Raw genomic sequence first — 56225 nt, 5'->3', positions numbered from 1 at the left:
CCTCGACGACCTGCGCCCCAAGTGGGACGCGCTTACCGAGGGCGACAGCATCGACCAGGTGGTGCTGCGCATGGGCAACCCCAACCGCCGCAGCGAGGCTCGCATGCTGGGCGTGACGCGGACCGACCTGGCCTGGAAGGACATCCGCGGCCCGCTCTACACGGCCCGCTTCTTCGCCGGGCGGCTGTACGCCAAGGAGGTGAACGACAACCCCTGATGCCCGCCCGTTCCATCGACTCCCACCACCCTCAGCAAGGACTCTCCACCATGACCCGACCGATGAAGACCATGGCCGAGCTGCGCAAGCTCACTGACCAGGCCGGCATGCCGGCCACCACCACCAACGCGCCTCCAGGCGCCACGGCCGCACTGGCCACGCCGGCCGTGCAGCAGCACTTGCGGGACCAGGTGGGCACGCTGGACCTGGGCTGGTGGGGCAACCTGCGCGCCCGGTCCCAGCAGAACCGGGCCGACGGCGAGATGCAGAAGACTCTGATCGAGGCCCGCGCCCAGCAGGCCACCGCGCTGATGCTCGAGCGCCTGAGCGGCGAGGTCGAGCTCATCCGCACCTCGTTCCGCATCGACTTTTCCGATCGCTATGCGTCGCTGGCCGAGAACGCCGCGGCCAGCCAGATCACCGTGCTGCGCAAACTGCGCGCTCTGGAGATGGAGGCCCGCAATCTGGTGCATGTCGACCTGAAGCGCGAGCTGGATGACCTGCAGCAGATGTTGGCCGATGGAGTGATCGACGACACGAGTTTCCAACAGGAAGTGTCCTTTCGCTTCCAGCGCTATGAGGACCTCAAGGCCGACTTCGCCCGCACCATGAACGAGTACCAGGCGACGGTGCAGAACACCTACCGCGCCGGCCAGCGCTGACCGCAGCGCGCCGCTCATCCACCTCGAACCAGACCTGATGGAGCCTCGAATGACCAACCGCTACACCCCACTGCTGCCCTCCGCCACGTCCACCACCGACGACGACGTCCTTGCCGAGGCCGATGCCCTGCTTTCCCCCCAGCGCATGGGCAGCCGTGCCCGGCTGCTGCTGGCCCGCTCGGCCCAGATGCAGGCGCTGCACGGCCAGGCGCTGCAGGTCGTGCGCAGTCAGGCCGGCGCGCTGCCGGTCGCCTCGGCTGCCAACGGCGCCAGTGTGCAGGACGCGCTGGCCCAGTCGGCCGCCCAGGCCGTCGTGGGCAGCCACCATCAGCTTGCCGCCGCGACCGCGCACGCCCACCAGCTGGCGGCGGCTGACCCGCTGATGGCCCGGTTGCAGGCCGCCATCGACGGTCGCACGCCGGCGCCGGCCGCGCCGCAGGTGGTGGACGTGCAGGCCACCGAGATCCCGTCCACGACATCGTCCACGCCCAACTCGCCACCTGCGCCCTGACCTGCGACCACCCGATCCACCCGCCCCTGGAGACCCCCATGACCGGCCTGTTTTGGAAGCCCCTGGCCCTGCTTGGCGGCCGCAACCTGCAGCAACTGCAGGGCCGCGCCGCCAGCGAGTGCGGCAAGTCCATCGTCGTGGGTGTGCTGTTCATCGTGTCGATGGTGATCATCGCAGTGGGCCATTGGCTCTTTTGGCAGAACCTGCCGGCCACGGCTGGCCACGCCGTGGCGGTGGCCGGCACGGTGGCCGGCGTGCTGGGCGTGATGTATTTGGTGGCTTTGCGGTGCCTGGACTCGATGGGCGGTGCTGCACGCCTCTGTGTGACCACGCTGCTGGGCAGCATCATGGTCGTCAACGCGCTGCTGGCCGGACACGAACTGGTCATCGTCGCCTTTGCGCCCCAGGTGCAGGCCCAGGGCCGGGTGCTGGCCACCAGCGGCATCGACCATCACGCCACCGCGCTGGAGAAGAGCCTGGGCCTGCCCGGCCTGCGCCAGCAACTGGGCCAGACCGACGCCGCTGCCACCGCCGCCCGCGCCGAGCGCGCCCGCCTGCCCGACGCATTGGTGCAGTTGCAGCAACAGGCCGATGCCTGTGATGGCACCGCCCGAGCGCTTCAAGCCCGCATCCCGTCCGACATTGACGCACCGGGCTACCAGACCGCCCGCCTGGCCTGGCGTCAGCAGCAGGTTCGCTGCAGCACGCTGCGCCAGCAGGCCGCGCAGGAACTGGCACAGCACCAGGCCCGGCTCGACAAGGTCCTGGCCGACCTGACTGCCACCCGCAGCAGCCAGGCCGAGGCCCTGCAGCGCGCCACGGACGAGCACCGCACCACCATGAACGGCGACAAGGTCACGCTCACCACCAGCGCCACCACCGGCTTTGCGCGCCACCACGCCCTGTGGGCGGCAGTGGATGCAGGCAGCGTGCCGGCCTGGGCCATGCTAGGCCTCATGATGCTGGTGTTCCTGGGCGACTGCTTCTGCTTCGTGATCAAGCTGCTGGTGCCTGACGACGCCGCCACCGCCGACGCACGCCAAGAGGCCGATGGCCAACGGCTGCTGGATGCGCTGCATGTGGCGGTCATGCGCCGCCAGCGCCAACTGGTGCGGGAGGCCGTGCGTGCACAGGATGCAGAGCTACGGTCAGACCTGGAACGCCTGGTGGCCGATGCCGTCGGTCCGGAGCTGGTGCATGGCGCCGGCGTGCAGGCCTTCAGCAGGGCATCACGGCGCCAGCGCCAGGCGCATGCGGCGGCTACCGCAGTTGGCGCCCGTGCGCCGGCGGGCGACACAGCGGCCGTGGCGGCGGCGGCTGCAGCCACTGCCGCAGCCCCAGGTGCCGGACCGACGCCGGTTCACCTGCTGGCGCGGTTGGCGCGCATCGCGCGGGTCGTCGGCGTAGGCCGGCACGCACCGATGCAGCCGGCGCCCGGTCGCGCCTGAGTTTGGGCGCGGCCGCGGAATCTGGCATGCTTCGGGCAGCCCGGCAGGACAGACCGGAATTCAGGAGGGAGCGATGACTATCGACGTAGATCCATCGGCGTTGCTATTGCGCCTGGCGCCGTGAAATAGGAACAACAGGCGCTGGCCACAATTCCCGCACTCGACCCGTCCCATCGCACTCCATGTCGCCCGACGAGATCCTCCGCCACTTGGCCACAATCCATCCTGCGGCCCAGCGCCCCGGTCTCGCGCTGCAAGCCCTGCTGCCGCGCAGCGGACCGCTGGCGCCACCGCTGCTGGACTTGGCCTATCGGCTGCCAAGGTTGCCAGGCGTGGCGGATGGCGCTGCGAAACTGCAGGCGGCCTTGTCGGCGCTGAACGACGTGCCGCCGCCGATGACGAACACCGGCACCCTGCTGGCCTGGGCCGAGCCGCCCGCCGTGCAGGTGCGGCGTGTGGTCGATGCCGTGCTGGCCGGTGCCAGCGGCCAGCCGGTGGCGGACCTGGCGGTCCGCGCGGCAGAACGCGCCCGGGAAGATGGCTTGCAGTTCGGCCTGACGCCGCAGCAAGCCGCGCATGCTGCGCGCGCGGCCGCTACCAGCCTGCACTGGCTGGCCGCCGCCCACCCCGGGGCCGTCGGTGATCGCGGCTGGCAGCCGCCCGCAGCGGAAGAACACTGTAGCCTGCCGCTGGCCCTGCTTGACAGCGCCGGCCGCGGCGTGGCGGGCTCGCTGGTGCTGTGGCGCGTGCGCCAGCCTGGCGCGCGCCTGTGCCTGGCGCCGGCACCGGCCAGCACGTTGCTGCTGCGCGCGGCCACTGCGGAGCACATCGACAAGGGTGCCACCTGGGATGCCGCGCTGGCCAATGTGTCCGACCGCTTGCACTTCCTGCTGGATTCGGCAGCCAGCACCGTGCCCGCCGGCCACTCACATTTCAACGACACTGCCATTGCTTGGAGCGTGGCCCTACGGCGTGGCCAGCCCTTGGACGTGCTGCAGGGCGACTCGGCCGGTGCTGCACTGCTGCTTGGGGCGGCCTGGCTGCTGCGTCGCCACTTGCAGCCGAGTTGGCGCAACCTGCTGCTCCGTCTGGTTGCCAGTGACCTGCACGGCACCGCCTGCAGTGCGGCGTTGGGCCACGGCATGGAATTGAAGCCAGTGGGCGGCGCGGTGGAAAAGGCCGAAGCCCTGCACGATCTGGCCCGCCTGGTGACCGGCGAGCACGGCGCGCCGCGGGTGGTGCTGCACGTCAGCCGTGGCCAGGCCCTGCCCGACATGCCCGACGGCATGGTGTCGCTGAAGCAAAGCCACACGATGCTGGCCTTGCTGCAGAAGGTGGTCCAGGCCGCTGACCCGCTGGAGCCGGAGCAGGCGGCCCTGCTAGACATCCTGCGCGACCGCGATCCCGATGCCGAGGCGCCGCTGGCGGTCGATGCGTTCGACAGGGCCACCGACCCGGACAGTGCCGGAACCAGCCCCGCCAGCGCCGATCGCGAGACCACCGCCGCCCAGCTGCTCGACGCGGTACACCTGCAGCCCACCAACCGCTTGCGCACCTGGCTGCTGCATTGCTGGGCCAGCTGGGAGCGCGACCTGGGCGGACGGGTGCAGCAGCGCCATGTGCTGCTGAAGGTCAAGCCCGACTTGAAGGGCGAGGGCCAGGGCCAACCGCAACTGGATGACGACAGCGCAGGCACGTTGCCGGGCCTGCTTCAGCGCTTCGACACCCTCAATGCGTTCCATGCCTACACCTTGCGTGGCCAAACGGGAAGCGGCAAGAGCACGCTTCTGCGCCATTACCTGCAGCGCAGCGCCCACCGTCTGCTCCTGGCGTTAGAAGCGCTGTCGTCGGCGCAAGGAGGTCCGCGCATGGACCACACGTCTGGCGCTCTGCTACCCGCCGATGCTTGCGAGCTACCGGTGTACCTGTCCGTGGGCGACATGCCGCGGGAATTGCTTAGGATGACCATAAGTGCTCAGTCGCGTCAGAAGGTGTGGCAGTGGGTACTGACCGTTTTTCGCGAGCAGGGTGCACCTGAGCCTCTGCTTCATTTGCTAGAGGGGCGGGGAGAATGGGCAGCGCTGGGCCTGCGGCCACGACTGCTGCTGGACGACTTGGACGCGTTGGATGTGTCTGAGCAAGAGTACCGCCCCGCCTTTGCCGCGATGGTGCTGGAGGCCGTGAAAGAGCGCTTGGCTGCTTCGACGCCGTTTGTGGCGGCTTGCCGGACAGACCTCAGAATTGAGGCCAGCGGCGTTCGGTTGCTCCGACTCGATGTGCTGCCTTGGCAGCCTCATGAAGTAGGCAAATACCTGCTGCGCCGTCTCGGTACAAGCGAAGGCACCAAAAAGCTAGCCTATCTAAAGCAAGTCCCGGCTGCGTTGGATCTATGCGGATCGCCAATCCATCTTGTTCTCCAGTGTGAACTTTGGGAGCGCGGGGTGGATGTGCCACTCGAAGACATCACCGGTCTGTATGCATGGTGGCTCTGGATGCGTCTCAATCGTGCGCTGTATCCGCCTGATCATGCCTCCATTGCTACCTGCTGGAGCGAATCTCTCCCGCACGATCAAGGCGATCCTGCCAATCCAAAACACCCGGACCACGCCCAGCATGTGCTGCTGACATCCGGCGACCGGGAGGTCATTCAACGGTTTCCAGGCCAAGACTCCGTGATACGGCAGAACCTTCCGATGCAAGGCAGGTTGCTTCGAGAGTTGATGGCAGAGGCCCTGAGGCAGATTGGCCTGGAACAGAGTGGACGGCCTGTTCTCGATCAATCTGTTCCCACAGCAGCCAGGATCCATGAGACCGGATCGGACAGTCATGGACGACCCCGCCCACTAGTCGCGCCAGATTTGCCCGAACCTCTGCGACAGCGCTTCGCCCAAGCTTGCGTCGAATTGGGGATCGTGCAGAAGGACCATGCGGCAAACAATGGCTGGCAGTTCAAGTTCAGCCACCCCGGCTGGCGTGAGTTCTTTGCCAGCCTTGCGTTGCCGTTGATCGCGGGTTCAGTGGTTGCGAACAAGGCAAAGCGCCTTAGTCCGGCGCGAAATCGATCCCCCGCTGCTAGTCGCGGGAAAAGCCTTTCGCGGCGACCTATACTGCCAGGCCGACATTGGTGTGAATTTCGTATTGGCGGTGTCGAATACCGGCTGTTGCCAAGCCGCACTGGTCCAATCCTGCACCCCTCGTCGCGCGGTGCCATGGGCCAATTCGCCAGCGGCATTTCTCTGGTGGTTGATGCCGACGGAAGGGTTTGCGCACAGGCCCAGGATGGGCTACTCCAGATCGCATTTCTCAATCGATATGCACCGTCGATCGAACGCTGGCGCGTACTAGACATTCCCGGAGATCTGAGGCTCCTTGGAATAGCCATGCGAGGAGAGCGACGCGTTGAGATCGTAGCCACAGGCAAGCAAGGGCTGCGGACCATCCGTGCGGAGTATCCCGGAACAGGTTCTGGCTCGCATTGGGTGTCCGATGAAGACGCATCGGGGCCTTGCAGATCCGCCATTTTTCATCGGGTAGGTTCGGCTGAAGCCAAGGCGGTCGTGATCGATGCCGACGGTAGGCCGACCTCCGGTGACGTGTCCTTTGGGCTTGATTCGATCGAGTTCCTCGACGCAGGAACCACTACGGACGCTGGCTTGATCTATGCAGCGATCGGACGTCATGGTGGGGACAGCTGTCTTGTCACGGTGTCGCCGGCGGTATCGTCCTTGCGGCGAGCAGAACTCAGACTGCGCTGCGGGGCTCCGAAGGGCCTTGTGGTGATCCGAAACGGCTTAGCTGCGGACTGCGTGCTGGTCCAAGTGGACGGTAGACTGTTCAGCATGAAAGAACTCCAGGAGATGCCGGAACATGCGCCGAGCTGATTTGATCTCTGAAGTCTCTGCGCGCTTGGGCCGGCGCCGCCTCGTCTGGGCCGGACTGCGGGGTGAGGACATCGAGTCCATTGCAGACCTGCCGCAACTCGCTTCGGCGTACTCCATCATTGGAGCGTATGACCGGCGATCGACAGTGGAAGGCGTCGCGCTGGAGCACCAACTCGGGCGACGAGTCGATCCCGAAGTCTGGGACATCGATGACTTCAGAGGCGACCCTTCTGTCGTCAGTTTTCGCAGATCCTTGTTGCAAGCCCTAAGCGAGCCCAGCGCCCTGCTTCCCTATAGGCCATCGAACTTCCTTTCGGCTATCTGGTTTGCGCGTCGCGACAGATGTATGCACCTAGGACTCTTCGGTGCACAGCAGTTCGCTTTTGAGCACAAGCCATGGGTAGAGACTGCGGTCGAAGGCTTGGGGGTTCCTACGATTCCGTGGGTTTACATCGCTGACGAGGAACAACTTCGGGCAGGAGAGTTGGTGTCCGAAGGGCCTATCCTTCTCAGGCGGAGTCGAACTTCCGGTGGGCAGGGGTTCTTCCGAGCCAACTCCGTGGAAGAAGCGTCGAAGTTCTGGCCGGAGACAGACGAAGCCTTCGTCAGTGTTGCGCCTTACTACAGTGATGTCCTGCCGATAAACGTGGGCGCGGTAGTCTGGAATGACGGTGTCTCTGTTCATCATCCTTCGGTTCAACTGATCGGCATCGAAGGATGTGTCACCCGCCCGTTTGGTTACTGCGGCAACGACTTCGCGTTGGCAAGAGATTTTGACCTTGACCTCTTATCCAGGATAGAGGACTACACGGTGCGCGTTGGGCAATGGCTGCGCTCCAAGGGATACCTGGGAGCATTTGGCGTCGACTACTTGCTCGACAAGTCCGGTGTACTTCGATTCACTGAGGTGAATCCGCGGTTTCAAGGTTCCACTGTTGCATCTGCACGATTGTCTGTCGAGTGCGGGCATCCGTGCCTTGTGCTTGAGCACCTGGCGGCACAACTCGGTGTACCGCTACCTCGGCAGCGCTCCCTTTCTGAGCGGATGCGGGAGACCGCGCCCCTCTCGCAATTGATCCTGCACTGGACTGGGAAAGAGCCGATCAGGATCGATATCGAAGACTTCCTTGGAGGATTGATCGAGTCGGGCGCCAACGTAGACGTGTGCGCACGACCAGATTTTGAAGTTGATAGTGGGGCCACATTAGCGCGAGTGACCGTGAGGACGAGCGTCACGAACACAGGGTTCTCACTGACTGAGCCTATGGAACATGAAGTCCGCTCATCGTTGGAGTCCCTGACTTCACACCTGGCCAGGGGAGGGCGGAATGATTAAGTTCCGAGCAGTCAAGCGCGCGGGCAACTTCTACCTGGATCGAGGTGAGTTCCTAACAAAGAGAATCGAGCTTGCTCGGAGCGAACTGAAGTCATCTCACAGGCTGTGCAACGTCCTCGCAAAGGTAAATGGTCCACTGAAGAGATCGAAGGGGCCCGGTCCCTTTCTCGGCCCAGAGTTGCCTTGGTTGACACTCATCCTGGGAAGTGGCTGTTCGAGCGAGTCCACAGAGGGGGCGATGTGGGTCAGCGCAGATTCGATTTCCAATTCACTAATTGGCAAACCGAATCTACCAGATGGCAAGAGCCCAGTCGAGATCGTTCGCTCATTCGTACACAGTCTCATAAGGCTGCGGGAGCCAAACGTTGCGGAGTCAAAGAATGAAGAACTGACTCACCGTGGCAACTGGGAGACGGTAGCACTTCTAATGCTTGTTACGGCCCTGCTTACCCGGCTGTTTCACGAGGCTGCTGCTCTGCTCGAACGCCCTCTGCATCCAAGGGCTAGCGACAGGATTTTGCTCCAGCGGGGCTTTCGGGACATCGCCCCGCAGCGATATGGAGAGATTCTGGACGGGTTCGTCAAACCGACAAGGATGTACGTCAGGGAATTGCTCCGTCGCGCAGAGCTTGAGGATCTGTCCCCGGCTGTGTACACCATACTTGAAAAGGTGGAGCGGGATCTAAATGGTGTGGATGGCCATTGCATTGATCAAGTGAACCTGCAGATCCTGACCGAGTTCTCCTGGCTGGAACTTACCACTTGGTCAACGGTTTATCCGGGTTGGAGCGACCTGTTGGCAGATCTTGCTCGCCTCGACGACCCAATGGATGGTGATCGTCCATACGGATTTCCGCCACGCCCCAGACTTCGCCGAGCGCAATTGCTGGAGTCGATCGGGAAGACTTACATGCATGTCACTAACGAGTCGTGGCGGATGCGACATGCCAACGAGTCGACGGAACGGCAGAAATTCTTCGATAGCGCTGCCAACGTGTTGATGGCACAGGCAGAACTCAGAAGGCAGATACTCGGCGATACGGATGCAGATGCACCCCCCTTCGCTTGTGCATTCTCAACGTCGTTTGATGTTGAACTGGAGATGGCACTAGCGAGTCGTGATGACGTTCAAGGCTTCATCATTGCTCTGCCGATCTATTTCCAGTCGCGCTCGGCTTTGGCAGACGACGATGATCCGGATACGGCCTCTTTCAGGTGGATAGGAGCGGTGATCGCGCCAAAGGTAGGTACGAAGACAATCGAACTCCAAGACATACTGCGGCCAACAACTTGGATCAGGTTAAGTGGACTGGACTCGACACTTACTGGATGGGAGTATCAAGACTGGCCGTTCGTCATTCACTTGGCAGGAAGTCCGCTTATCGAACTTCCGGACGTAGAGGTGGCCACCTCTCTTTCGCTTCATCAAACGGATCCAGATCAGGCCTTTCATGACGATTGGTCCAAGATAAAGGCAGAAAGGGTCGTGCCCGCTCTGCTGCTCGACGAGTATGACGCTATGCAGCAACACAGCTCAGAAATGTTTCATGTGGGGCCAGGGAGTTCTGGATCACTGGGTTTGCCTGGCACCTTCACGAGCGGGGGAATAACTGGTGTTGCGGAAGAGCGATACTGGATGGTAATGGGAGTGCAGATGGACGACACGGCCGTCCGCCATCGCGTGGCAAGCAAACTGGGTATAGCCAGTACGCAGGAGGTAAGTACCTCGAATCGGATGCCGCTTACTGCAGGCCTAGTCGTGGTCAAGAACGTCGGGCCCGCTGCTCGTGACCTACTTCAGTGGTTTGGCGTCGACATCGTCAAGTCCGCGTGTTCAGGATTCCGCGAAGACCTAGACCACTATGCGGACCATCTCCGAAAGCGCGAGATGTTGACGGCTAGCAAAGATGGATGCGGTACCAGCAAATGAAGACCACGCTCAGCCTCTGGCGAGGATTTTTTCAGAGTCTTGACAAGTGTCCTTGGCCAGGTCCGCGGCCGCTTAACGATAGCGAAACGGACCGTGGATCGTTCGTTGGCCGCAAGCAGGACTCCAGCGATTTCGTGAACAGGGTGAAGAAGCACCGTCTTGTCATTTTGAGTGGGGAGTCAGGCGCTGGGAAGTCGAGTCTGCTCAATACGAGACTTGTCGAAGACTTGCGTAAATCTGGTTACCGCGTTCTAGTATGCAGGAAATGGTCTGACCCGCATCCTGATAGCCCCGACAAAGAGGCCGACAGCTTCATGCGCCGCATCCTCGGTCCTGAAGCGATTTTGCAAGGCTGCCCACTGGACGCGAAGGGCGAGACGGTGTTCGAGCAACTGGACCAACTCGCGTACAAGAAGGTAGTTCTTGTGCTCGACCAGTTCGAACATCTCATCAGGCACCAGCCTGCAATGTTCCGTAAGGTATCGAGTTGGATCCTCGATGCAAACAAAAGAACAGAGTTGAAGATTGTTCTGTCGCTTCGTCTGGAGTTCGTGACAAGACTGCGTCAGATTGAAAGGGATGCCGCCCCGTATAGCATATCAACGAAGGTCTTGGAGCCGCTTCGAGCTGACGAGGACATTCAGGAGATCATTTCCAGCGACAAGGCGGGCACAAGTCAGTACATCGAGAAAGAGGCGGCCAACCGCATCTTCGAACTCTGGCGTGAGTCCGCAAGGGCTCCCGGTATGCGCTGGAACAGCATTGGCCCTCTCCACCTTCAAGCGACGCAATACGCGCTTTACTTTGCGGCCAAAGGTGATGCAGGAAGCGACGCGACTCCCATCATCCAGATCAGGCACGTACGAGCGATGGAGGAGGCAGCTGCAGAACGCGTCGATGCAAGTGGTGCGGCGTTGACGTTGTTCGATTACGGGTTACGAAAGGCAGTTGAGGCCAAGCTCGAAAACTGCAAGAGAGCCTGCGAATCGAGGGACAGGCGTGAAGCGGCCGGATTTGAGGATCAACCCTCGATGCACATCGAGGGATGCGACACTTCGTTCGTGCAGGGAGCACTGGCGCTCGCCTATCGGATCGTTCCGCAACTCTCCAGCGGTGGATACAAACTGGAGCGCGAAGCGTGGGACCTTGCCAGGATGACACTTGGCGCTGAGTTGACCCAACTGATCGATGGGGCAAAACTTGACGGTAAGTCGCGGTCGATTGACCACGAGGCGGCTGCGCTGGTTCACGAACAATTGCTGCACCGGACCGAGAAGAAGTTTAGCGGAGAGGATCTCCTGACCGTTGGCCGGGCGGAGATCAAGCGATCAGTCGATCACCCAGGCTTCAACCCACAGTTCAGCGAACCGACCCTCGCGGCCAAGGAGGAGGGTATCGACGTGCTTCCATGGGAAGCGGATCCGCAAGACGTCACGGCGGGGCCGATGCTCGGAATGTTCCCGGGCGATGTGCTCATTGAGGAGCTTCGCCGCTTGGTATTCGCTCAGTGCTGGCTCGAAGAAGCCATGCTTATTCAAGCAAGTCCCGCAGGCGGCAGCCGAAGGATGCTGGAGTTGATCCATGATGGATTCGCCGACGCTCTTGAGTCATGGGCGCGCCGTAGACGTTCCGACGCTGGAGCAGCACTTCATTTGCTGACTGCGGCGAAAGGGCGCACATTGGACTGGCTTGGCCGTGATACGGAACCGCTGCCTTTGCGGAACGAGTCAAGAGAACATGAAGTTTTCGTCAATCTGCGTTGGAAGGACTGTCAGGTCACCGCGGATTTCGTAAGGATCGTCTTCGTCAACTGCGATTTTCGTGGAACGGGATTCCGAGGCTGTCGTTTTGAGGGCGTGGTGTTCGTCAACTGCCTGATGGACAACGTGACGTTTGAAGGGTGCACGATTGTCGGCGGTACGAGCACGGTGATACCGAACCCCGACTTGAAGGACGACCGGCTGCCCGCGTTTCGCGTGTGCGCCAAGCGTGCGACCGTGGACGAGTTGACTCACTATAGAGAACTGCAAGTCGAGCAGGGCGGCCGCCCCCCCGAGTTGGATCTCTTCTCTCGCACCTCCGGCCTGAGTGCGATGCCCTGGCGGAACGGGTTCGTTGCCAAACACGACTGGTGCCTGGAAGATCACGGGCTGTCAATGTTCGGTGGGCGCTTGAGTTCCCTGATGGTCAGGGCATGCCACTTTGTAGACGGGGGCACTCTGGCTCTTCGCTTCATCGCCGGTTCGTCGTTGGACGTCGTTGAAGCCAGCGATTGCGCCATCGACATTGTTCAGAGCGCAATTCGTGGCCTCACGGTGACCAAAGCCGTCGATTCGCCGGCTACTCCTAAGGTGTCAGTGAGCCTGAACGACTGCGTCGTTGCCAATTGTTGGTTCGGTGCGAATCTGCAAGGTCGTAGTGAGTTTCAGAACTGTCAGGTATATCAATTGTGCACCCTAAGTGATCCTCGTCTATTCGATATCGATCTCTGCGACAGCCTCAGAGTCGGCGTCACGAATGACTTCATTGGAACGTTGGCACGATTGCCTATGCCCCCAGAGCCAGATGAAGTGCTCAAGAAACTGAAGGCGATGGATTTTCGAACTTACCCAGCGCGGCTTGAGTTCGGTATTGCCGCAGACGTCCGCGTAGATAGTTAAGCAGCGGAGGCGTCGCCCATCGCCTCCAAGACTGCCATTCTGACGTAGACGCCGTTGTCGCTCTGATTGAACATTTTGATTCGATCATCGCACCGAGCTTGCGAATCGATTTCGTCTATTACTGGCATTGGAGACAATACGACAGCATTCTTTGGCAGGCGCTTCATGACGTCGCTAGTGACGCGCAAAGTGTCTCGTACGTCCTCGGGAATGGCTTGATGCGGGATGCCGGTAACGTAGAGCACGTCAACGTCCGAAACCTCGCTCAGTTGGCAGCGGTCGAGGATCGGATCTGGATTGCCTGCAAGGACAGGATCCATGAGGGCGGGCACGGAGATCAGAGACAGCTTCCTCGGTCGTCGACGGAGTAGCAACCTAGTCAGGCTTCGGGCACTTCGCATACGAAGGTCGCCACAGATGGCGATGTGTAGATCCCCGACTCGACCGCGCTCTTGTTCCATCGCGAACACGTCAATGAGGGCCTGCGTTGGGTGTTCGGCAAGCGGGCCTGCATCGCCTCCGCTGATGACGGGGACCGGTGAGCTCGAAGCGACTGGTCCGACTGGTACAGGAAGCCGAGTGACCATGAGATCGACCATGCCTCCCGCAACACGAAGCGTGTCATCGATGCTCTCAGCCATGGACACTTCGCTGGCACGCTGCTCAAACACAGACACGCTTTGCCAGCCGAGTCGAGCGCAAGCAGTAGCGAATCCCACTCGGGTCCGCAGCGAAGTTTGGAGGAACAATAGGCCTACTACCCTTCCGCTGAGCCTGGATGAGCGGGCGGCATCCCGAGCTCCGGTGCGGAACTGACGCGCGCGTAAGAAGATGGATTCGAGTTCAGAGTCGCGAATGTCGTCGACGCTGACAAGGTGGCGTGGCATGACGCGATTCCGTGGGTATTTCAGACGAGGAAAGGCTGACCGTGGCTGTGGTGCCCTGAGCCTTGAGAAGTGCTGGCGAGTGTGAGCGTGTTGTGCGTACATGGTACGCAACTCGGTCCTAAATGTGCGCTTCCTTTGTCAACGATCTCCATGGCCGAAAGGAACACGCTCTGCATCAAATCTGCGCTGGGCGGTGGCATGGCTTTCAACGGCGTCGTTGGATCCGGTCTGAAGGGGCTGAGCACTGGGACGCCCCCTCGCTCAACGATGGCCTGTACACCGTGCAGGGTTTCTTCAGGCGGTTCAAGCCCTACCATCAGCATCGAACGAACCCGTCCCGCGCCCAGTGCAGTGGCGGAGTTTTCGATGAAGTTCAGGTAGTGATTGCGGCCCTGGCGGAACTTCTGAGGCATGAATCGCCGAGCCGCGTAGTCGGAGAATAGTTCCAGATTGATGGATAACTGGTGGACCCCCATAAGTCCCAATTCCTCGACGTTCAGTAGATCATCGACCGGAACCATCATGATGTCGATATCAATTGAAGGAAAGCTTGTCAGGATTGCACGGTAGACTTCCTTTAGCCATCCGATATCTGCGGATCGGGGCGTTCCCCCAGAAATGAGTAGATGGCGTGCAGGTTGTAACGGGTCGGCGATAGCGCGGCCTACTGCATCGACCATCGCTGGAATGGGTTTTTTTCCATACCGAACTCCATACGGAACGTCGCAGAATTTGCACACCATCCCACATCCGTGGATGGGTGAAAGGCGGGCCCGATCGCCATGTGTGACTACATAGTTCGTGAGTGGTAGCCCATCCGCACCCACCTGCGAGTGAAATTTGGGCTGAGGCCAGTACTTTGCCCGGCTCTCCAATCCATTTCCCCTGACAACGAATCCGTCGTTTCCGTGTTCAAGAAGATACGGCGAATTCACTACGAAGTTCGGATTGAAGATAGATACAGGAGCGTTCACCCAAACATTGTCTTCAAGTCGAAGAATGATGCCGCTCGTAGAGGCAAAGTCGTCAGAAGATAGCGCTTGTCCTGCTGCGGCTTGCTTCAACGCTTGCAGTGCATCACGAGTGATTGAAAGCCCGTGTTCGAAAAGTTGGAACTTGAGTCGCTGTGCGCTTGTTAGTTGCATGATTCACTTTGATTTCTATGTATTGAGTAGCATCTCGGGCTGTTTATCATGTAGAGCGCCACTTAGGTCTTTCTCGCAATCAGTGCCAAGTGAATATACATGCGCTGTCGCTTGTCTCTATCCCAGCCTAAGCTGATTTACACCCCGGCCAGTCTTTGTCAGGCGGTCAAGAAGATGGCGAGCCACGATGCCAGATAACGCGTGTTTCATCGGTGGTGTCGTACCGCTCGCGATTGGGCGGAGGCTTTGAGGTGCTGTAGCCGAGGGCCAGGACTCCCACAAGGTCCTTGCGAATTCCTAGTCGCTTGGCTATAGCCTTCTCGGCGACGCAGATATCGCCCATGAATGAAGCTTGCAGGCCCAGAGCGTTCGCCGCTAACCACATGTTCATAAGCGCTGAGCCGATTCCCATCACTTCGAACGTGTAGCCGACGAGACTTCGGCGTAGGTTGTCCTGAGGAACTGATGCCAAAGTCGCCCTGCCTCTGCTGAACGCCCCTAAGTTCTCGATGAATATCCCCAAGGGTACAGCGGCAAGTGTGGCGGCGGACTCGGCAACGGAAGAGGTCCAGTCGGCGCGGGGCCTGCCTGTCTCGGGATCGTTCGGCACATAACTGTCAGCACCATCAGCGGAAACTACCGCCGCTGCCAACTCCCTCAGTACAGTGCGATCCGACAAAACATGAAAGCACCACGGCCGCGCGTTCTTCGACGACGGTGCTGATAGACCGCAGCGCAGAATCTCTTCGACGATGGCGTCCGGGACGGTTTTGTCCAGGTACTCGTCCCGGACGCTTCGTCTGGATAGAATCAGCTTGGTTAGTTCGCTGCTGGCTGATGCTGTCAAATCGGGACCTGAGTTGATTTCGGCCATTGGGCCTCCGAAAGGGGTTTGTGCCACAGGAAAGCAGCTTGGATATGCAGGTAGAGGAATGCTAGTATTCTGTTAGATTCCGTCTTTCGACTGAATGTGCTGACATTGCGCGCCGCCGTACCCCAGCGTTTGCGAACTGATGTGGAACTAAAGGTGCGTGGACTAGCGAATGCCAAGCCAATACGTCACCTCAGATTTTTTCGCAACACCACTGAACCGGCCGCCGCGCCGCTTGATTGACCTCGTAACTTGGAATTCGATTGGGGCGTGAACCGTTCCATCTTGGCAATTTCCCCATCACTCAGACGAGATCGAACGGAACGCTCGCCGTGTGGTTGCCCGATCGCGCGGCAGCAAGATTGGAGGTGGCGGCTTCGAAAACATCGTTCCGCCAAGGCTGACTGAGCTCAACCAGCGACTTGAACTCTGCTACTGCGTCCTCAACAGGGCCGCCTGCCAGCCATTTGGCGAGGGCGAGTCCCCCTCTCACTTTGGCGAAGCTGCGAGTGCCGCGATCGCAGAGATCGAGAGCGCGCTGGTACCAGACGATCGACTCTTCCCAGCGCTCTTCAATCCGATAGAGGTACGCCCTACGCTCTGCCAATATCCGGTCCACCAAAGCAGCCTCTGGCGGGCCGTCGACCGAACAGGCTCCGGCAATCGCCCCCATTGCATCGAGCACGGCGTGTGCGCCCCTGTAGTGTTTACGCGATACCAACATGAAGAATGCCGGCTGTAGCGAGAGGCAGAGGCTCCTAAGGTTGCCGGTCAGTGATGCAGCAGCGACATGCCTAGCCTGCCACTCACTAGCCAAGCCTTGCTCCGAGCGGTAGGCCGAGATCCGTGCATACCTTGCAACTTCGGCATCGCTAGGGCGTAGAGCTTCCTGATCCGCAGGCCATGCATGGCCTGCGCGATCAAGCAGCTCGGCGTCGCCCGCCTTTCCCATCTCGAAGAGACGCTCGGCCTCCGACGCAGACATCGACATCCGAATTTCTCCGTGAGTGCACGCAGCCAGTATTCTGACATCGGGCCACATGATGAACCCACTTGGCGGTTGAACTGCCTCCGAAGCGGTAAGCCGTAAGCCGTAAGCCGCGGGCCAAAGCGCTTCCACTTTCACAGGATGATGGCCTTGTTGAGCACCTGGTTGCACGGCAGCCCTGCGTACGCGGCGAGAGGGTTGATCTCTCGAGCTAGGTCGGATGAAAGTCTTTCAACTTCCTTGTACAGATTCGCCAGAGCATCTGCCTTCTCAGGCTTGTCGAAGATGCGCCGAGATGCATCCGGAACCAGCAGGACGTCACGGTATGCAGGAAGGTCAAGCAGGAACTTCAGGTGCGCGCGCACGCGTTCGACCAGAAGCAGATCAACCCCGAACGGGACCACCAATTCCTGATCTGTCATGTGCCAGGCGATGGCTGCGATGTCATAGCTCGACAGGTCGATGGTCTTGCTGGCGTCGTACCGAAGGTTCTTCATCAGGCGGATGCACTTCCGCAGTCCCCCACGGACGGCGATGCACTTGTCCTCGATGAGCCCGATGTGCATGAACGGGCGGTTCTTCATGCGCTGGGCGGCCTTGCTGTCGAAGACGTAGATGTCGCGATACCGCTTGTCCCCGGTTCTTTTCCAGTCAAGGGTGTCGTGCCAGTGGGACGGGATGACGTCGACCGCGCGCTGGAGCGAGCCGCCGGTCAGGGTGATCGCCTTGCTTGGTGAGGAGTCGACCTTGGCGCCCCAGAAGCGGCGCTCGAGGATGGCAATGCACTCCTTGCGAAGGTCTGCGAGTTCTTCCGCCGGCGCCTTGCCTGGCGCGTCAAGGTAGGTGTACGCCGCCTGTGCGGCCGCTTCCACGGTGACGAACCCATCGTGCAGGACCAGCAGGTCGATGTCGCTGTTCCCACGAACATGGACGTCGAGTGGCACCGAGCCCTGGTAGTCGAAAACCGCCGGAATGCCGGCCGTGCTCAGGCCTTCGGCCAGGCGATCCCGCACGCGGTTCCCCTCGGCGTAGGACTTCTGGGTGTATTCCGGGTCGACGGCCTGCATGGCCCCGATCGCGTACTTGACCGCTTCAGGCTCGGCCAGTTGCTGGAACTTCTCGAGCTTGCTCGTGCCCGTGATCGCCTCGACAAAGTTGTAGACCCCGTCTCGGCTGTACAGGCCCTGGCGGCGGTCTTTCAGCCGCTGGATCTTCTGGCTGTAGTTCATGGTGGACGCTCCCTTGCGTTTCGAATATTGCGACTGTCGTTTGTTTCGACTATGATGTCAAGGCATCCCGGAGACCACCATGACCACCAACGACCTGTCCCGTACGACCTTGCCACTTGCGCAAGAGGTGCAGGCCGCCGCCAAGGGCCAGCGTGCGCTGGCCGCGTACCTCGCGACGCACGGCGAGATTCAACGCATTCAGATCTATGACGAGAAGAACAAGGCGCACCAGGTTGAGCTGCCGACCTCCGCGCTGAGGCTGCTTGTCGACATCCTCACCGAGCTCGCCGACGGCAATGCCGTCAAGGTCGTGCCGATCCATGCCGAGCTGACCACGCAGGAAGCGGCGGACCTGCTGAACGTGTCGCGCCCCCATCTCGTCAAGTTGCTTGAGGAGGGCGTTCTACCGTTCCACAAGACTGGCAAGCATCGGCGTGTGCTCTTCGCTGACCTGATGCGGTATCGGGATGAGCGGGAGACGGCCAGCCAGGCGGCGATGGAGGCTCTGGCGCAGCAGGCCCAGGATCTGCGCATGGGCTACGAATGAGGCACTCGAACTTCACCGCGGTCTACGACGCCTGCGTGCTCTATCCGGCGCCGTTGCGGGACTTCCTGATGTGGCTCGGACTGTCCGGCCGCTTCAGGGCGCGGTGGAGTTCTCAGATCCATGAAGAGTGGAAGCGCAGCCTGCTGCGCGATCGGTCTGATCTGACGGCTGAGCAGTTGAACAGGACTTCGGCGCCGATGGATCAGGCCATCCCGGATGCCCTGGTCACCGGTCACGAGGCCATCGCCGAGAACCTGCGGCTGCCCGATCCTGGAGACCGGCATGTCCTTGCTGCGGCAATCCGGTGCGGCGCCAGCGTCATCGTGACCTTCAACGAGAAGGACTTTCCGGCCGACGCGTTGGAGCCGTTCGGCATCGAGGCGCAACACCCGGACTTGTTTGTCGACAACCTCTTCGACCTCGATCCTGCCGCCGTCATCGCGGCGGCGCAGCGCCAACGCCGCCAGTTGAAGAACCCGCCCATGACCGTCGATGCCTACCTCGACGTGCTCCTGCGGCAGGGACTTGCCCAGACGCCCCAGGCGCTCGGCGGCTATCGGGCCATCCTGTAATGCTCAGCCTGATCATGAACTGCGGCCGGTTGGGATCTCCTCGCACGGGCTGGGGAGCTCGCCAATGGGTCTAGCCTCCCGGCTGTTCAATGGCGCGGCCGATCAAACGCTCTACACGAGGGTGACTCCATCACCCGAGCAGGTCGAGTTTCTTCGGACGCAGTGGAACGAGCTCGCCGACCACCTCAGGCGCGAGCTTTCGCAGCAGCACGGCTACGCCATCAGCACCTGGCTGCAGGGTTCGTACAAGTACGCCACGCTCATCAAGCCCGTTCACAAGGGCGAGCGCTATGACGTCGATCTGGGCGTGTACTTCGAGTGGGACCCCGACGAGCAGGACATCGAGCCAACGCCGCGCCAGTTGAGGGACTGGGTTCAGCGAGAATTGCACGCATACCAGGCAAGGACCAACACGCTGGTCGAGGTGGTCGAGCCACCGAAGGACCGCTGCTCGCGCGCCGTGTACGAGCAGCAGTTCCACATCGACACGCCGACGTACCACCTCGACCGTGGGCGAGACCGGCGTCGGCTGGCACATCTGCAAGACGGCTGGGAAGACCGGGATCCCAAGCCCTTGTACAAGTGGTTCAAGGATGTCGCCGATGGCGAGGACCGGGACCAGATGCGACGCCTCATCCGGTATCTGAAGGCCTGGGCGGCCGTCGGGTTTCGTGATGCGCCGGATGCCAGGCCCTCTTCGGTCATGCTCAGTGTCCTGGTCGCGGACAGCTACTGCGCCTTCATGCGCCAGCTGGGGCGTCTGTGGGAGCGCGAGGATGACGACGATGCACTGCGCACCGTGATTCGGGATGTCCACGAAAGGCTCCTCAACGATTCTGTCGTGCCCAACCCCATCGACAAGACCGAGAACCTGAATCGCATCGCGTCGGACCAGTGGGATGCCTTCCTCAGCCGATGGCAAGCCCTTCGTGATGCGGCGGAGGCAGCCTCAACAGCGGAGGACGAGGTCTCCGCCGCATTGGCGTGGTCGCAGGCCTTCTCGTTCCTGATGCCGCTTCCCGAAGCCGAAGAAGTCGAAGTCGTCAACCCGGCGGGCCGGGCCTTGATGGTCTTGCCCGAGATCCGCGTCGACGTGTTCGCGCGCAAACCGCGTCGACACATGGCCAGCCACATGAACGGCGTACCCGGTGTCGCGCGCGATTGCGACCTGGTCTTCACGATCACGAACCCGCACGTCGTGCCTGACATGGCGACGGTGGAGTGGACCGTCCGCAACGAGGGCCAGGAGTCGGCGCTGATCGGCGACCTTGGGCATCGCTGGTCAGCGGCACGAATGTTCAGCGTCGAGGAGAAAACGGCCTACGTCGGCGTTCATCACATGGATTGCGTGGTTCGCATGAACGGCTCGGTCTATGCCGTCCGCCGTGTGCCGGTGACGGTCCGGGACATCAAGCACTTGGCTGCGCCAAGCTCCAACAATCCGGCCTGGCGGCGCCTCAAGAGCGCGAAGAAGCGCTGGTAGGCTCCACGCCGGAGATCCCCATGACACCACACGAATACGCCATCATTGGCCACAAGCGCTCGGAGATCGGCCGCTGGCTGGGCTTCGCCTCCGTGGTCCTGGCGCCGATCCTCACCAGCATCGTCACCTGGGCCAGTGGCTGGCCGGTGCTGACGGCATCCATCCAGGCCAAGATGGTTGCTTTCACGGTGTCCACAGGACTCGTGTACGCCGTTCTCTACTGGGCTTTCAACCGGTACGTGTGGCGCTGGCTGAACAAGCTGCTGGGCATTCCTGACCTGAGCGGCACCTGGTCAGTCACCGGCAGATCGCTCACGCTCGAAGGCGAGTTGAAGTTCGACTGGGCAGGGACAATCAAGATCACCCAAAAGTGGGATCGCATCGCGATCGAGCTGAAGACCGGTCAATCAGGCTCGTTCAGCGAGACGGCCTCGGTGCTGCTCAAGCACGATGGTGCGGCGAAGCTGTCCTACAGCTACCAGAACCACCCGAAGGCCGGGGAGCCGGAACTGCAGAAGCACCAGGGCTTTTGCGAACTGACCTTCGACGAAGCGCGCGGGACTGCTGAAGGGCACTACTTCAACTCGCTGGGTCGCTACTCGTTCGGCCGCATGACATTAACCCGCGCGGCGGATCCAGCCTGACTCGAGGGCCGACGGGCCTGCTGGTCAAGGTGTTTGCAGTTCGAGGATGTGCATCAGCACGTCAGAGGCATGCTCGAAGTTCGGTTGCTGGCCCTGGATGCCGTAGGCCCACTTCACGCCGTGGAAGAGGTTGTTGCGCAGGCGATAGGCGATCATCAGCAGCGCGAGAACAACGTGTTCGATGTCGTCGTCCTTGCCGCTGAGCACGGCTTCGACGAGAGGGCGGAGGTCATTCTTCCGCCAGAGCAGATGCTCGAACCTCTCGTTGAACACGCCGCCCTGGAAGTAGCGATCCCGAAAATACCCAAGGCTCTTCTCAAAGCGGTCGTACCGCAGAAGGCCTTGCCCGTTCAGTGCCTTGGCAGCTTCGGCCAGTGACCCCGGGTTCGCGTTGCTCTGCAGCATGCGACCCTCCATCGCACTCCACAGCAGGCTGAAGTTGGCGATGGCGGACCGCTCCTCGTCGCTGAGTTGGGCATAGCCGGGCACCAGGGTACGCAGGAAGTCGGTGGGGTCCATTGTCAAATTCTCTCTCGCATTGACCAGGGCAGGGCGCAGCACGTTGGAGAAACGGGGCGGGGCAGGCGCGGCGCCAGCGCCTTCGCCACCGTGTCGAGTTCAACTATTTCAACTTCAACAACTTCAACCGCACAGGTCCCATCCGGCGAGCGGCTTGCCACTTGGACCGTTGAAGAAGTTGAAGTACTTGAAGAAGTTGAAGTTTTTGAACTACTTGAGATGAAGACATCTGGAGGAAAGCCAGCCTCAAGCTGAGGGATGCTGCTCGAACACGGTGAAGTTTCCGCTGCCGGGAAAGACGTCTACCGCATCGACTGTGGCGGAAGGAGGTCCACGTTGAGGTCGGACCAGAATTTCGCTACAGCTGAAAACTAGAGTACGGTCGCCCGTGACCAGGCTGCTGAGCAGCCCAGGAGCACGAGCGATGAAGAAGAGCAAGTTCAGCGAAGAGCAAGTCGCCTTCGCGTTGCGGCTGGCCGAATCGGGTACCCCTGTCGGCGATGTCTGTCGGAAAATGGGTATCAGCGAGGCAACGTTCTACGTCTGGAAGAAGAAGTACTCCCAGTTCGGGGTAACGGAGCCCCGACAGTTGCGGCAGCTCAGCGAAGAGAACGCCCGCCTGAAGCGGCTGGTTGCCGATCTGACCTTGGACAAGCAGATCCTGCAGGAGGTCATCAAAAAAAAGATCTGACGCCGGTGCGCAGGAAGGAGATCGCCCATTGGATCCAGGACAGGTTCCACGTCAGCGCGGTAGGTTCCTGTGCACTGGCGAAGATCACGCGCGCCAGTTGGTACTACCGAAGCCGAGCCAAGGATCAATCCGCCTTGACGATGCGTATCCGCGAGATCGCCAACGCCAGGCCTCGGTTTGGCTACGAGCGCATAACGGTCATGTTGCGAAGAGAAGGCTGGCCAGTCGGCCGAAAGCGAGTGCGCAGGCTGTACCGACAGGAAGGCCTTCAGCTGCGAATGCGCTGTCGCAGACGCAAGAAGATGAGCCTGCATCGAGGGCCGACGCCCCGGCCAACTGGGCCAGGGCAGTATTGGGCAATGGACTTCGTGCACGATCAACTGGTCGACGGCAGGAAGTTCCGGGTGCTGACCGTGGTCGATAAGTGGAGTCGCGAAAGCGTGCTGCTGGAGGTCGATTTCGTGCTGACCGGAATGAGCGTCGTACGGGCGTTCGACCACCTGTCCAAGCAGCGGTCGTTGCCCCAGGCGATCACCGTAGACAACGGGACGGAATTCACGTCCAAAGTCATGGACGAGTGGGCATGGCGTCACGGTGTCCAGCTCGACTTCATTCGGCCCGGCAAGCCCGTAGAGAATGGCATGATCGAGTCATTCAACGGGCGGCTGCGCGACGAATGTCTGAACGTCAACGCGTTCACTTCGATCGACGATGCACGGCAAAAAATCCACTAATGGGGCCACGACTACAACGAGCACCGGCCCCACAGTTCCCTCGGTCACCTGACCCCGCGGGAGTTCATCGAACAAGGTCAGGACAACCCGTCACAGGTGGGCCGACTCCAGTTCAAACCTGTCTGAGATCTGGTCCGACCTCAGGTGCTGGAAGCATCGCTTCCAGGTTGCCTGCCCAATTGGCTGGGTTTGGCTCATTCCTGAAGCCGCTCGCAATCCCGAAGCGCAGCACTCGCTCAATCTGGCCACGCAGCTTGGTTGCCGTTGCGAACTTGGTCGTCCAAAGTGGCTGCAAGATGGATAAGACGCCTTCTGCCGTGATCGCGCGCACGTCCCGGCGCCCAAGCATCGGGAAGGCGTAGCGCTGGAGTTCCTGCAGTACCCGCGCTGCATGGCGAGCATTGCATCCGCCATTCAGTTCTGCCGCGACGTACGCTTCTGCACAGGCCTTGAAGGTCACCATCTTGGCTTCGGCTACGCGACGTGCTGCACTGGCCGCTCGGCGTTGGAGAGTTGGGTCGGCACCTGAGCCGACCTTTTCGCGGAGGGCGCGCGCTTTCTCGCGAGCGCGGTTAAGGGTGACGGTTGGAAAGGCTCCGAGGCCGAACTCCCGTCGACGCTGGTTGGCCGTTATCCGCAGCAGCCATGACTTTGCTCCTGTGCTGGTGATTTGGAGGCATAGGCCGGTGACCCCTCCCACAGCATGGGTGCCTGGCGCCACAAGAGCTCTTAGCTCAACCTCTGTCAGCTCTCGAGCAACGATCGGCACAGAGCCTACCCGCCTTCCCACCCACCATCACTACATCACTCTGGCTTGGTGGGATGCTGTCGGCAAGCGGTCGTAGAGGACGCGCTTCTGGGTTGCCAAGTTAAGGCACTTTTCATAGGTGCCAAGGCTGTTGAGTGCTGCACACGGAAGAGGGCTTTGGCACTCATCAACCGCATGTGTTTTGGAGGAGGCGGTGGGATTCGAACCCACGGACGAGTTACCCCGTCGTCAGTTTTCAAGACTGATCCATTAAACCGCTCTGGCACGCCTCCAGTTGCGGAGATGATCGGCAAAGTTGCGGAGACGATCACTCCTAAGCTGGCGTCAACACTCAATTTTCCAAACCCATGCACCAGCTTTCAAGACTGGTGCCTTAAACCACTCGGCCAGCCTTCCCCGGACATCAGCATCGTAGTGTACGTTCCGCCCGACCCGTCGGGCGCAATGGCCCAGGACCGCATCGATAATGGCGCCCACAAGAAGAGGGGAGGCCAGCATGCTGCTTGCAATCACGACGACCCATCGTCCGGCGACCGACCTGGGCTACCTGTTGCACAAGCATCCCGAGCGCGTGCATTCGCGCCGCCAGTCCTACGGCGTCGCCCATGTCTTCTTTCCCGAGGTCAGCGAGGAGCGCTGCACCGCGGCCCTGTTCGTCGAGGTCGACCCGGTCGGTCTGGTGCGGGACCGCAAGGGGACGTCGGCCAGCGCCGGCCTGATGGACCAGTACGTGAACGATCGGCCGTACGCGGCCTCGTCCTTGCTGAGCGCGGCGATGGCCGACACCCTGGGCAGTGCGATGGGTGGCCGCTCGGCCGACCGGCCCGAGCTGGTGGGTGTGCCGCTGCCGCTGGTGTTCTCGCTGCCGACCCTGCCGTGCCGTGGCGGCGAGCGCCTGCTGCGCGCGCTGTTCGAACCGCTGGGCTACGAGGTCGAGGCGCGGCAGTTGCCACTTGACGAGCGCTTCCCGTCCTGGGGGGCCAGCCCCTACTTCAGCGTGCAGCTGAGGACGACCGCGCCGCTGCACCTGGCACTGACGCATCTGTATGTGCTGATTCCGGTGCTGGACAACAGCAAGCACTACTGGGTGGGCGAGGACGAGGTGGACAAGCTGCTGGCCCGGGGCGAACCCTGGCTGGGCACCCATCCGCAGCGCGACCTCATCGTGCGCCGCTACCTCAAGCACCGGCGCAGCCTGGCCGACCTGGCGATCGACCGCCTGGTGGTCTCGGACGGCAGCACCGCCGAGGATGCCGCCACCGCGGACGGCACCGACGCGCCCCGTGGCGATGAGCAGGAGCACCGGCTGGAGCGCAGCCTGTCGCTCAACGAGCGGCGGCTGGAGGCCGTGGCCGCGGTGGTGGAGTCGCTGCAGGCCAGCAGCGTCATCGACCTGGGCTGTGGCGAGGGGCGGCTGCTCAAGCAGCTGTTGCCGATGAAGGGCGTGGTGCGGCTGACCGGCATGGATGTGTCCCACCGCAGCCTGCAACTGGCGCGGGAGCGACTGAACCTGGACCGCCAGCCCCAGATGCTGCAGGACAAGCTGAGCTGGCTGCACAGCTCGCTGGTGTACCGCGATGCCCGCTTCGCAGGTTACGACCTGGCCACGCTGGTCGAGGTGATCGAGCACCTGGACGAGCCGCGGCTGGGCATGCTGTCGCGCGTGGTCTTCGAGTTCGCCCGGCCGAAGGCGGTGGTGGTGACCACGCCGAACGTGGACTACAACGCCCGGTTCCCGGGTCTGCCGGCGGGCCGGCTGAGGCATCCGGACCACCGTTTCGAATGGTCGCGGCCCCAGTTCCAGGCCTGGGCGCGCCAACAGGCCGATCACTTCGGCTATGCGGTGCGTTTCGAGGGCATTGGCGATGCGGATGCCCACCTCGGCGCGCCCACCCAGATGGCCATCTTCACCCTCCAACCCTGAGGCAGGTGTCCCGTGCAGATCGACATTCCGGAACTCTGCCTGGTCATGCTCGTCGGCGCGACCGGCTCGGGCAAGTCCACCTTTGCCCGCCGCCACTTCCTGCCCACCGAGGTGGTGTCCTCGGACTTCTGCCGCGCGGCGCTGGCCGACGACGAGAACGACCAATCGGTCACCCAGGACGCCTTCGAGCTGATGCACTCGATCGTCTCCAAGCGTCTGCGGCTCGGGCGGCTCACGGTGGTGGACGCCACCAATGTGCGGCCGGCGTCGCGGCAGGGATGGATCGAGCTGGCCAAGACCCACAACGTCTTCTGTGTGGCCATCGTGTTCGACCTGCCCGACCAGGTGCTGGTGGAGCGGCACGCGCAGCGCACCGACCGGCCCTTCGGTGCGCATGTCATCCGCCACCAGCGACAGGACCTGAGCCGTTCGCTGCGCGGGCTGGAACGCGAAGGCTGCCGGTACGTTCACGTCTTGAGGCAGGCCGAGCAGGTGGACCAGGCCACGGTGAGCCGGACGCGGCTGTGGACCAATCGCCGCGACGAGACCGGCCCGTTCGACATCGTCGGCGACGTGCATGGCTGTCTGGACGAGCTGCTGCAGCTCACGCAGCGCCTGGGGTACGAGCACACGCGCCAGGACGGCGGATGGCAGGTCCGCCATCCGCAGGGGCGCAAGCTGGTCTTCGTGGGTGATCTGGTCGACCGGGGGCCGGATTCGCCGGGCGTGGTGCGCTTCGTCCAGGGTGTTGTCGCCTCCGGCGCGGGTTTCTGCGTGGCCGGCAACCACGATGTGAAGCTGGCCCGGGCCCTGATGGGCAGGGACGTGCAGGTCACGCACGGGCTGGAGCGCTCGCTGGCGCAGCTGGCCGACGCGTCCGCGCAGGACCGGCAGGACATCGCCGCTTTCCTGGACGGGCTGGTCAGCCACTACGTGTTGGACTGTGGGCGGCTGGTCGTCGCCCACGCCGGGCTCACCGAGGAACTGCAGGGCCGCGCGTCGGCCCGCGTTCGCTCCTTCGCGATGTACGGCGAGACCACGGGCGAGACCGATGAGTTCGGCCTGCCGGTCCGCTACCCCTGGGCCAAGGCCTACCGCGGCCAGGCGATGGTGGTCTACGGCCACACGCCGGTGCCGCAGGCGGAGTGGCTCAACAACACCATCTGCCTGGACACCGGTTGCGTGTTCGGCGGCCAGCTGACGGCGCTGCGCTACCCGGAAAAGGAACTGGTCAGCGTGACGGCGGCGCGCGAGTACTACCCACCGATGAAGCCGCTCGCTGCTGCGGCGCCGTCGCTGTCGGCGCAACTGGCCGCCGATGACATGCTGGACATCGACGATGTCGGCGGCAAGCGCTACATCACCACCGAGGTCTACGGCACCGTCCAGGTCCGCGAGGAGAACGCGGCGGCGGCGCTGGAGGTCATGAGCCGCTTCGCCGCCGACCCCCGCTGGCTGATCTACCTGCCGCCCACCATGTCACCGGCGGAGACGTCGGCCGAACCTGCGCTGCTGGAGCACCCGGCTGAGGCCCTGGCCTACTACCGCAAGAACGGCGTCGCCCAGGTCATCTGCGAAGAGAAGCACATGGGCTCGCGGGCGGTGCTCGTCGTCTGCCGCGGTCCCGAGGTGGCGCTGCGCCGCTTCGGTGTCCAGGGCGAGGGCATCGGCATCGTCCATACCCGCACCGGTCGGCGCTTCTTCGCCGACACGGCGACCGAGCAGGCGCTGCTGGCGCAGGTGGCCGAGGCGGCCGAACGCGCGGGCCTGTGGGACGAGCTGTCCACCGACTGGCTGTGCCTGGACGGCGAGCTGATGCCCTGGTCGGCCAAGGCCATCGAGCTGATCCGCACGCAGTACGCGCCGGTGGCGGCATCCGGCAGCGAGATGCTGAGCAGCCTGCAGGACCTGCTCGGTCGGGCCGCCGCCCAGGGGCGCAGCGTGGAGGCGCTGCAGCGGGTCGTTGACGAGCGGCTGTCGTCGGTGAGGCAGTACCGCGACGCTTACGGCCGCTACTGCTGGGACGTGGGCGGTCTGGCCGACCTGCGGCTGGCGCCGTTTCACCTGCTGGCGGCCGAAGGGCGGACCTTCGTGGACCAGCCCCACGACTGGCACATGCGCACGCTGGCCCGGCTGGCCGCCGAGCAGCCCGCGCTGATCATCGCCACCCCGCACCGGGTGGTGAACCTGGACGACGAGGCGGCCTGCACGGCCGCGGTCGAGTGGTGGCGCTCGCTGACCGCACAGGGCGGCGAGGGCATGGTCGTGAAACCCATCGATTTCGTGACGCGCGGCCGCAAGGGCCTGCTGCAGCCGGCGATCAAGTGCCGTGGCCCCGAGTACCTGCGCATCATCTACGGCCCCGAGTACCTGCGGCCGGAGCACCTGGAGCGCCTGAGGGAGCGCAACGTCTCGGCGAAGCGCAACCTGGCGCTGCGGGAGTTCGCGCTGGGCATCGAGTCGCTGTCGCGCTTCGTCCGCCAGGAGCCGCTGCGGCGGGTGCACGAGTGCGTGTTCGGCGTGCTCGCGCTGGAAAGCGAGCCGATCGATCCGAGGCTGTAGCTAGTGTGCTGTCCCGCAGATAACTGCCCTATGGACGGGTCGAAACGGGGATGAGCCGTAGGCGCACGAGCGGGCAGATACCGGGTGGTATCTGCCCGGTTGGGCAACGCCCGGATCGCCCCGTTTCGACCCGCCCCGCAGGGGTTCATTCAGATGGCGCCCTCGCGCGCCCGCCGCAACGGGCGCATACCGCCAGGTATGGGCCCGTTGCGGCGAACGCACGATCATCACCATCTGAACGAATCCATAGGGCAGTTATCTGCGGGACAGCACACTAGGTCGCCTCCAGGGCGCTGTGCACCCGGTCGCGGCCCTGGGCCTTGGCGATGTAGAGCGCGGCGTCGGCCAGCGCGATCGTCTGCTCCAGGTCCTGGCTGCCCGCCGTGCGCGTAGGCAGGCCTTCGGCGACGCCGGCCGAAACGGTGCAGCTCAGCGACAGGCCGTTGGGCAGGCGCACGCTGGTCTGGCGCACCGAATCCACCAGGCGCTGGCCGAAACGGTGGGCGGCGGCCAGGTCGGCGCCGTCGAGCAGCACGATGAACTCCTCGCCCCCGTAGCGGCCGACCAGGTCACCGACCCGGGCGTTGGCACTGACCTCGCGGGCCAGGTGCACGATGGCCTGGTCGCCGGCGGCGTGGCCGTGGCCGTCGTTGATGCGCTTGAAATGGTCGACGTCGATCATCGCCACCGCGTAGCGCGCCCCCGGCTGGGCGGCCAGGCGCTGGCGGGCCTCCTCGTAGAAGGCGGTGCGGGTGAGCACGCCGGTCAGGCCGTCGCGGCGGGCACGCTCCGAGATCGCGCGGCGGCTGAGTTCGTGCACCGTGGACATGAAGCTGACCGAGGCGGCCACCAGGAACAGCCCGCCCAGCAGCAGCGACACCGTGTGCGCGGGGGCGGTGGCATGGATGTCGTAGCTCATGCCCTGCAGCGCGCGCCAGGCGCTGCTGCCGGCCCGCCAGGCCACGGCCGCGGCCGCCGATGCGGCCGCCAAACCCACAAAGCGCGAGGACGCCAGGGTGCGGGCCTGCGGATCGGTCCACATCAGGTGGGCGATGGCGCCTGCCAGCGTCGCGATCGCGCCGGAAACCACCACGGCCGCCAGCCAGCCCAGGTGCGGGTCGAACAGGGCGGGCAGCACGCTCACGGTGGCCAGGCCCACGGCCCAGCGGCTCAATTGTCGGCGTGGCGGCGCGTCCAGCAGCCGGGCCTGGGCATGCAGGAACAGCGCCGGGACAGCGGTGACCGCCACGTTGGCGCCCACGAAGGACAGGCCGAAGGGGATGTGGCCGCGCAGGAAATACATCAGAAAGGCCACGCCGGCGGCGCTGTTGGCCAGTGTCCACAGGCGCAGACCGCGCGCCTGCTCGGGCATCGAGCGCGCGACGCTGGCGGTGAAGGCGGCCATCACGAAGCTCACCATGGCCGTGGCGAACAGCAGCGTGCGGGTGTCGAGCGGGGGGCCGGGCAGGTCGGGAAACACAGGCGAAGGCGTTGGCGCCGCGGGGGCGGCTCGACCGGATATCGGCCGGTGCCGCCCTGACTTGAGATCGCCTGTGGGTGTGCGAGGGCGCCTCAGCCGGGGGCCTGGGCCTGGCGACAGTGCACCTGCACCACCTCGCGCCGCCCGCCGTCCACCCGCACCGCGCTGAGCGCGCCGCCCCAGACGCAGCCGGTGTCCAGCGCCAGCAGGTCGGGCCGGTTGATCAGGCCCAGCGTCGACCAGTGGCCGAAGGCGATCGGCTCGCCGACGCTGGCGCGGCCCGCATGGCTGAACCACGGGGCGAAGCCGGGTGGCGCCTGTTCGGCGCTGTCCTTGGTGTCGAACTCCATCAGACCGTCGGCGCTGCAGAAACGGATGCGGGTGAGCACATTGATGATGAAGCGCCAGCGGTCGAAGCCGCCCAGCGTGTCGTCCCAGCGGGGCGGCTCGTTGCCGTACATCACGCGCAGGAAATCGGGGAACTGCGGGCCGCGGATCATCGCCTCCACCTCGCGCGCCAGCGCCAGCGTGCGGGCGCTGTTCCACTGCGGCAGCACGCCGGCATGCACGGTCAGCCAGCCGCAGGCGCTGTCGGCCAGGCGGCACTGGCGCAGCCAGGCCAGCCAGGCCTCGCGCTCGTCGTCGGCCAGCAGCGCGTCCAGCGTGTCCTTGCGGTGCGGCCGGCGCACGCCCGCGGCCACGGCCAGCAGGTGCAGGTCGTGGTTGCCCAGCAGGCAGGTGGCGCTGGCACCGAAGCCGCGCAGGCGCCGCAGCACCGCCAGCGAGTCGGGGCCGCGGTTGACCAGGTCGCCCAGCACGTGCAGGTGGTCGCGCGAGGGGCTGAACCCGATCTCGGCCAGCAGCTGGTCGAAGGCGTCGTGGCAGCCTTGCAGGTCGCCGATCAGGTAATGCATGGCGCGGATTCTGCTACGCTCGCGGGTCCTTTTCTTTCAGCGGCGGCGCCTCGGGTGGTCCGCCGCGTTCCATGGACGTTGCACTTCTTGTCCTGCTGATCCTGATCAACGGTGTGTTCGCGATGTCGGAAATGGCCTTGTCGGCCAGCCGCAAGGCGCGCCTGCAGGTGATGCTGGAGTCGGGCGAGAGCGGCGCGCAGGCGGCGATCACGCTGCATGACAACCCCACGCGTTTCCTGTCCACGGTGCAGATTGGCATCACCTCGATCGGCGTGCTCAACGGCATCGTCGGCGAGGCGGCGTTCTCGGGGCCGCTGGCCGACTGGCTGCGTGCCACCTTCAGCCTGGGCGAGCGCACCTCGGCGGTGACCGCCACCGCGCTGGTGGTGATGATCATCACCATCCTGAGCATCATCTTCGGCGAACTGGTGCCCAAGCGCCTGGGCCAGATGTACCCCGAGACCGTGGCCCGCCTGGTGGCCCCCGCCATGATGTGGCTGTCCTCGGCCACGCGGCCGCTGGTGGCGCTGCTGAGCGTGACCACCGAGGCGGTGCTGCGCCTGATCGGCATCCGCGGCGGCCCCAGCCGCAGCGTCACCGAAGAGGAGATCGCCGCCCAGCTGGAAGAGGGCCTGGACGCCGGCGTGATCGAGGCGCAGGAGCACCAGATGGTGCGCAACGTGTTCCGCCTGGACGACCGCCAGATCGGCTCGATGATGATTCCGCGCGCCGAGATCGACTGGATCGATGCCGACGCTCCGGTGACCGAGGTGCTGCGCATCGTCACCGAGGCCGAGCACTCACGCTATCCGGTGTGCCGCGGCGGCCTGGACGATGTGATCGGCGTGGTGGCGGCGCACAGCCTGCTGCGCCCGCTGGCCGAAGGCCGCCTGGGCGCCGTGAGCGATCACCTGGCGCCACCGGTGTTCGTGCCCGAGACGCTGTCGGGCATGGAGCTGCTGGAGCACTTCAAGACCAGCGGCGCCGAGCTGGTGTTCGTGGTGGACGAGTACGGCGCGGTGCAGGGCGTGATCACCGTGCGCGACGTGCTCGAGGCCATCACCGGCGAGTTCGGCATGCCCACCGACGAAGACGCCTGGGCCGTGCAGCGCGAGGACGGCAGCTGGCTGGTCGACGGCCTGATCCCGGTGCCCGAGCTGAAGGACCGGTTGAACATCAAGGAACTGCCCGAGGAAGACCGCGGGCGCTACAACACCCTGGCCGGCATGGTCATGCTGCTGCTCGGGCGCCTGCCCCGCACCGCCGACGTCGTCGAGTGGAGTGGCTGGCGTTTCGAGGTGGTGGACCTGGACGGCAAGCGCGTGGACAAGGTGCTGGCCAGCCGCCTGCACGACCCTGAAGACGAGAGACAAGAGCCATGATCAATCCTGACCTGCACAAGCAACCCCAGCTGCTGGACCGCAGCCTGCATCGCCATCTGCGCCTGCGCAATGACCTCAACAACCTGGTGGTCGCCAAGCAGCTCAACGCGATGTTCCTGACCGTGGCGGAGTTCGCCGATGCCTGCAAGGAGTACCCGATCCTGTTCCTGCGCGCCGGCGAGCTGGACGGCAAGCCGCAGGTGGCCGCGGTGGCGGTGATGGGCCTGAGCCCGGGCGAGAACCTGATGATGGAAACCACCCACGACGGCAGCGAGCGCTGGACCGGCCGCTACGTGCCGGCCGTGCTGCGCGCCTACCCGTTCACGATGGCCCGCACCCAGCCCGACCAATGGGCGGTGGCGATCGATCGCAGCTGGAAGGGCTTTTCCGAGACCGAGGGCGAGCGCCTGTTCGATGACCAGGGCGAACCCACACCCTACATGAACACCGTGCGCGAGTTCGTCGAGCGCGTCGAGGCCGAGATCGAACGCACCCGCAAGGCCGGCGAACGCCTGCTGGAGCTGGGCCTGCTGCAGGAGAAGCGTTTCGATGCCACGCTGCCCGACGGCCAGCCGCTGGTGGTGGACGGCTTCCTGGCGGTGGATGAGGAGAAGATGGCGGCGCTGGGCGACGCCGAGGTGCTGGAGCTGCACCGCGGCGGCCTGGCCGCCGTGCTGATGACGCACCAGGTGTCGCTGGGCAACATGCGCGCGCTGATCGAGCGCCGTCTGGCCAAGGCGCCCGCCGCCGCCTGATCAGGCGCGGTATCCCAGGCGCTGCGACAGCGCCTGGGCGGCCTGCTGGGTGCGGCAGGCCGCTGCGAAGCGGCCAGAGGTGGCTGAAGCGCCCGGTCTACACCTTGAAGACCGAGACCGCTTCCACCAGCTGCTGAGCCTGTTTCCTGAGGCTCTCGGCGGCGGCGGCGCTTTCCTCCACCAGGGCGGCGTTCTGCTGCGTGGACTGGTCCATCTGACCCACCGCGAGACCCACCTGCTGGATGCCGCTGCTCTGCTCGGCAGAGGCGGAGCTGATCTCGCTGACGATGTCGCTGACGCGCTGGATGGATCCGACGATCTGCGCCATCGTCTCGCCGGCCTGACCCACCAGGGTCGTTCCCTGCTCGACCTGCTCCACGTTGCGGGTGATCAGGCCCTTGATCTCCTTGGCTGCCTCGGCGCTGCGCTGGGCCAGGCTGCGTACCTCGCCTGCCACCACGGCGAAGCCACGGCCCTGCTCGCCTGCGCGGGCAGCCTCGACGGCGGCGTTGAGCGCCAGGATGTTGGTCTGGAAGGCGATGCCGTCGATGACACCGATGATGTCACCGATCTTGCGGCTGGACTCGCTGATGTTCTGCATCGTCGTGACCACTTCGCCGACGACGGTTCCACCCTGCTGGGCCACGCCGGCCGCGGCGCGGGCCAACTGGTTGGCCTGCTGGGCGCTCTCGGCATTCTGTCGGACCGTGCTGCCCAGTTGCTCCATCGACGAGGCGGTCTGCTGCAGTGCGCTGGCCTGTTGCTCGGTGCGGCCAGACAGGTCCTGGTTGCCCTGGGCGATCTGGCTGCTGGCCGTCGCCACGCTGTCGCTGCCGCTGCGGACCTGGGACACGATCGTCGCCAGGCTCTGGCGCATGGCCCCCATCGAGGCCAGCACGCTGCCCGACGGGGCCACGCCGGCGCCCTCGATCGGGCTCAGGTCGCCCTCGGCGATGCGCTGGGCGGCGTTGCCCAGGACGTCCGGCTCGGCGCCCAGCGAGCGCATCAGCCTGCGGGGAATGAAGATGCCCAGGCCGACCGCCGTGGCGATGGCCACCAGCAATGCCGACAGCAGGATCGCCCGGGCCGTCGCATAGCTGTCCTGGGCCTGCTGGGTGTCTTGTTCCCCGCGCTGCGCTGCGTAGGCCAGGTACTCATCACCGGCTTTCATCAGCGCGTCCAGCAAGGGCTGGCATTCCGCATTCATCTTGGCGATGGCGGCGTCGCGCTCGCCGTTGGTGGCCTTGGCCACGATGTCCAGGGCCACAGGGCCGTACTTGGCTTCGATGGCCAGGATGGCATCGACCAACTGCCTGACCTTGGGATCCGTGGCCTGTTCGGCGCGTTTACGCAACTCGGTCAGCTGGGTCTGGACCTCGGCGTGCGCCTTGTTGACCGCCAGCTTCTCGGCCTGCAGACGCTGAGGATCGGTCACCAGTACCAGGTTGCGGGCTGCGATGGCGCGCGCGTTGGTGGCATCCAGCGCCTTGTTGGCCAGAGCCATTCGCTCCGCCGGTCCGTGGACATAGCGGTCGAATGCGTCGCTGGTGTTGGCCGCGGTTCTCAGGCCCAGCAGGGCGGTGATCAGCACCAGGGCCGCGAGCGCACCGAAAGAGTAAAGCAAGAGGGTGCGGGTCTTCATGGGCGGGTGTCCTTCAAGGTGTCGCCCTGCGGTGGGCCAGGGCTGTGCAAGTGTCGCGGTCGGGACAGGCGCACCATGCGTCGAACAGGCCCTGAACAGGAGCCCACTTCAGGCTCGGACACGCCATCCCAGGCGTTGCGACAGCGCCTGGGCGGCCTGCTGCATGCGGTGGGCCACGGCGCCTTGCGGTCCCAGGTCGATCGCGGCGCCCGGGCCGACCACGGTCAGGCCCAGCACCAGCCGCCCGCCGCTGTCGAACACCGGCACCGCCAGCGCGTGGATGCCCGGCACCGCGTCGCCCTCGGCGCGGGCCGGCTGGCCGGCGCGGATGTCTGCCATCGCCTGCTGGAAGGGCGCATCGGCGGCCAGTTCGTCCAGGCCGGCGCCCAGGGCCTCGCGCAGGCGCTCGGGCGGCAGCAGCGCCGCGAACAGGCGGCCCGAGGCGGTGTCGCGCAGGCTCATCACCGTGCCGTGGCGCATCGTCACGTGCACCGGCGTGGCCGCCTCGGCCACCCGCACGATGGTCGGGCCGCGGTTGCCCCACATCGCCAGCGCCACCGTCAGCCCCAGGGACTCGGCGAGTTCCTCGATCAGCGGGGTGGCCAGGCGCAGCGGGTCGTACTGCTGCAGGCCGATCAGGCCCATCTGCAGCGCCAGCGGGCCCAGGCCGTAGTGGCCGCTGGGCGCGTCCTGCGCCACCAGGCCCACCTTCTGGAAGCTCACCAGGTAGGGGTGGGCCTTGGCCGGCACCATGCCGGCCCCGCGCGCCAGGTCCTTCAGCGGCAGCGGGCGACCGTGATGGGCCAGCGCCAGCAGCAGCTGGCCGCCCACCTCGATGCTCTGGATGCCCCGCGGACCGCGGGGCTCGGCGTCGTCGCCGGGTTCATGCAGGCTCATTGGCTCGGGTTTATACTGAAACGAATCGATTAGACATTATCGAACAACCAATCTAAGATCAAGGGGTGGAACCCGCAGGGCGGGCTCCGCCGTTTTCGCGCCGCCGCCACAGGAACACCGCCATGAGCACCAAGACCTTCGCCTCGCACGCCGACCTGGAAGAAAAGCAGGTCAGCTTCGTCCAGTTGTCCGAGCACGCCTGGGCCTACACCGCCGAGGGCGACCCCAACACCGGCATCATCATCGGCGACGACGCGGTGATGGTCATCGACACCCAGGCCACGCCGGTGATGGCGCAGGACGTGATCCGCCGCATCCGCACCGTCACCGACAAACCCATCAAGTACGTGCTGATGAGCCACTACCACGCGGTGCGCGTGCTGGGTGCCAGCGCCTACATGGCCGAGGGCGGCGAGCAGATCATCGCCAGCCAGGACACCTACGACCTGATCGTGCAGCGCGGCGAGCAGGACAAGGCCAGCGAGATCGGCCGTTTCCCGCGCCTGTTCCAGAACGTCGAGAGCGTGCCCCCGGGCCTGACCTGGCCCACCATGACCTTCACCGGCAAGATGACCGTCTGGCTGGGCAAGCTGGAAGTGCAGTTGCTGCAGCTGGGCCGCGGCCACACCAAGGGCGACACGGTGGCCTGGCTGCCGCAGGAGAAGGTGCTGTTTTCGGGCGACCTGGTCGAGTTCGACGCCACCCCCTACGCCGGCGACGCCTACTTCCAGGACTGGCCGCAGACGCTGCGCAACATCGCCGCGCTGAAACCCGAGAAGCTGGTGCCGGGCCGCGGCGCCGCGCTGGCCACGCCGGAGCAGGTGCAGGCCGGCCTGCAGGGCACCGAGGCCTTCGTCACCGGACTCTTCGCCAGCGTGAAGGCCGGGGCTGCCGCCGGCAAGCCCTTGCGCGCCGTGTATGAAGAGACCTTCAAGGCGCTGCAGCCCAAGTACGGCCACTGGGTGATCTTCAACCACTGCATGCCCTTCGACGTGACCCGTGCCTATGACGAGGCCACGCAGTACCCCGACCCGCGCATCTGGACCGCCGAGCGCGACATCGAGATGTGGAAGGCGCTGGAAGGTTGAACGCCATGCTGGACGCCACCCACGCCCCCACGCTGAAGAGCTGGGTGCCCTCGGCCAACCAGCCGGGCACCGACTTCCCGATCCAGAACCTGCCCTTCGGGCGTTTCCGACGTGCCGGCGGCAGCGAACCGCTGCGCGTGGGCGTGGCCATCGGCGACGAGATCCTGGACCTGCAGCAGGCGCTGGCCGCGGGCGGCTGGAGCGCCGAGGCCCAGGCCTGGCTGGCGCCCTTGGCGGCGGGCGACCTGAACGCCCTCATGGCGCAAGGCCCAGCGGCCCGCAAGGGCCTGCGTGCCGCGCTGAGCGCCGCGCTGCGCGAGGGCAGTGCGCAGCAGGCTGCGCTGGCGCCGTGCCTGGTGGCGCAATCCGCCGCCGAGATGGCGCTGCCCTGCCAGATCGGCGACTACACCGACTTCTACACCGGCATCCACCACGCCACCACGGTGGGCAAGCTGTTCCGCCCGGACAACCCGCTGCTGCCCAACTACAAGTGGGTGCCGATCGGCTACCACGGCCGGGTCTCGTCGATCGGCGTCAGCGGCCAGCAGTTCCGCCGCCCCAAGGGTCAGTTCAAGGCACCGGACGCCGCGGTGCCCGAGTACGGCCCCTGCCAGCGCCTGGACTATGAGCTGGAGCTGGGCGTGTTCGTCGGTGCCGGCAACGCGCTGGGCGAGCCGATGGACATGGAACGGGCCGAGGCCGACTGGTTCGGTCTGTGCCTGCTCAATGACTGGTCGGCGCGCGACGTGCAGGCCTGGGAGTACCAGCCGCTGGGCCCCTTCCTGGCCAAGAACTTCGCCACCACGATTTCGCCCTGGATCGTCACGCAGGAGGCGCTGGCGCCGTTTCGCGTGCCCTTCGCCCACCCGGCGGACGACCCGCAGCCGCTGCCCTACCTTGACTCGCCCGCCAACCGCCGCCAGGGCGGCGTGGCGGTGCAACTGCAGGTGCAGATACAGACCGCGCAGATGCGCGCTGCCGGTCAGGGCTTTGCCACGCTCTCAAGCAGCGACTTCCGCGACGCCTACTGGACCGTGGCCCAGATGCTGGCCCACCACAGCGCCAACGGCTGCAACCTGCAGCCCGGCGACCTGCTGGGCAGCGGCACGCAGAGCGGTCCGCAGCCGGAGCAGGGTGGTTCGCTGCTGGAACTCAGCCAGGGCGGCAAGCAGCCGCTGACGCTGCCGGGTGGCGAGACGCGCCGCTTCCTGCAGGATGGTGACGCGATCGCCCTGGTCGGCCGCTGCGACGCGGCGGGCGCGGTAGGTATCGGTTTCGGGCCCTGCGTGGGCACGGTATTGCCGGCGGTCTGAGGTCGCAGCGATCTATCATTGGTGTCCCGACCTGCATGGATGCTGCATGCTGATCCGCCAAGACCCGAAGTCCGCTTGGCCCACCGGCCTGGACCTGCGCCGCCGCATCGCGATCCATGCGCGCCCCGATCACCGCGCGGACTTCCGGGTCGGTCTGACCGCCGATGTCGATGGCCGCGTCGAGCTCTACCACCGCCTGGCGCCCGGCTTCACCGAGCTGGTGGTGCTGGGCCAGACCACGTCCGAGACCCAGATGCGCGAAACCGAGCGCGACCTGCGACAGTGGTACCGCGACGATTTCGACAGCCCGCATTTCGGCGTCGTCGGCGCCGATGGCCCGCCGCCGTACTACCTGTACGTGGCGCTGCGCTGATCAGGCGCTGAGGATCCAGCCCTCCAGCGGATCCATCGTCGCCGGCAGGCCCCAGCCCGGCTGGCCCACGGCCCAGGCCGCCTGCAGCAGGCACAGCACCGCGTCCAGCCGGTCGCCGCTGGCGTCCTCGGCCAGGGCTTCGTGCTGGGCCGGGCTCAGTTTCAGGCGCAGGCCCAGCCGGCTGCGGCCCTGCTCCAGCGCGGCCAGCAGGTCTTTGCGGGCGATCAGGCGCTCGGGCGTCTGTTTCGCGCGCTCATCGCTCTTGTACGAGCGCGCGCCGATCAGCTCGCGCGCCAGCAGGCCGGGGTAGGCCTCCAGCGCCACGCGCGCCGGGTCGCCCGCGTGCAGGCCGGGCAGGTCCACCCCGGCCTCGATCAGCCGCGGCACGCCGGCATGCAGCATGTAGGCCACCGGCGGATTGACCCACTTCATGCTGGGCGAGGAGCCCGCTGGCACATCGCAGGCGCGGTGGGCGAACTTGCCACCGGCCGGTCGGGCATCGCAGAAGGCCTGGAAGGTGGCGCGGATCTCCTCGCGCGAGAGCGCCGCGTAGTGGCGCATCAGCGCCGCCCAGTCGGTGGGCCAGCCCAGCGCCAGCACCAGCTCGCGCGGCAGGCCGAAGGGCAGGTCGAACGCGCCCGCCCAGGGGCCGGGGCGCTGAAGCAGGGCGCTGAAATCGTCCAGGCGCGGCAGCGTCTCGATCGTGTCGAGCCGGACCACCGCGCCCACCCGCCGGCCCCAGGCCGCGACGATGGGCTTGGCGGCGCGGGGCGCGCTGGAGAAGTCGACGCCCAGCAGCAGCCGGTCGGTGGGCGGGGCAGGGTGGGGCATGGTGGCGCGCATTCTCGCTGCCGGGACCGGCCGGCGTGGCGACAATGCCGGGATGACCCGCTCCCGTGTGTTGATCGTCCTGGCCCTGCTCGGTGCCCTGTTGCTGGGCCTGTTCGCCGCCTACCGCGTGGCGCTGCAGCGCCTGGAGGCTGGCCTGCGCGAAGCCCTGGGCCCGCGCGCCACGGTGGGGGCCATCGAGGTGGGCTGGACCGGTCTGCGGGTGCGCGAGCTGCATGTGGCGGCGGCGCCCGGCTGGCCAGCCGATGAGGAACTGCACGCCGGCCTGGTGACCGTGCGCCCCGACCTGGCCAGTGCCTTCAGCGGCGCCTGGCGGGTGCAGCGCATCGTCGTCGAAGATGCCCGCATCGTGCTGCTGCGCACCCGCGACGGGCGCTTGCGCGTGCTGCCCTCGATGCTGGAAACCGGCGCGCGCGCCGCCGCGCCGGCTGCCAGCGCCACCACCCCTGCGCCCGCGGTGCTGATCGACCACATCGTGCTGCGCGGCGTGCAGGTGGACCTCTTCGATGCCAGCCTGGCGCTGCCGCGGCCGCACCGCATCCGCCTGGCCGACCTGAACGCCACACTGGACACGCTGGTCCTGCCCGGGCTGGACCGGGCGATGGATGTGGACCTGTCGGCCACGCTGAAGGGTCCGGCGCACGACGGCCAGGTGGCGGTGCGCGGCCAGCTCACCCCGGCCACGCGCGAGGCCGAGCTGGCGGCGGCGCTCACCGGCATCGACATGCGGGCGCTGCAGCCCTACCTGCTGAAGGTGAACGACGGCGGGATCCGCCAGGGCCGGCTGGACCTGCAGGTTCAGGCCAGCGTGCGCGGTCAGCGGCTGAAGGCGCCGGGCCGGATGGTGCTGACCGGGCTGGAGCTGGCCGACGGCTCCGGCCTGCTGGGCCGGCTGGGCAGCCTGTCGCGCCAGGCCGCGGTGGCGGCGCTGCGCAACCAGGGCCGCATCACGCTGGACTTCACGCTGCAGGGCCGGCTGGACGACCCCGCCTTCTCGATCAACGACAGCCTGGCCCAGCGCTTTGCCACCGGCGTGGCCGAGGCGGTGGGCGTGAGCCTGGGCGGGGTGGTGGAAGGCGTGGGCAACGTGATCAAGGGCCTGTTCGGCCGCTGACGCCGCCGGCATAGACCCCGGCGGCGCGGGGCGAAGCAGGGCTTTGGCCACCCGCCGCGGCCGGAACGCCGACAATACAGGGTTGCCCCTGCACCCCGCCGTGACCGTCACCACCACCTCCGCCGCCCCCGCCCGCCCGAAGGCGCTGACCGCCTATCGCCCGTTCTGGGCCAAGCGTTTCGGGCCCGCGCCCTTCCTGCCGATGAGCCGGCAGGAGATGGCCGCGCTCGGCTGGGACAGCTGCGACATCATCATCGTCACCGGCGACGCCTATGTCGACCACCCCAGCTTCGGCATGGCGGTGATCGGCCGCACGCTGGAGGCGCAGGGCTTCCGGGTGGGCATCATCGCCCAGCCCGACTGGCACTCGGCCGAGCCCTTCGCGGCGCTGGGCCGCCCGAACCTGTTCTTCGGCGTGGCCGCCGGGAACATGGATTCGATGATCAACCACTACACGGCCGACCGGAAGATCCGCAGCGACGACGCCTACACCCCCGGCGGCGTGGCCGGCAAGCGGCCCGATCGCGCCACCCTGGTCTACACCCAGCGCTGCCGCGAGGCCTTCAAGGATGTGCCGGTGGTGATCGGCGGCATCGAGGCCAGCCTGCGCCGCATCGCCCACTACGACTACTGGAGCGACAAGGTGCGCCGCTCCATCCTGGTTGACAGCAAGGCCGACCTGCTGGTGTATGGCAACGCTGAGCGCGCCATCATCGAGATCGCGCACCGGCTGGCGCAGAAGAAGCCGATCGACAGCATCACCGACGTGCGCGGCACCGCCTTCCTGCGCAAGCCCGATGACCCGGCGCTGGCCGGCTGGTTCGAGATCGACTCGACCGAGGTCGACACCCCCGGCCATGTCGATGCCCTGCTGAGCCCCTACGCCGAGGTCGACACCACGCCCGGCGCCGCCTGTGCCGAGGGCGCTGCCGAGCCGGCCGCCGAGCAGCCGGTGCGCCTGGTGCGCCGCGCGCTGGAACACCAGGGCGCGCGAGCGATCACCACGCCGCGTGACCACACCGTCATCCGCATCCCGGCCTACGAGCAGGTCAAGTCCGACCCGGTGCTCTACGCCCACGCCAGCCGCGTGCTGCACCTGGAGACCAACCCCGGCAACGCCCGCGCGCTGGTGCAGCGCCACGGCGAGGGCCATATCGCGCGCGACCTGTGGGTCAACCCGCCGCCGATCCCGCTGTCCACGCCCGAGATGGACCACGTCTTCGATCTGCCCTACGCGCGTGCGCCGCACCCCTCGTATGCCGACGCGCAGGGCAGCCATGACGGCGCCACCAAGATCCCCGCCTGGGAGATGATCCGCTTCAGCGTGAACATCATGCGCGGCTGCTTCGGCGGCTGCAGCTTCTGCTCGATCACCGAGCACGAGGGCCGCATCATCCAGAGCCGCTCGGAAGACTCGGTGATCCGCGAGATCGAGGACATGCGCGACAAGGTGAAAGGCTTCACCGGCGTGGTCAGCGACCTGGGCGGCCCCACCGCCAACATGTACCGGCTGGGTTGCAAGAGTCCTGAGATCGAGGCCGCCTGCCGCAAGCCCAGCTGCGTCTACCCCGGCATCTGCCCCAACCTGAAGACCGACCATGGCCCGCTGATCAAGATGTACCGGCGCGCCCGCTCGCTCAAGGGCGTGAAGAAGATCCTGATCGGCTCGGGCCTGCGCTACGACCTGGCGGTGCAGTCGCCCGAGTACGTGAAAGAACTGGTCACCCACCACGTGGGCGGCTACCTGAAGATCGCGCCCGAGCACACCGAGGACGGCCCGCTGTCCAAGATGATGAAGCCCGGCATCGGCACCTACGACCGCTTCAAGGCGATGTTCGAGCAGGCCAATGCCGAGGCCGGCAAGCAGCAGTTCCTGATCCCGTACTTCATCGCCGCCCACCCGGGCACGCGCGACGAGGACATGATGAACCTGGCGCTCTGGCTCAAGCGCAACGGCTTCCGCGCCGACCAGGTGCAGACCTTCTACCCCAGCCCGATGGCCACCGCCACCGCGATGTACCACACCGGCCTGAACACGCTGCGCGGCATCCATCGCGACAGCCGCGCCGAGAAGGTGGACATCGTCAAGGGCGACCGTCGCCGCCGCCTGCACAAGGCCTTCCTGCGCTACCACGACCCGGCCAACTGGCCGCTGCTGCGCGAGGCGCTGAAGGACATGGGCCGGGCCGACCTGATCGGCAATGGCAAGCACCAGCTGGTGCCGACCTGGCAGCCGCGCGAGGACGCCGGCTACCAGAGCCCGCGGCGCAGCAACTCGACGCCCACCAAGGCCGCAGCACCCGCTGCGGCGCCGAAGAAGGGCCGGGTGCTGACCCAGCACACCGGCCTGCCGCCGCGCGAGACCGGTGCGCGGCCGGCGCCGCGCAAGCCTCAGCGGCCCGGCGGTCCGAAGCGGTAGAGCGCGTCCTCGCTGGGCGCGCCGTGCAGCGTGCTGGGTGCGCTGTGGTCGAGCACGAAGCCGCACTTGTCCAGCACCCGGCGCGACGCGGTGTGGCGCAGGTCCACGCTGGCCCACACGGTGCTGCCCGGCCAGCGCGCCAGCAGTTGCTGCAACCAGACCTGCAGCGCCGCGGTGGCCACGCCCCGGCCGGCGTGCGTGCTGCCAATGCGGTAGCCCACCCACAGCCGGCCATCGGCCTCGCGCGTGGCCTGCACCAGGCCCAGCGGCGCGCCGCTGGCGCGGTCGCGGATGACGGCGTTGAGCCAGGTCTCGCCGCTGTCCGCGGGCGCGCCGGCCACCCAGCGCGCCACGCGCGATTGCCAGGCCGCCAGGCCGGGCGGGCGGTGGTCGTCGGTGTAGGTGTAGAGGGCGGGGTCCTGGATCAGCGGCCACAGCGGCGCGGCGTCGTCCAGGGTGATCGCGGTCAGTGTGATCATGGCCAGATCGCCTGCAGCAGTTGCGCCAGCCGGGCGCCGGCGCGCAGCAGTTGGCGGCGCTGGAGGGCGTCGCGCGCCGCCGCGTCATCGGGGCCCAGTTGGGTCCACTGCGGCGGGTCGCCCTGCGCTGGCCCGAAGCGCAGCGGCGACAGCGCCTGGCGCGCCACGTCCAGCGTGTCGCTGGCCCAGGCGGCGGGCCATTGCGACACGGGCAGCTCGGGGCGGGGCAGGGCGCGGGCCTGGGCCAGCAGGGCCGCGTCCAGGTTCAGCGAGGGCGCGGCGTCCCACAGCGCGTGCAGGTTGCGCTCACCCACGCTCAGGCGGTTGCCGCCGGTGGTGTCGTTGGCGTGGTCATGAGGGGCGTGGTCGGGGTCGATCGGCCGGCCCGCGCGGTCCAGGTAGAGCGCGCCCACATGCAGCGGCTGGTGCAGGTCGCCCACCAGGTGGGCCAGCCAGGCCAGGGCCTCGCGTTTGTTCTCGAAGCGCAGCGTTCCGGCGGGCGACTCACCGCGCAGCGTGGCAATGGCGGCCTGCAGCGCGCCGACGATGTCGTCCGGCCGCGTGCCCGCCAGGCCCGGGCGCCAGGCCGGGCGCTGCAGCGCGACGTCGGTGTAGTGCAGGCGGCGGTGGCAGGCCTCGGGCGAGGTGTGCGGGCCGCAGGCGCCCTCGAAGGCCGCCACCGCGCGGGTCAGGTCCTCGGCGCTGAAGACCCGGCACTCGCGCGGCCCGCTGGGGACGCTGCCGGGGCGGCCCACGCCGCGCAGGCAGTCGGGCCGCTGGGCGGCGTCGGCCAGGGTCCAGCCCACCGGCTGCAGCAGCGCGCGCACCTCGCGCTCGGCACGGCTGCCGGCGATCAGCGATTCGGCGATGGCCACGCTGGCCTGGTGGCCGCGCGGGCCCCAGGCCCTGGCCGTTCCCAGTGTCAGCACCAGCAGCAGGAGCAGGGCCAGGTGCTTCATCGTCATCCCAGCGCCAGCGCGGCCACGCCGCCGGCCATGCAGGCCGCGCCCGCCAGGCGCCAGCCGCGGTCGGCCTCGCCCAGCCAGCGCCCGCCGATCAGCGCGGCGAACAGCATCGACACCTCGCGCGCCGGCGCCACATGCGACAGCGGCGCCATCGTGGCTGCGTACAGGACCAGCACATAGGCCAGCGGGCTGAACACCGCCATCACCAGCGCGTGCTTCCATTGCGTGTGCAGCGCCTGCACGAAGCCGCTGCGGTCGCGCCAGCAGGCCGGCAGCATGAAGGGCACGCGCAGCAGGTTGCCGAAGTAGTCGACCAGGATGGGTGAGACCATCAGCACCTTCACCGCATAGCCGTCGATCACCGTGTAGCCGGCGATCAGCACGCCGGTGGCCGCACCCCAGGCCAGGCCGGCGCGCACGCGCAGGCGCTGCGCCGGGTCATGGGCGCGTGCCCAGAGCGCCGGGCCGCCGGCAATCAGCCAGATGCCCGCGCACACCGCCAGCACCCCGGCCACGCCCAGTGGGCCGGGCGTTTCGGCCAGCAGCCACCAGGCCAGCGCGGCGCTGAGCAGCGGGCCGGTGCCGCGCGCCACCGGGTAGACCACGTTCAGGTCAGATCGCCGGTAGCCGGTCAGCAGCACATTGAAGTAGACCAGGTGGGTGACGGCGCTGGCCGTCACCAGGCCCCACTCCAGCGCGCCCCAGCGCGGCAGTTCGGTCCACGCGGCCCACACGCCCACCGGCGCCCAGAACACGACGATGCCAATCGCCGACAGCAGCACGAAGTGGTGGTTGCCACCGGCTTTCTTGGCGGCCACGTTCCACAGCGCGTGCAGCAGGGCGGCGATGATCACCAGGGCCAGCGCGCTGATCGGCATGGTTCAGTGGTGCCGGGCCCGCGTGGCGCGGCCGCAGGGGTGTGGCGTCGGCAGCGACGAGGGGCGCGGCGGGCAGGGGCGCATCGCGGCATTGTCGGCGATGGCGGCGAGAATGCGGCCATGCACCCCGTCCCCCCGCCGCCCGTCCAGCCCCGCAACCCGCTGCATGGCGTGACGCTGGAGGCCATGGTGGTGGCGCTGGCCGCGCACTACGGCTGGGCCGGCCTGGCCGAGCGCTTGCCGGTGCGCTGTTTCCAGAGCGACCCGAGCGTGGCCTCCAGCCTGAAGTTCCTGCGCAAGACGCCCTGGGCGCGCGCCAAGCTGGAGAGCCTGTACCTGTTCATGCAGCGCGAGCTGACGCGCGCACCGCAGCGGCGCTGAGCGCAGCACGCGGTCGGGCCTAACGGGGGCGTGCGTAGTCGCTGGCGATCCAGGCCTCGGCGCTGGCGCGGTTGAGCCTGAAGCCCGGTGACACGGCCACGGCGGCGAGTTCCTCGCCGCTGTCATCGACCGCGGTCAGTCGGGCGCTGGGTTGATCGTCATCGGGCGTGATGTCCAGGCGGACGCTGATGCGCCCACCGCCGGCCGACACGGTGATCTCCTGGTGCAGCGTGGCCTGCAGGTGCTGCTCATGGCGGCGCAGCACCTCGCTGGCGGTCTTGACCAGGGTGTTGAAGGCGCCCGCGTCCAGCGGCTTGGGGTTCTTCTTGTCGCGGCCCATGGTCCAGGGGCCGACCAGCGCGGGCTCATCCACGCCCTGCTTGTACATGGCCACGGCCCAGCCGTCGTCGTCCTCGTTCTTGATCACGCGGGCGGTCCAGCCCTTGTCGGCCCACAGCCGGTCCTCGTGGACCACGGCGCCGTCGTCGGTGGGGGAAGTCATGGCCACAGTGTAGGGGGCCGGCGCGGCATACTGCGGTCATGAGCAACCCGGTTCTGGTCGAGGTGCTGCGCGGCGACACCGTGGAATCGGCGCACCGCGGTGCGCTGGTCATCGTCGATGCCGAGGGCACCACCGTGCTGGCGCTGGGCGATGCATCGCGGCCGGTGTTTCCGCGCTCGGCGGTGAAGCTGTTGCAGGCCTTGCCGCTGGTGGCCAGCGGTGCGGCGGACCGCTGGCAGCTGAGCGACGCCGAACTGGCCCTGGCCTGCGCCTCGCACGGCGGCGAGCCGCCCCATGTGGCGACCGCAGCGGGCCTGCTGGCCCGCCTGGGGCTGGACGACAGCGTGCTGGAATGCGGCGCCCACTGGCCTGGCTTCGAGCCGGCCACGCGCGCCCTGGCACGCAGCGGCGCCGAGCCCTCGGCGCTGCACAACAACTGCTCGGGCAAGCACAGCGGCTTGGCCTGCCTGGGTTGCCTGCTGGCCGGTGGTGCCGATGGGCGCGGCTTCCTGTCGGGCTACGTGCAGCCGCAGCATCCGGTGATGCGCGAGGTCAGTGCAGCGCTGCAGGCGGCCACCGGCCACGACCTGGCGCACGCGCCGATGGGCATCGACGGCTGCTCGATCCCCACCTTCGCGATCCCGCTGCAGGCGCTGGCGCTGGGTTTTGCGCGGGTGGCCAGCGGCTTGGGCCTGTCGGCCGGGCACGCGGTGGCGGCGCGGCGCCTGCGCCAGGCCATTGCCGCGCAGCCCTTCATGGTGGCCGGCAGCGGCCGCCTGGACACCGACCTGATGGCGCACTTCGGCGAGCGCCTGTGCTGCAAGGTGGGCGCCGAGGGGGTGTACTGCGCCGCACTGCCCGAGCGCGGCTGGGGCGTGGCGATCAAGGTGGACGATGGCAACAACGCCCGCGCCGCCGAGGTGGTGCTGGCCAGCGTGGTGCAGGCGCTGCTGGTGCGCGACGAGGCCGATGCCGCCGTGCTGGCCCCCCGTGTGGCGGTGACGCTGCGCAACTGGCGCGGTACCGTGGTGGGCGCGCTGCGACCCGCCAGCAGCCTGCAGCAGGCGCTGGCCACGCTGGCCCGCTGAACCGGAGGGATGGATGAGCACGGGCTGGCAACTGTCGGAGCACGAGGACTGGCCGGCCGATGCGGGCATCGTTGACGACGGCCTGGAGGCGCACAACGCGCCCTGGGTGGTTGGCGTGCGCTCGCTGGCCTGCCTGGCCCGTGATGCGCAGGGGCGTGTGCTGGGCGGCGCGCTGGGCCGCACCTGGGGTGAATGCGCCGAGCTGCAGCAACTGTGGGTGCTGCCCGAGCAGCGCAAGCAGGGCCTGGGCCGTGCGCTGATGCAGTGCTTCGAGGCAGCCGCGGCGCAGCGCGGCGTGCGGCGCGTCTACCTGACCACCTTCAGCTTCCAGGCGCCGCGCTTCTACGCCGCGCTGGGCTACGCTGAACAAGCCCGCATCGAGGGTTTCGGCGGCGGCCATGTGAAGTACCTGTTCCTGCGCGAACTGCCCCATTCCTGACGCAGGAGTTCCCCTGTGCCTGGCGGCCCTGGCGCCGCACTACCATGCAGCGCATGAACTCCCGCATCGTCCCCACCCTGGCAGCACTGCTGGCCGTGCTGGCCCTCAGCGATCAGGCACTGGCGCAGCAGTCCGCCGCGCCCGGTATCAACTACCCCAGCGTGGCTGCCGCACTGAAGGACCTGGAGTCCCGCGACGGCAAGGACACCGTGGTCACCCACGGCGACGGCTGGACCACGGTGAACGAGCCGGCCGCCGCCGCCCAGTGGTCCTTCCCGCCGGTGGGCCATGCCGCCTACCCGGCGGTGCTGCGCCGCACGATGGTGCGCGGTGCCGACGGCCAGGTCCAGGTGCGCACCGACCACCTCTGCGAATCCCCCGCCGCCGCCTGCCAGGCGCTGCTGGCCGAGTTCGCGCAACTCAACGAACGCATCGAGCAGGCCAAGCGGGGGCGGGGGCGTCCGCCAACGGTGCCGGCGAACGGCGGCTGACTTCCCTGACCGGCCGTTGGGTTGACTGCGACGGTGTGGCGCGGCGGCCGAGGGGGAGTTCGCTTGTCCTCATGTCCCCCGGCCTGCGGCCTCCTCCTTGACTTCGGCCAAGCGAACTCCCCCTCACCCGCTACCGACGTTCCCGCACTGCTCGCGCGAGCAGTCCCGAAACGGTGCCAAGCGAGGTGGGGGAAAGGGGTCGAACGAAGTCAAGGAGGAGGCCGCAGGCCGGGGGACATGAGAGAGGCCCCTTTCCCCCACCTCGCCTCGACCACATCTGCGCGCAATGACTGCCTTGGGCAGTTAGCTGCCGTCACGTAACCGCTGGCGCAGGAACTGCCCGGCTACGAAGATGTCCTGCTCCACCGCGCGGCGCACTCCGGCGCTGTCGTTGCGCGCCAATGCCTTGATGAGTGCCTCGTGGGCGTCGTTCAGCACGCGGGCGGCGTCGGGGGTGTCGAAGAGCTGGTTGCTGATGGGGCCGGCCTGCAGCCACAGGGTGTCGATCAGGCGCCACAGCGTGGGCGAGCCCGCGGCCTGGTAGAGGATGACGTGGAAGTCCTCGTTGGCGGCCAGGTAGTCGGTCGCGTCGCCGCGGGCCAGGGCTTGGGCCATGCGGGTGCACAGGGCCTTCAGGGCCTTGCGCTGCGCGGTGTCCAGGCGCGCGGCGCCGCGTTCGGCGGCCTCGCCTTCCAGCAGCATGCGGGTCTGCAGCAGGTCGTCGAACTCGGCCACGCCCAGGCGCGGGACGGCCACGCCGGCGTTGGGGATGTTGACCAATGCGCCCTCGGCGGCCAGGCGTTGCAGTGCGGCGCGCACCGGCATCTGGCCCACGCCCAGGTCGGCTGCGACGTTGCGGATCTTCAGCCGCTCGCCGGGCAGGAAACGGCCCACGGTGATCCACTGGCGCAGGCGGGCGTAGACCTCGTCCTGCTGGGTTGTGCTGGGATCCTCGGCGGGGTTCATCAGTAGCCGGCGGTCAGACCAAAGTCGAGCATCACCGCAGCGCCGGTGACACCCGTGCAGGCGGGCGACAGCAGCCAGACCGCGTGCTGCGCCACCTCCATCGGGCTGAGGAAACGCGCCGCGTCGCTCTGCGGGTAGTGGGCCAGCAGGCGGCGGTGGTAGGCGGCGGGGTCGCCTTCGCCATAGCGCTGGGCCTGGAAGTCGAGCATCGGCGAGGCGATGTCCGAGGGGCACAGTGCATTGACGCGCACGCCCTGCGGCGCCAACTCGCGCGCCAGTGCCTTGCTCATCAGCACCACGCCGCCCTTGCTGGCGCAGTAGATGGCGGCGCCGGCGTTGCCCACCACGCCGGCATCGGAGGCGATGTTGACGATCGCGCCGCGGCTGGCGCTGAGCGCCGGAATGGCGCGGCTGCACAGGAAGAACACGGCCTTCAGGTTGACGTCGATGCAGCGCTGCCAGTCGGCCTCGGTGGCGCGCTCGCTGGGCCCTTCCACCCACAGGCCGGCGCAGTTGGCCAGGCCGTCCAGGCGGCCGTGGCGGTCCAGCGCCTGCTGCACCAGGTGGTCGGCCTGGGCGCTGTCGCGCAGGTCGGCCACCACCGCGCTGGCGCCCAGCGCCTGGGCGCGGGCCCGCAGCGGTTCGGCCTGCACGTCGGTCAGCAGCAGGCGCGCGCCCAGGCTGGCCAGCAGGTCGGCCAGCGCGCCGCCCACGCCGCCGGCGGCACCGGTGACCAGCACCACGCGGCCCTGCATCAGGTCGGGCGCGAAGACACTCATCCCTTGCGCTCCTGCAGGCAGTTGGCGCCATCGACCACCAGCAGCTCGCCCTGGATGTAGGCGGCGCCCGGCATGGCCAGGAAGGCGATGGCGGCGGCCATTTCGTCGGGTGTGCCGGCGCGGCCCATGGGCGTGTGTCGGGCGGCCTGGGCTTCCTCGGGCGTGGTGGAACCGGTGGCCACCCAGCCTGGGGCCACGCAATTGACGGTGACGCCCTGGCCGGCCACTTCCAGTGCCAGCGCCCGGCTCAGGCCTACCACGGCGGCCTTGGCGGCGCTGTAGGCGGCCTCGCCCGGGTTGCTGACCAGCGGCCCGGTGACCGAGGACACGTTGACGATGCGGCCGTGGCCGCGCGCCAGCATGCCAGGCAGCACGCGCCGCGTGACCAGGTAGCAGGTGTCCAGGTTGCGGGCGATGCTGGCGTGCCACTGGGCGTCGTCCAGTTCGGCCAGGGGCGTGAAGTCTTCGGCCTGGCCCTGCTGGGCCATGCCGGCGTTGTTCACCAGGATGTCGATCCGGCCCGCGTCGGCCAGCACCTGCGCCACCAGGTTGGTGGCGGCGGCGGCATCGGTGAGGTCGGCCACGTAGCCGCGCGCCACATGCCCGCGCTCGCGCAACGCGTTGGCGCGGTCGTGCACACGCATGGTGGTGGCGGCCAAGGCCACCTCGCAGCCCAGTTCGGCCAGCAGCCGGGCAGTGGCAAAGCCGATGCCGTGTTCGCTGCCGGCGCCGGTGACCAGCGCCACCTGGCCACTGAGGCGAAACAGCGGGTGTTGGACGACGGACTCAGCCACGGCCCAGTTCCTTCAGGGCGCCGTCCATGGCCTGCAGCAGGCGGGTGAGGTCGGCGTTGGTGGTGTCGGGGCAGACCAGCATCATGTTGTGGAAGGGCGTGATCAGCACGCCGCGGTTGAGCAGGTACAGGTGCAGCGCGTGCTCCAGCGTAGGGTCCATGGCGGCACCGGCGGCGCTGCCATTGTGGGGCGGCTGGGCGCAGAACTGGAACTCGGTGCGCGCGCCCACCTGGGTGACGCACCAGGGCAGGCCGTGGCGCTGGAACAGCGCACGCAGGCCGTCGGCCAGGGCGGCGGCGCGGGCGTGCATGGGCGCAAAGACCTCGGGCCGCAGCAACTGCTCCAGCGTGGCGCGCATGGCGGCCATGGCCAGCAGGTTGGCGGTGAGTGTGGTGCCGATGCCCGAGTGCCCCGGCGGCGCGGCGCGCTTGGCGGCCTGCGCGCGCGCGGCCAGATCGGCCGTGAAACCGTAGGCGGCGCAAGGCATGCCGCCGCCCAGCGCCTTGCCCACCACCACCGCATCGGCTGCGATGCCGTGGGCCTGCGCGTAGCCGCCCGGGCCGCTGCTGAGGGTATGGGTCTCGTCCATCACCAGCAGCGTGCCGTGGCGGCGGATGATGGCCTGCGCGGCTTCCCAGAAACCCGGCTGCGGCAGCACCATGCCGATGTTGGTCATCACCGGCTCGGCCAGCACGCAGGCCACGTCGCCGGGCGCCAGCGCGGCTTCCAGTGCGGCCAGGTCATTGAACTCGACCACGCGGGTGGTGGGCAGCAGATCGTGCACCTGGCCCAGCAGGCTGGGGCGCTGCACCGGCTGGCCGGCTATCAGGTCGACAAAGACGTCATCCACCGTGCCGTGGTAGCAGCCATTGAAGACCAGCAGCACCGGCCGGCCGGTGGCAGCGCGCAGCCAGCGCAGCACGAAGCGGTTGGCATCGGTGGCGGTCATCGCGAATTGCCACTGCGGCAGGCCGAAGCGCTCGGCCAGCAACTGGGCGACCACCGCGCCGTCCTCGTTGGCCAGCATGGTGGTCAGACCGGCGGCGGCCTGGCGCTGCAGCGCGGCCGCCACCGGCGCGGGCGAGTGGCCGAACATGGCGCCGGTGTCGCCCAGACAGAAGTCCACCAGCGTGTGGCCGTCCACGTCGGTCAGCTGCGCGCCCTGGGCGTGCGCCACCTGCAGCGGGAAGGGCGTGCCCCAGTCGTTCATCCAGTGCAGCGGCACGCCGAACATCAGGTGCTCGGCGGCGCGGCCGGCCAGCTCGCGCGAGCGCGGGTGTGTCTGGGCATAGCGATCGCGCTCTCGGGCGAGGAGGGCTTGGACACTCAGCGGGGACACGCCAGTGTCTGGCCGCTGGTGGGGGGCATGTGCGCTCATGAATCGAATCTCCGGGAACATGTGGGGCTGCGAGGGGCGCCGCAGGCGCCCGCCCTTTCGGCGGCAGCCGCGAATCTGGCTGCGCCTCTAGACCAACAGCAGCAGATGCTCGCGCTCCCAGCTGCTGATGACGCGGTTGTAGGTGGCGTATTCCAGCTCCTTGACGGCGCAGAAGGCATCGACAAAGGTCTCGCCCAGGATCTCCTTCATGGGCTCGCAGGCGCGCATGGCCTCGATCGCATCTTCCAGGTGGCGCGGCAGCTCGTGGCTGACGTTCCAGGCGCTGCCCTGGGTGGGCTCGCTGGGCTGCAGGCCGCCCTGCAGGCCCAGCCAGCCGCAGGCCAGCGTGGCGGCCATCGCCAGGTAGGGGTTGGCGTCCACGCCGGGCACGCGGTTCTCCACGCGACGCGCGGCCGGGCCTGACTTTGGGATGCGGATGCCGCAGGTGCGGTTGTCATCGCCCCAGCGCACATTGATGGGCGCCGACATGTAGGGTGCCAGCCGGCGGTACGAATTGACGTAGGGCGCGAACATCGGCATGACCTGCGGGATGTAGGTCTGCAGCCCGCCGATGAAGTGGTGGAACAGCTCCGACGGGCCGCCATCGGCCCGGCTGAAGATGTTGGCGCCGTCGACATCGACGATGCTTTGATGGATGTGCATCGCGCTGCCCGGCTCGCCTTCCATCGGCTTGGCCATGAAGGTGGCGAACACGCCGTGGCGCAGCGCGGTCTCGCGCACTGCGCGCTTGAACAGGAACACGCGGTCGGCCAGCTCCAGCGGTTCGCCGTGGCTGAAGTTGATCTCCATCTGGCCGGGGCCGGCTTCGTGGATCAGTGTCTCGACGCCCAGCTGGTGCTGGTCGCAGAAGTTGGACAGCTCCATGAAGAAGGGGTCGAAGTCATTGACGGCGTCAATCGAGTAGCTCTGCCGACCCACCTCGGGCTTGCCGGTGCGGCCCAGCGGCGGCTGCAGCGGCTCGTGCGGGTTCTGCTGGCGGGCCACCAGGTAGAACTCCATCTCGGGGGCGACCACCGGCTTCCAGCCCTGGCGTTCGTACAGCGCCAGCACGCGGCGCAGCACCGCACGCGGCGACAACTGCACCGGGCGGCCGTCCCACTCCTCGCAGTCGTGGATCACCACCGCCACCGGCTCGGCGGCCCAGGGCACGATGCGCACGGTGGCGGCATCGGGCTTGCAGACCATGTCGGGGTCGGTGTCGCCCACGAAGGGGCCGTTGTCGGGCTGCTGGCCGTTCACCGTGTTCAGCAGCACGCTCTTGGGAATGCGCATCTCGCCGCTGGCCAGGAACAGATCGCGCGGCAGGATCTTGCCGCGGGCGATGCCGGTCATGTCCGGGATCACGCACTCGACCTCGTGGATGCGGTGGCGTGAGAGGAAGTCGTGCAGGGGGGTGTCCATGCCTGGCAGTGTAGCCGATTGGCATTGATGTGATCACAAAATCTCTGTCAGGCGCTGGGTAATTCAGGGAAGACGAGGGCGTTGACGGGTGGTTTGCGATCTGACTTTGGGAGTTGCATCATCGGGGCCGGCGGCAGCTGAAGCGCGTCCAAGGGGCTGCGCGAACCCAGGCCGCCCACCTTCAGCACATGCGTGTAGATCATCGTGGTGGACACATCCGCATGGCCCAGCAACTCCTGCACCGTGCGGATGTCGGCGCCCGACTGCAGCAGGTGCGTGGCAAAACAGTGGCGCAGCGTGTGCGGGGTGGCGGGGCGGGCAATGCCGGCGGACTGGACGGCGCGCTTGAAGGCGCGCTGGAAGCTTTGATCAAACAGGTGGTGTCGGCGGATCACGCCGGTGCGCGGGTCGGTGCTGTGCCGGTCCTGCGGGAACACCCAGAACCAGGCCCAGCTCTGCGGCGCTCGCGGGTATTTGCGCGCCAGCGCATGCGGCAACTCGACCCCGCCCCGGTCGTGCGCCGCATCGTCGGCCCACAGGGCCCTGGCCTGGGCCAGTTGCTCGCGCAGCGCGGCAGCCAGACTGGCGGGCAGCATCACCACCCGGTCCTTGTCGCCCTTGCCCGAACGCACGATGATGGCGCGGTGGGTGAAGTCGACATCCTTGACGCGCAGGCGCAGGGCCTCGGAGATGCGCAGACCGGTGCCGTACAGCAGCTGCGCGAGCAAGCGGTTCACGCCCTCCAGTTCCGCCAACACGCTGCTCACCTCCTGCACCGAGAGCACCACAGGCAAACGCTTGGGCGGCACCGGCCGACCGATCTCGTCCATCCAGGGCAGTTGCAGACCCAGGACCTCGCCATAGAGGAACAGCAGTGCCGACAAGGCCTGCCCATGGCTGGACGGCGACAACCCGCGATCAGCGGCCAGGTGGGTCAGGTAGGCTTCGACCTCGGGCCCGCCCATCTGCGCCGGATGGCGAAGCCCATGGAAGCGGATGAACGCCCGGCACCAGAACACATAAGCCTGCTCGGTGCGCAGGCTGTAGTGCTTGGCCCGGATGCGCGCACGCAGCCGGTCCAGCAGACGCGGCCCTGCCGCCGCGGACGCCACGGCCTTTTCTGCCATCGTTGCCTCCCTTGGCAAACCCCCGGCTGCGCTGCAGAATGTTTTGTAACAGGCGCCGGTTTTCGCGCCAAATTTAATACTGGATAAAAAGCCAGTCAAGCCAGGGAAAAAGACAGATGCGACAGGCACTTGCGATTGCCAACGGCGGCCATCTTAGGGCGCAGTGGTCCAATAGTGGCGCAGGCTGTTGATCCCCAAAACACGTTAGGCCGCTGATACACACACTCCATGCCTCGCGAGAAGAACGACCTCCTAATTCACTACGACGAAGACAAGCAGAAGTTCATCTTCTACTCAGTCAACTCAAGTGACACGGCCTCGCTGCGGCGGGATGCCTTTGACGGTGTGTGCCCAGAGGTCGAGTACTTCAAGTCTCTCCCTCCGGACGAGGCGGAGAAAACACTGGGTGGCATGGCCTTCTCGCTTCTTGATCTCGGCGCCATCAAGAAAGTCAACATTCGCGACTACCCGGCCGAGTCAGCCATAGCGCACTCCGAGTACGTTGCGGAGCTTGAGGAACAAGCCAGGGCCAACGACGCAGACGCACAGTTCCACCTCTTCATTGAGTTGCATTCACAGGCAATGCGGATGCGCTCGCTCGAAGCATTGCTCAGGGCTGAATCGCTCCTCAATGCTGCGGCGTCACAAGGCCATGCTGAAGCTGCAAAGAGCCTTGTGGACTGGCCCATGCTCAAAGCGGCCGCCGAACGGCATATCGACCGTGGCCCCACAGCGGCCTAACCCTTCGCTGGAGCGGACCTCCACCGGCGTGGCACTTGGCCCACCAGCCGGTGTGGTCCATCATCCGGCCGTCGGGCCAAGCGCCACGCCGGCGTCGGCCCCTCAGCTCAAGCGTTAGCCATCAATCCAACCGCCATGCCACTGAGCGCGACCGCAGGCAGGAAATTCGCTGAGATGCTGCTGATCTGGTGTATCCATAGCGCATCGGCAGCAGCGCCTTTCAACGTTACTCACGACTCCATGTACAGGGCGGTGCCGCGCATCGGAGAGAACGATGTGCGTTCCGACATCGGACTCGAGATGAGGTCCAATGGATTTCGCGTCTTCGATATCCTCTTTGAAGTGTCGCGCTGTGATAGCGACGATGGCGGCTTCTGCATGATTTCGCGCTATCTCTCGTTTGAGATGCCGCGAAATGCCTGCGAGCCGCTCAAGGAATGGCGGAGGCCAGGATTTCATTACCAGTGCACTGGCCTATCCAAGGACTTCCAATTGGCAGGTTCGGCAATTGGCAACGTGCTCGCGATCGTTCAAACCAGCGACGCAGGGCGCCAGCGCGTCTTCTACTACAGTCGCGCGCGTGGTGTAGTCGCAATGCTGCTTGGTGAGCATTACTACGTGCTTCAGAGTCCACTGGGAATTGGTGCTGCCGGCCAAACGCTAGACAGAGAAGAGTGATGGCTAACAGGGCGCTTGAGTGGACCTCCGCCAACTGGCCGCGCTACGCTCACCAGTTCATCATCGCTGCGCGCGGCCAGTTGTCTTCGGCCGCTCAGCTTCAACGTTAGACCTCGCAGAAAAGCGCCGCACATGCCAGACGCCTTTGCCGACTACCTTGCAAATCACGGACTCATCGAGCTTCCCAGCAATGAGCGGCAATCACCTGGACTTACCGTTCGAGTGTTTGAGAGCCGAGAACTCCGAGTCCATTTGGTCGGGGAGCATGGCCAAGAGCAGTACGTTCAGGTCGCTCCTCCTGGGAAGCCCGACGACAGGCGGTTTCTGAATGGCCTGGTCGCCTACTTCACATCCGACGACAGCGCCACTCAAGCTTCTCGAATTCCGGTTGAGTGGCTTGCGCAGCATCATCCCTTGCTGGTGAAGTTCTTTTCTTCTACAGCTGAAGGTGAGAGGGAGCGTGTGCAGTTTGCCGGCTGGCTACAAGAGTTTGGCGCACGAGAGCAGTCCCGGCTCAACGCATGCGCAGCACAGGCGAATGCCAACCGCAAACCATGGTGGAAACTCTGGTAGCGCCACGCAGCAACGGTGCCACCCCGGCGAGGCCTAACCCCTCGCTGGAACCGACGCCCACCGTCATGGCACTTGGCCCGCTTCCCGGCTTAGGTCATCATCCGTCCA

General features: G+C 66.3%; 50 protein-coding genes, 1 tRNA gene and 1 pseudogene (1 of these 52 running past the window's edge). 29 read left to right on the top strand and 23 right to left on the bottom strand.

Going from position 1 to position 56225, the window contains the following annotated elements:
• The 8 genes from KAK07_RS11860 to KAK07_RS11825 all read left to right on the top strand — a co-directional run.
• Positions 1–217: the 3' portion of a hypothetical protein gene (locus tag KAK07_RS11860; protein WP_210860957.1), read on the top strand. 473 nt of this gene lie to the left of the window's left edge; 217 of the gene's 690 nt are visible here — the last part of the coding sequence; its start codon lies beyond the left edge, outside the window; its stop codon occupies positions 215–217.
• A 50-nt stretch (positions 218–267) separates the two neighbouring features.
• Positions 268–879 (top strand): hypothetical protein, encoded by a 612-nt coding sequence (locus KAK07_RS11855; protein ID WP_210860955.1) that lies wholly within the window; start codon positions 268–270, stop codon positions 877–879.
• Between the two features lie 49 nt (positions 880–928).
• Positions 929–1390 (top strand): hypothetical protein, encoded by a 462-nt coding sequence (locus KAK07_RS11850; protein WP_210860953.1) that lies wholly within the window; start codon positions 929–931, stop codon positions 1388–1390.
• A 38-nt stretch (positions 1391–1428) separates the two neighbouring features.
• Entirely contained in the window at positions 1429–2838 is a 1410-nt protein-coding gene (locus KAK07_RS11845) for a hypothetical protein (protein ID WP_210860945.1), read from the top strand.
• A gap of 182 nt (positions 2839–3020) precedes the next feature.
• The gene (locus KAK07_RS11840; protein ID WP_210860943.1) at positions 3021–6719 is read left to right on the top strand and encodes a hypothetical protein; all 3699 of its coding nucleotides are present in this window, start codon (positions 3021–3023) and stop codon (positions 6717–6719) included.
• The gene (locus tag KAK07_RS11835; protein WP_210860940.1) at positions 6706–8055 is read left to right on the top strand and encodes an ATP-grasp domain-containing protein; all 1350 of its coding nucleotides are present in this window, start codon (positions 6706–6708) and stop codon (positions 8053–8055) included. The genes KAK07_RS11840 and KAK07_RS11835 overlap by 14 nt, the downstream gene beginning before the upstream one ends.
• Positions 8048–9985, top strand: a complete 1938-nt coding sequence (locus tag KAK07_RS11830) for a hypothetical protein (RefSeq protein ID WP_210860939.1) — start codon at positions 8048–8050, stop codon at positions 9983–9985. Before KAK07_RS11835 ends, KAK07_RS11830 begins: the two co-directional genes overlap by 8 nt.
• Positions 9982–12645, top strand: coding sequence for an nSTAND1 domain-containing NTPase (locus tag KAK07_RS11825; RefSeq protein ID WP_210860937.1), 2664 nt, complete (start codon positions 9982–9984; stop codon positions 12643–12645). The genes KAK07_RS11830 and KAK07_RS11825 overlap by 4 nt, the downstream gene beginning before the upstream one ends.
• On the opposite strand, the gene KAK07_RS11820 is transcribed toward KAK07_RS11825, so the two are convergent.
• From KAK07_RS11820 to KAK07_RS11800, 5 genes are all read right to left on the bottom strand, one after another.
• Positions 12642–13532: an aspartate carbamoyltransferase gene (locus tag KAK07_RS11820; RefSeq protein ID WP_210860935.1), complete on the bottom strand. Its 891-nt coding sequence runs from the start codon at positions 13530–13532 to the stop codon at positions 12642–12644. The two genes, KAK07_RS11825 and KAK07_RS11820, sit on opposite strands and share 4 nt — an antisense overlap.
• Positions 13533–13552: 20 nt before the next feature.
• On the bottom strand, positions 13553–14677 hold the full coding sequence (locus tag KAK07_RS11815; RefSeq protein ID WP_210860933.1) for a radical SAM protein: 1125 nt from the start codon (positions 14675–14677) through the stop codon (positions 13553–13555).
• Positions 14678–14843: 166 nt separating this feature from the next.
• Positions 14844–15551 carry a nitroreductase family protein gene (locus tag KAK07_RS11810; protein WP_210860931.1) on the bottom strand — a complete coding sequence of 236 codons (708 nt, stop codon included), beginning with the start codon at positions 15549–15551 and terminating at the stop codon, positions 14844–14846.
• A gap of 301 nt (positions 15552–15852) precedes the next feature.
• Complete coding sequence (locus tag KAK07_RS11805; protein WP_210860928.1) at positions 15853–16539, bottom strand: hypothetical protein; 687 nt, start codon at positions 16537–16539, stop codon at positions 15853–15855.
• A 131-nt stretch (positions 16540–16670) separates the two neighbouring features.
• Positions 16671–17765: a nucleotidyltransferase family protein gene (locus tag KAK07_RS11800; RefSeq protein WP_210860927.1), complete on the bottom strand. Its 1095-nt coding sequence runs from the start codon at positions 17763–17765 to the stop codon at positions 16671–16673.
• A 79-nt stretch (positions 17766–17844) separates the two neighbouring features.
• Here KAK07_RS11800 and KAK07_RS11795 point away from each other — a divergent pair, with 79 nt between their 5' ends.
• From KAK07_RS11795 to KAK07_RS11780, 4 genes are all read left to right on the top strand, one after another.
• Positions 17845–18312: a helix-turn-helix domain-containing protein gene (locus KAK07_RS11795; RefSeq protein WP_210860924.1), complete on the top strand. Its 468-nt coding sequence runs from the start codon at positions 17845–17847 to the stop codon at positions 18310–18312.
• Entirely contained in the window at positions 18309–18884 is a 576-nt protein-coding gene (locus KAK07_RS11790) for a PIN domain-containing protein (protein ID WP_210860923.1), read from the top strand. The genes KAK07_RS11795 and KAK07_RS11790 overlap by 4 nt, the downstream gene beginning before the upstream one ends.
• Positions 18885–18948: 64 nt before the next feature.
• The gene (locus KAK07_RS11785; protein ID WP_210860921.1) at positions 18949–20367 is read left to right on the top strand and encodes a CBASS cGAMP synthase; all 1419 of its coding nucleotides are present in this window, start codon (positions 18949–18951) and stop codon (positions 20365–20367) included.
• A 20-nt stretch (positions 20368–20387) separates the two neighbouring features.
• Positions 20388–21011: a Cap15 family cyclic dinucleotide receptor domain-containing protein gene (locus KAK07_RS11780; RefSeq protein ID WP_210860919.1), complete on the top strand. Its 624-nt coding sequence runs from the start codon at positions 20388–20390 to the stop codon at positions 21009–21011.
• A gap of 24 nt (positions 21012–21035) precedes the next feature.
• On the opposite strand, the gene KAK07_RS11775 is transcribed toward KAK07_RS11780, so the two are convergent.
• Positions 21036–21530: a hypothetical protein gene (locus tag KAK07_RS11775; protein ID WP_210860911.1), complete on the bottom strand. Its 495-nt coding sequence runs from the start codon at positions 21528–21530 to the stop codon at positions 21036–21038.
• Positions 21531–21954: 424 nt separating this feature from the next.
• Here KAK07_RS11775 and KAK07_RS11770 point away from each other — a divergent pair.
• Positions 21955–23081: pseudogene (locus tag KAK07_RS11770) on the top strand (IS3 family transposase).
• On the opposite strand, the gene KAK07_RS25960 reads toward KAK07_RS11770, so the two are convergent.
• Positions 23068–23724, bottom strand: a complete 657-nt coding sequence (locus tag KAK07_RS25960) for a tyrosine-type recombinase/integrase (protein ID WP_510602683.1) — start codon at positions 23722–23724, stop codon at positions 23068–23070. The pseudogene KAK07_RS11770 and the gene KAK07_RS25960 sit on opposite strands and share 14 nt — an antisense overlap.
• Before the next feature lie 182 nt (positions 23725–23906).
• Positions 23907–23996 (bottom strand) — tRNA-Ser (locus KAK07_RS11760).
• Between the two features lie 224 nt (positions 23997–24220).
• Between KAK07_RS11760 and KAK07_RS11755 the strand changes: the two genes are divergently transcribed.
• Both KAK07_RS11755 and KAK07_RS11750 read left to right on the top strand, forming a co-directional pair.
• On the top strand, positions 24221–25648 hold the full coding sequence (locus KAK07_RS11755) for a 3' terminal RNA ribose 2'-O-methyltransferase Hen1 (protein ID WP_210860907.1): 1428 nt from the start codon (positions 24221–24223) through the stop codon (positions 25646–25648).
• Positions 25649–25660: 12 nt separating this feature from the next.
• A complete protein-coding gene (locus tag KAK07_RS11750; RefSeq protein ID WP_310740722.1) occupies positions 25661–28210 on the top strand; it encodes a polynucleotide kinase-phosphatase in 2550 nt (849 codons plus the stop codon).
• Between the two features lie 274 nt (positions 28211–28484).
• Here the strand turns inward: KAK07_RS11750 and KAK07_RS25770 are convergent, their stop codons facing one another.
• Positions 28485–29690 (bottom strand): GGDEF domain-containing protein, encoded by a 1206-nt coding sequence (locus KAK07_RS25770; protein WP_210860903.1) that lies wholly within the window; start codon positions 29688–29690, stop codon positions 28485–28487.
• Between the two features lie 92 nt (positions 29691–29782).
• Positions 29783–30604 (bottom strand): symmetrical bis(5'-nucleosyl)-tetraphosphatase, encoded by an 822-nt coding sequence (locus KAK07_RS11740; RefSeq protein WP_210860901.1) that lies wholly within the window; start codon positions 30602–30604, stop codon positions 29783–29785.
• A 71-nt stretch (positions 30605–30675) separates the two neighbouring features.
• Here KAK07_RS11740 and KAK07_RS11735 point away from each other — a divergent pair, with 71 nt between their 5' ends.
• Positions 30676–31986, top strand: coding sequence for a hemolysin family protein (locus tag KAK07_RS11735; RefSeq protein WP_210860899.1), 1311 nt, complete (start codon positions 30676–30678; stop codon positions 31984–31986).
• On the top strand, positions 31983–32741 hold the full coding sequence (locus KAK07_RS11730) for a SapC family protein (protein WP_210857104.1): 759 nt from the start codon (positions 31983–31985) through the stop codon (positions 32739–32741). The genes KAK07_RS11735 and KAK07_RS11730 overlap by 4 nt, the downstream gene beginning before the upstream one ends.
• 97 nt (positions 32742–32838) lie before the next feature.
• On the opposite strand, the gene KAK07_RS25765 is transcribed toward KAK07_RS11730, so the two are convergent.
• Positions 32839–34383, bottom strand: coding sequence for a methyl-accepting chemotaxis protein (locus tag KAK07_RS25765; RefSeq protein WP_210857103.1), 1545 nt, complete (start codon positions 34381–34383; stop codon positions 32839–32841).
• A 108-nt stretch (positions 34384–34491) separates the two neighbouring features.
• Positions 34492–35280: an IclR family transcriptional regulator gene (locus KAK07_RS11720; RefSeq protein WP_210860897.1), complete on the bottom strand. Its 789-nt coding sequence runs from the start codon at positions 35278–35280 to the stop codon at positions 34492–34494.
• 122 nt (positions 35281–35402) lie between these two features.
• Between KAK07_RS11720 and KAK07_RS11715 the strand changes: the two genes are divergently transcribed.
• The 3 genes from KAK07_RS11715 to KAK07_RS11705 are packed head-to-tail and all read left to right on the top strand — an operon-like array spanning position 35403 to position 38054.
• Positions 35403–36368 (top strand): MBL fold metallo-hydrolase, encoded by a 966-nt coding sequence (locus tag KAK07_RS11715; RefSeq protein ID WP_210860895.1) that lies wholly within the window; start codon positions 35403–35405, stop codon positions 36366–36368.
• Positions 36369–36373: 5 nt separating this feature from the next.
• Positions 36374–37681, top strand: a complete 1308-nt coding sequence (gene fahA, locus KAK07_RS11710) for a fumarylacetoacetase (protein WP_210860893.1) — start codon at positions 36374–36376, stop codon at positions 37679–37681.
• Positions 37682–37727: 46 nt separating this feature from the next.
• On the top strand, positions 37728–38054 hold the full coding sequence (locus KAK07_RS11705) for a hypothetical protein (RefSeq protein WP_210860891.1): 327 nt from the start codon (positions 37728–37730) through the stop codon (positions 38052–38054).
• On the opposite strand, the gene KAK07_RS11700 is transcribed toward KAK07_RS11705, so the two are convergent.
• A complete protein-coding gene (locus tag KAK07_RS11700) occupies positions 38055–38885 on the bottom strand; it encodes a DUF429 domain-containing protein (protein ID WP_210860890.1) in 831 nt (276 codons plus the stop codon). It lies immediately after the preceding gene.
• 52 nt (positions 38886–38937) lie between these two features.
• Here KAK07_RS11700 and KAK07_RS11695 point away from each other — a divergent pair, with 52 nt between their 5' ends.
• Both KAK07_RS11695 and KAK07_RS11690 read left to right on the top strand, forming a co-directional pair.
• The gene (locus tag KAK07_RS11695; RefSeq protein ID WP_210860887.1) at positions 38938–40017 is read left to right on the top strand and encodes a DUF748 domain-containing protein; all 1080 of its coding nucleotides are present in this window, start codon (positions 38938–38940) and stop codon (positions 40015–40017) included.
• A gap of 82 nt (positions 40018–40099) precedes the next feature.
• Entirely contained in the window at positions 40100–42436 is a 2337-nt protein-coding gene (locus tag KAK07_RS11690) for a YgiQ family radical SAM protein (protein ID WP_375141226.1), read from the top strand.
• Here KAK07_RS11690 and KAK07_RS11685 read toward each other — a convergent pair.
• The 3 genes from KAK07_RS11685 to KAK07_RS11675 are packed head-to-tail and all read right to left on the bottom strand — an operon-like array spanning position 42409 to position 44758.
• Positions 42409–42915, bottom strand: coding sequence for a GNAT family N-acetyltransferase (locus KAK07_RS11685; RefSeq protein WP_210860885.1), 507 nt, complete (start codon positions 42913–42915; stop codon positions 42409–42411). The genes KAK07_RS11690 and KAK07_RS11685 overlap by 28 nt on opposite strands.
• A complete protein-coding gene (locus KAK07_RS11680) occupies positions 42912–43880 on the bottom strand; it encodes a S1/P1 nuclease (RefSeq protein ID WP_210860884.1) in 969 nt (322 codons plus the stop codon). The genes KAK07_RS11685 and KAK07_RS11680 overlap by 4 nt, the downstream gene beginning before the upstream one ends.
• Positions 43877–44758: an EamA family transporter gene (locus tag KAK07_RS11675; protein WP_210860882.1), complete on the bottom strand. Its 882-nt coding sequence runs from the start codon at positions 44756–44758 to the stop codon at positions 43877–43879. The genes KAK07_RS11680 and KAK07_RS11675 overlap by 4 nt, the downstream gene beginning before the upstream one ends.
• A gap of 120 nt (positions 44759–44878) precedes the next feature.
• Between KAK07_RS11675 and KAK07_RS11670 the strand changes: the two genes are divergently transcribed.
• The gene (locus KAK07_RS11670) at positions 44879–45139 is read left to right on the top strand and encodes a VF530 family protein (RefSeq protein ID WP_210860880.1); all 261 of its coding nucleotides are present in this window, start codon (positions 44879–44881) and stop codon (positions 45137–45139) included.
• Between the two features lie 19 nt (positions 45140–45158).
• On the opposite strand, the gene KAK07_RS11665 is transcribed toward KAK07_RS11670, so the two are convergent.
• On the bottom strand, positions 45159–45641 hold the full coding sequence (locus KAK07_RS11665) for a hypothetical protein (RefSeq protein WP_210860878.1): 483 nt from the start codon (positions 45639–45641) through the stop codon (positions 45159–45161).
• Positions 45642–45679: 38 nt separating this feature from the next.
• Between KAK07_RS11665 and KAK07_RS11660 the strand changes: the two genes are divergently transcribed.
• The 3 genes from KAK07_RS11660 to KAK07_RS11650 are packed head-to-tail and all read left to right on the top strand — an operon-like array spanning position 45680 to position 47659.
• Positions 45680–46729 (top strand): asparaginase, encoded by a 1050-nt coding sequence (locus tag KAK07_RS11660; RefSeq protein ID WP_210860876.1) that lies wholly within the window; start codon positions 45680–45682, stop codon positions 46727–46729.
• Between the two features lie 13 nt (positions 46730–46742).
• Positions 46743–47168: a GNAT family N-acetyltransferase gene (locus KAK07_RS11655; protein ID WP_210860874.1), complete on the top strand. Its 426-nt coding sequence runs from the start codon at positions 46743–46745 to the stop codon at positions 47166–47168.
• 53 nt (positions 47169–47221) lie between these two features.
• On the top strand, positions 47222–47659 hold the full coding sequence (locus KAK07_RS11650) for a hypothetical protein (protein WP_210860872.1): 438 nt from the start codon (positions 47222–47224) through the stop codon (positions 47657–47659).
• A 303-nt stretch (positions 47660–47962) separates the two neighbouring features.
• On the opposite strand, the gene KAK07_RS11645 is transcribed toward KAK07_RS11650, so the two are convergent.
• The 6 genes from KAK07_RS11645 to KAK07_RS11620 form a co-directional block, all read right to left on the bottom strand.
• Entirely contained in the window at positions 47963–48625 is a 663-nt protein-coding gene (locus KAK07_RS11645) for a GntR family transcriptional regulator (protein WP_210860870.1), read from the bottom strand.
• Complete coding sequence (locus tag KAK07_RS11640; protein WP_210860868.1) at positions 48625–49404, bottom strand: SDR family NAD(P)-dependent oxidoreductase; 780 nt, start codon at positions 49402–49404, stop codon at positions 48625–48627. The genes KAK07_RS11645 and KAK07_RS11640 overlap by 1 nt, the downstream gene beginning before the upstream one ends.
• Positions 49401–50198 (bottom strand): SDR family NAD(P)-dependent oxidoreductase, encoded by a 798-nt coding sequence (locus tag KAK07_RS11635; RefSeq protein WP_210860866.1) that lies wholly within the window; start codon positions 50196–50198, stop codon positions 49401–49403. Before KAK07_RS11635 ends, KAK07_RS11640 begins: the two co-directional genes overlap by 4 nt.
• Positions 50191–51576 carry an aspartate aminotransferase family protein gene (locus KAK07_RS11630; RefSeq protein WP_210860864.1) on the bottom strand — a complete coding sequence of 462 codons (1386 nt, stop codon included), beginning with the start codon at positions 51574–51576 and terminating at the stop codon, positions 50191–50193. The genes KAK07_RS11635 and KAK07_RS11630 overlap by 8 nt, the downstream gene beginning before the upstream one ends.
• An 87-nt stretch (positions 51577–51663) precedes the next feature.
• On the bottom strand, positions 51664–52998 hold the full coding sequence (locus KAK07_RS11625) for a glutamine synthetase family protein (protein WP_210860862.1): 1335 nt from the start codon (positions 52996–52998) through the stop codon (positions 51664–51666).
• Positions 52999–53045: 47 nt separating this feature from the next.
• Positions 53046–54125 (bottom strand): integron integrase, encoded by a 1080-nt coding sequence (locus tag KAK07_RS11620; RefSeq protein WP_210860861.1) that lies wholly within the window; start codon positions 54123–54125, stop codon positions 53046–53048.
• Between the two features lie 228 nt (positions 54126–54353).
• Here KAK07_RS11620 and KAK07_RS11615 point away from each other — a divergent pair, with 228 nt between their 5' ends.
• From KAK07_RS11615 to KAK07_RS11605, 3 genes are all read left to right on the top strand, one after another.
• On the top strand, positions 54354–54866 hold the full coding sequence (locus KAK07_RS11615; RefSeq protein ID WP_210860859.1) for a hypothetical protein: 513 nt from the start codon (positions 54354–54356) through the stop codon (positions 54864–54866).
• A 174-nt stretch (positions 54867–55040) separates the two neighbouring features.
• Positions 55041–55544, top strand: coding sequence for a hypothetical protein (locus KAK07_RS11610; RefSeq protein WP_210857329.1), 504 nt, complete (start codon positions 55041–55043; stop codon positions 55542–55544).
• A 132-nt stretch (positions 55545–55676) separates the two neighbouring features.
• Complete coding sequence (locus KAK07_RS11605) at positions 55677–56117, top strand: hypothetical protein (protein ID WP_210853498.1); 441 nt, start codon at positions 55677–55679, stop codon at positions 56115–56117.
• Positions 56118–56225 lie beyond the last annotated feature (108 nt).

Source organism: Ideonella alba (genome assembly GCF_018069875.1).
GTDB lineage: Bacteria > Pseudomonadota > Gammaproteobacteria > Burkholderiales > Burkholderiaceae_C > Ideonella > Ideonella alba.
Note: the sequence above shows the minus strand (reverse complement) of the source record. Positions and strands in the feature narration are given on the sequence as shown.

Bases quoted from the DNA above. Each gene is read 5' to 3' on its own strand.
- KAK07_RS11855 (WP_210860955.1), top strand. From the start codon at position 268: ATGACCCGACCGATGAAGACCATGGCCGAGCTGCGCAAGCTCACTGAC.
- KAK07_RS11850 (WP_210860953.1), top strand. From the start codon at position 929: ATGACCAACCGCTACACCCCACTGCTGCCCTCCGCCACGTCCACCACC.
- KAK07_RS11845 (WP_210860945.1), top strand. From the start codon at position 1,429: ATGACCGGCCTGTTTTGGAAGCCCCTGGCCCTGCTTGGCGGCCGCAAC.
- KAK07_RS11840 (WP_210860943.1), top strand. From the start codon at position 3,021: ATGTCGCCCGACGAGATCCTCCGCCACTTGGCCACAATCCATCCTGCG.
- KAK07_RS11835 (WP_210860940.1), top strand. From the start codon at position 6,706: ATGCGCCGAGCTGATTTGATCTCTGAAGTCTCTGCGCGCTTGGGCCGG.
- KAK07_RS11830 (WP_210860939.1), top strand. From the start codon at position 8,048: ATGATTAAGTTCCGAGCAGTCAAGCGCGCGGGCAACTTCTACCTGGAT.
- KAK07_RS11825 (WP_210860937.1), top strand. From the start codon at position 9,982: ATGAAGACCACGCTCAGCCTCTGGCGAGGATTTTTTCAGAGTCTTGAC.
- KAK07_RS11820 (WP_210860935.1), bottom strand. From the start codon at position 13,532: ATGCCACGCCACCTTGTCAGCGTCGACGACATTCGCGACTCTGAACTC.
- KAK07_RS11815 (WP_210860933.1), bottom strand. From the start codon at position 14,677: ATGCAACTAACAAGCGCACAGCGACTCAAGTTCCAACTTTTCGAACAC.
- KAK07_RS11810 (WP_210860931.1), bottom strand. From the start codon at position 15,551: ATGGCCGAAATCAACTCAGGTCCCGATTTGACAGCATCAGCCAGCAGC.
- KAK07_RS11805 (WP_210860928.1), bottom strand. From the start codon at position 16,539: ATGTCGATGTCTGCGTCGGAGGCCGAGCGTCTCTTCGAGATGGGAAAG.
- KAK07_RS11800 (WP_210860927.1), bottom strand. From the start codon at position 17,765: ATGAACTACAGCCAGAAGATCCAGCGGCTGAAAGACCGCCGCCAGGGC.
- KAK07_RS11795 (WP_210860924.1), top strand. From the start codon at position 17,845: ATGACCACCAACGACCTGTCCCGTACGACCTTGCCACTTGCGCAAGAG.
- KAK07_RS11790 (WP_210860923.1), top strand. From the start codon at position 18,309: ATGAGGCACTCGAACTTCACCGCGGTCTACGACGCCTGCGTGCTCTAT.
- KAK07_RS11785 (WP_210860921.1), top strand. From the start codon at position 18,949: ATGGGTCTAGCCTCCCGGCTGTTCAATGGCGCGGCCGATCAAACGCTC.
- KAK07_RS11780 (WP_210860919.1), top strand. From the start codon at position 20,388: ATGACACCACACGAATACGCCATCATTGGCCACAAGCGCTCGGAGATC.
- KAK07_RS11775 (WP_210860911.1), bottom strand. From the start codon at position 21,530: ATGGACCCCACCGACTTCCTGCGTACCCTGGTGCCCGGCTATGCCCAA.
- KAK07_RS11755 (WP_210860907.1), top strand. From the start codon at position 24,221: ATGCTGCTTGCAATCACGACGACCCATCGTCCGGCGACCGACCTGGGC.
- KAK07_RS11740 (WP_210860901.1), bottom strand. From the start codon at position 30,604: ATGCATTACCTGATCGGCGACCTGCAAGGCTGCCACGACGCCTTCGAC.
- KAK07_RS11735 (WP_210860899.1), top strand. From the start codon at position 30,676: ATGGACGTTGCACTTCTTGTCCTGCTGATCCTGATCAACGGTGTGTTC.
- KAK07_RS11730 (WP_210857104.1), top strand. From the start codon at position 31,983: ATGATCAATCCTGACCTGCACAAGCAACCCCAGCTGCTGGACCGCAGC.
- KAK07_RS25765 (WP_210857103.1), bottom strand. From the start codon at position 34,383: ATGAAGACCCGCACCCTCTTGCTTTACTCTTTCGGTGCGCTCGCGGCC.
- KAK07_RS11720 (WP_210860897.1), bottom strand. From the start codon at position 35,280: ATGAGCCTGCATGAACCCGGCGACGACGCCGAGCCCCGCGGTCCGCGG.
- KAK07_RS11715 (WP_210860895.1), top strand. From the start codon at position 35,403: ATGAGCACCAAGACCTTCGCCTCGCACGCCGACCTGGAAGAAAAGCAG.
- fahA (WP_210860893.1), top strand. From the start codon at position 36,374: ATGCTGGACGCCACCCACGCCCCCACGCTGAAGAGCTGGGTGCCCTCG.
- KAK07_RS11705 (WP_210860891.1), top strand. From the start codon at position 37,728: ATGCTGATCCGCCAAGACCCGAAGTCCGCTTGGCCCACCGGCCTGGAC.
- KAK07_RS11700 (WP_210860890.1), bottom strand. From the start codon at position 38,885: ATGCCCCACCCTGCCCCGCCCACCGACCGGCTGCTGCTGGGCGTCGAC.
- KAK07_RS11695 (WP_210860887.1), top strand. From the start codon at position 38,938: ATGACCCGCTCCCGTGTGTTGATCGTCCTGGCCCTGCTCGGTGCCCTG.
- KAK07_RS11685 (WP_210860885.1), bottom strand. From the start codon at position 42,915: ATGATCACACTGACCGCGATCACCCTGGACGACGCCGCGCCGCTGTGG.
- KAK07_RS11680 (WP_210860884.1), bottom strand. From the start codon at position 43,880: ATGACGATGAAGCACCTGGCCCTGCTCCTGCTGCTGGTGCTGACACTG.
- KAK07_RS11675 (WP_210860882.1), bottom strand. From the start codon at position 44,758: ATGCCGATCAGCGCGCTGGCCCTGGTGATCATCGCCGCCCTGCTGCAC.
- KAK07_RS11670 (WP_210860880.1), top strand. From the start codon at position 44,879: ATGCACCCCGTCCCCCCGCCGCCCGTCCAGCCCCGCAACCCGCTGCAT.
- KAK07_RS11665 (WP_210860878.1), bottom strand. From the start codon at position 45,641: ATGACTTCCCCCACCGACGACGGCGCCGTGGTCCACGAGGACCGGCTG.
- KAK07_RS11660 (WP_210860876.1), top strand. From the start codon at position 45,680: ATGAGCAACCCGGTTCTGGTCGAGGTGCTGCGCGGCGACACCGTGGAA.
- KAK07_RS11655 (WP_210860874.1), top strand. From the start codon at position 46,743: ATGAGCACGGGCTGGCAACTGTCGGAGCACGAGGACTGGCCGGCCGAT.
- KAK07_RS11650 (WP_210860872.1), top strand. From the start codon at position 47,222: ATGAACTCCCGCATCGTCCCCACCCTGGCAGCACTGCTGGCCGTGCTG.
- KAK07_RS11645 (WP_210860870.1), bottom strand. From the start codon at position 48,625: ATGAACCCCGCCGAGGATCCCAGCACAACCCAGCAGGACGAGGTCTAC.
- KAK07_RS11640 (WP_210860868.1), bottom strand. From the start codon at position 49,404: ATGAGTGTCTTCGCGCCCGACCTGATGCAGGGCCGCGTGGTGCTGGTC.
- KAK07_RS11630 (WP_210860864.1), bottom strand. From the start codon at position 51,576: ATGAGCGCACATGCCCCCCACCAGCGGCCAGACACTGGCGTGTCCCCG.
- KAK07_RS11625 (WP_210860862.1), bottom strand. From the start codon at position 52,998: ATGGACACCCCCCTGCACGACTTCCTCTCACGCCACCGCATCCACGAG.
- KAK07_RS11620 (WP_210860861.1), bottom strand. From the start codon at position 54,125: ATGGCAGAAAAGGCCGTGGCGTCCGCGGCGGCAGGGCCGCGTCTGCTG.
- KAK07_RS11615 (WP_210860859.1), top strand. From the start codon at position 54,354: ATGCCTCGCGAGAAGAACGACCTCCTAATTCACTACGACGAAGACAAG.
- KAK07_RS11610 (WP_210857329.1), top strand. From the start codon at position 55,041: ATGCTGCTGATCTGGTGTATCCATAGCGCATCGGCAGCAGCGCCTTTC.
- KAK07_RS11605 (WP_210853498.1), top strand. From the start codon at position 55,677: ATGCCAGACGCCTTTGCCGACTACCTTGCAAATCACGGACTCATCGAG.